This is a genomic window from Rhizobium anhuiense (genome assembly GCF_003985145.1).
GTDB classification, from domain to species: domain Bacteria; phylum Pseudomonadota; class Alphaproteobacteria; order Rhizobiales; family Rhizobiaceae; genus Rhizobium; species Rhizobium anhuiense.
In genome coordinates this window covers 1-57671 of record NZ_ML133540.1, presented here as the reverse complement: position 1 = coordinate 57671, position 57671 = coordinate 1, and the positions used below count along the sequence as shown (strand labels likewise).

The window sequence follows — 57671 nt, the reverse complement described above, 5'->3', positions numbered from 1 at the left end:
GGGATCCAAACGAACCGGGCCGGATCTGGCCCGTGTCGGCGCGCGCTACTCCAACGAATGGCATGTCCAGCATCTCGCCTATCCTCGGGCAGTGGTGCCGGAGTCGATCATGCCGAGTTACGCCTTCCTCAAAGAGCAGAGGGTGACGGTCAAGGACGTCGGAATGGACCTGAAGGCCAACGAGGACGTGGGCGTGCCTTATAACGACGAGATGCTGGCGAACGCGGAGGCCGACATGATGGCCCAAGCCGATCCGAACGCAGATACGACGGCCCTGCTTGCCCGCTATCCGAAGGCGAAGACCGGCGATTTCGACGGCGATCCTGCCGCGCTGACCGAAATGGATGCCCTGGTGTCCTACCTGCAGATGCTCGGAACGTTGGTCGATTTCTCGACCTACGACGACGCGACCGGTTACCGATGAGGTGATCCATGGAAACCTACACTGCAATGAGACAATTTGCCGACAGCTGGGGGCTCCTGGCAATGGCGGCATTCTTCATCGGTGCGATTGTGTTCACTCTTCGCCCAGGCAGCAACCAAACGGCGAAAGAGGCCGCCGATATTCCCTTGAAGGATGATTGAGATGTCGGAAAAACATATCGATGAATTTAGCGGCGTCGAAACGACCGGACATGAATGGGACGGCATCCGCGAACTCAACAATCCGATGCCGCGCTGGTGGGTGTGGACCTTCTACGCCACTATCGTCTGGGCCTTGGGCTATACGATCGCATATCCCGCGATCCCGATGATTACCGACGCTACGAAGGGCATGCTGGGCTATTCCAGCCGCGCCGAGCTGCAGCAGAACCTCGATCAGGCCAAGGCATCGCAGACGACGCTTCATGATCTGATCGCCGCCAAGACGGTGCACGAGATCGATTCCGATTCTGCCCTTCGCGAATTCGCGGTCGCCGGCGGCGCATCTGCATTCAAGGTGAACTGCGCGCCGTGCCATGGCTCGGGAGCAAGCGGCGGCCCGGGATTTCCGAACCTCAACGACAACGATTGGCTGTGGGGTGGAGACCTGGATGCCATCCAGGCGACGATCGCGCATGGAATTCGCTTCGACGAGGATACGGACACTCATGCTTCCGAGATGCCGCCCTTTGCCGATGTTCTGGATCCCCTCCAGACAAGGCAGGTCGCGGCTTACGTCTGGGGACTGACCAATACACCGTCGGACCCCGGCCTCGCAGAGGCCGGAAAACAGGTCTTCGTCGATAACTGTGCCGCATGTCACGGCGACGACGCCAAAGGAAAAGCCGAAATGGGCGCGCCAGATCTCGCCGATGCGATTTGGCTGAAGGCACGTGGCGAGGATGCGATCATCCGTCAGGTGGCCGCTCCCAAGCATGGCGTCATGCCTGCCTGGGCAGGGCGTCTCGGCGATACGACCGTCAAGGAACTTACCATTTTCGTGCATTCGCTTGGCGGCGGGACGTGAGGAAAAAAACCATGACAGCTCACGGCGACAACCAAATCTTCGATCTCTATGGCACGACGCGGCAAGGCCACGCCGCCACCTTCCAATCAGGACGACCTAGCAAAGAGCGGCAGGTCGATCATCAGTTGGACCTGCCTCAAAGACCACGAGCAGACAAGCCGGTTGCAATAGCCTTGTCGAGGACGTTCCAGCGTGGTTGCTTGTTCCCCCGTAGCCCCCCAAAGCCACGCCCTCTCTCCATGGCGTTTTCCTTTCGCGGGAAGGCCTTGTCTCTTGATCTGCATCAAGGGCAGATGCGCAGCAGATGGGACAACGGCAGATGAAGTCCGATAGGCCCCATGAACCTCCGCACCGCACCAGATCCCGATACATCAAAAGGCTCAGTGGCGAGCCAGTCAACGCCCGTCGCAACCGGCAGCTTCTCTACGCTCCTCGGAAGAAGGTCTTTCCCAAGCGTGCAGAGGGACGATTCCGTCGGTTCAAGTGGATCGTCATGCTGGTTACGCTCGGCATCTACTATCTCGCGCCATGGATTCGCTGGGATCGCGGTCCTTACGCGCCTGACCAGGCAATCCTCATCGACCTTTCCTCACGGCGCTTCTTCTTTTTCTTCATCGAAATCTGGCCTCAGGAATTTTACTATGTAGCGGGTCTCCTCGTCATGGCAGGCCTCGGCCTGTTTCTCGTCACTTCCGCGGTTGGCCGCGCATGGTGCGGCTACGCTTGTCCGCAGACGGTCTGGGTTGATCTTTTTCTCGTCGTCGAACGTGCACTCGAAGGCGATCGAAACGCGCGAATGAAGCTCGACGCTAGGCCAATGAGCTTTGCCAAGCTGAGGAAGCGTGTCGTCAAGCATTCGATCTGGCTGCTGATAAGCGTAGTCACGGGGGTAGCGTGGATCTTTTATTTTGCCGACGCGCCGTGCCTGCTTGTTTCGCTGTTCACCGGCCACGCTCCTGCAACCGCCTACACGACCGTCGCCATCCTTGCTGCAACCACCTATGTGCTCGGCGGTCTCATGCGAGAGCAGGTGTGCACCTATATGTGCCCTTGGCCACGCATCCAGGGTGCGATGCTCGACGAAAATTCTCTCGTCGTCACCTACAATGCCTGGAGGGGCGAGCAGCGGTCGCGGTACCCCAAGAGCGCTCGAGCCAAGGGCATCCCGGTCGGGGATTGCGTCGATTGCAATGCCTGCGTGGCCGTGTGTCCGATGGGAATTGACATTCGCAACGGGCAGCAGATGGAGTGCATCACATGCGCGCTTTGCATCGACGCCTGCGACGGTCGTATGGAGAAGCGCGGGAAGCCTCGCGGCCTGATCGCCTACGCCACGCTGAGCGAATACTCGAGCAACATGTCGCTTGCCACCAGGGTAGGGCGAACAGCCGTTCAGCCGTCAAGGGTTAGAAACGATGATGGGACTTTCGTTCCGGCGATCCGGCACTTCAACTGGCGCATCATCTTTCGTCCGAGAACCGTGTTTTACGCAATCGCCTGGGCGGCGGTCGGCGTGGCCATGCTCGTCCATCTCACCTTTCGGGAGCGCCTTGAACTCAACGTCGTTCACGACCGAAACCCCCAGTATGTTCTGGAAAGCGACGGCTCGCTGCGGAATGGTTACACGCTTCGTATCCTGAACATGGTGCCGAAGCCCAGGGATGTGAACATAAGCCTGGTCGGGCTGGAGGGGGCGACGATGCGTATTCCCGAGGTAGGCAAGGAAGACGCCCGCAGCTTTACAGTACATGCCGAGCCCGACGCGGCCACGACGCTGAAGATCTTCGTTACGCGCAAGCCTACCGGAGCCGCGACCAATGAATTTCTGTTCGTTATCGAAGATACCGAACATGCCGATCGGGCAACCTACCGCGCGGCGTTCAATGCACCGGGAGACATCAAATGAAGACCTCCGCTCAAGGTTTTACAGGCCTGCACATGCTGCTTTCGACCTCGACATTCTTTGGCGTGGTGATCGCGGTAAACGTCACCATGGCCTTCTATGCCTCTTCCAGCTGGAGCGGTCTGGTCGTGGAAAACACCTATGTCGCCAGTCAGGAGTTCAACCGCAAAGCGGCGGCGATGAAGGCAATGGCCGCTTCCGGCATCGAGGGCAGCCTCTCCATAACGGGGCACGAGATCCGCTACGATATTCACGACAAGAGCGGATCGCCTGCGATCGTCGACGACGTCATTCTGAATTTCAAACGTCCGGTCGGAGACCACGAGGACTTCCTCCTTACGCTCAGGAAGACAGCCGCGGGGCGGTTCGAAGCGGAGCATGATCTCGCCGACGGTGACTGGATCGTCGAGGCCACCTCGCGAAACGGCGGCGTTGTCGTCATGCATGAGGCAAAACGCATCGATACCGCGGAGTCAGGCCAATGAACTGCTGTACCATGGACGCGGAAAGCGTGCTTGCCCTCAGCACGACATCACTCAATGCCGAAGAGGTCCGCCTTGCCAGCCAGCCGCTCGGCGAAGGATTGCGCCAGCTGGACCTGAGCGTTCCCGACGCCCACTGCGGTGGCTGCATTTCGACCATCGAAAGGGCGTTGTTGGCGCTTCCCTTCGTCAAGACAGCACGAGTCAATCTCACGGCCCGAAGGGTGAGCTGCGTCTACCAGGAGGAGATCGAGACGGGCGCAACCGATCCGTCCAAGATCCTGGCAGCGATCAACTCGGCCGGATATCGCGCGCATCTCTTCACGCCCTCAGCTCCCGAGAACGACAAGACCAGAAATCAACTTCTCCTCGCGATCGGCGTGTCCGGTTTTGCGGCCGCCAACATCATGTTGCTCTCGGTATCGGTCTGGTCGGGCGCAGATGCTGCGACGCGCGACATGTTTCATTGGATCTCGGCGATGATAGCAGCGCCCGCGCTGGTTTATGCGGGGCGCTTCTTCTTCAGATCGGCCTGGAATGCGCTGCGGCACTGGCGCACCAACATTGACGTTCCGATTTCGCTCGCCGTGACGCTCTCCTATGGCGTTTCATTGTGGGAGACCGTCCATCACGGCGAGCATGCCTGGTTCGACGCTTCGGTCTCGCTGCTCTTCTTCCTGCTGATCGGCAGAACCCTCGATCATGTCATGCGGGAAAAGGCTCGGGCGGCGATCAACGGACTCGCAAGACTGGCGCCGCGCGGAGCATTACTGATCAATCCGGACGGGTCGCGACGCTACATTGCGGTAGAAGAAATCGCGGCGGGGGATGAAATCTCGATAGCCGCAGGCGAACGGGTTCCCGTCGATGGCATCGTCGTCAGCGGAGAGAGCGACGTGGACCTCTCCATCGTCACCGGCGAGAGCAGCCCGGTCGCCGTCGCCAGCAACAGCGAAGTGAGTTCCGGGGCGATGAATCTGACCGGCTCCCTCGTGCTGCGGGCGACAAGAATTGCCAAGGATTCGCTTCTCTCGGAGATCATCGGCCTCATGGAAGCCGCCGAGGGCGGAAGAGCTCGCTATCGCAGGATCGCCGATCGCGCTGCGACGCTCTATTCTCCGGTCGTGCATCTGCTGGCGCTGGTCTCCTTCCTTGCCTGGGGCCTCCAGGGCGGAGACTGGAAACAGGCCATGCTGGTCGCCGTTGCGGTGCTGATCATTACCTGCCCATGCGCATTGGGTCTTGCCGTACCCGTGGTCCAGATCGTCGCCGCGGGCGAACTTTTCCGGAAGGGCATCATGGTGAAGGACGGCTCAGCACTCGAAAGACTGGCCGAGACCGACACCGTGGCCTTTGACAAGACAGGCACCTTGACGATCGGCAGTTCGCGCCTTGTCAGAGTGGACGCCATGGACGAGAGCGCCACCGTGATCGCTCGTGGATTGGCAGCGCATTCACGGCATCCTCTTTCTCGGGCCCTGGTACGGGATACCGAAACCGACCTCATGGTCTTCGACCTCGTCACGGAAATCCGAGGCGGGGGACTGGAAGCCAGGAATGGAGCAGATGTCTATCGATTGGGCAACGCGGTGTTTGCCTGCGGAACCAGCGTCGTGCCCCGCACCGCCGACAGTCCGTTCTCGGAAGTGGTCCTGTCGAAGAATGGCGTCGATCTTGCCCGCTTCTTCTTCGATGACACGCTTCGTCCAGGTGCCTGCGAGGCCATCGACCGGCTCGATGCAGCCGGCCTTGAAACGCTGATCGTGTCCGGAGACAGGCAGACCGTCGTCGACAATACGGCGCATGTCCTGGGTATCGACAGGGCTTTGGGCTCTCTGACGCCTAAACAGAAGGTCGAGGAATGCCAGAGGCTGAATGGCGAAGGTCGTCGCGTGCTCATGGTTGGCGACGGGATCAACGACGCCCCGGCACTTGCTGCCGCGCATGTCTCGATGGCGCCGGCCACGGCCTCCGATATCGGCAGACAGGCGGCTGATCTGGTTTTCTTCAATGATCGCCTTGACGCTGTTCCGGAAGCGATCGCCGTTGCGCGACGATCCGCCAGCCTCATCCGGCAGAACTTCGCTCTCGCCATCGGTTACAACGTTCTGGCGGTGCCGATCGCCATTGCCGGATTGGCGACGCCGCTGATAGCGGCGGTGGCAATGTCGACTTCTTCGATCATCGTCGTGACGAACGCCCTGCGCCTGAACGCCTTCGGCAAGCGTCGGGATATGCAAATTCGAGGGCGGATCGGCAGGAGTGCGGAGGTCGAAGCCGCATGAACATGTTGATCTATCTCATACCGATCGCGCTACTGATGGGAGGAATGGGACTCCTGGCATTCCTTTGGTCGCTGACGAGCGGCCAGTATGACGACCTTCAAGGCGCCGCCTGGCGGATCCTCGCCGAGGACGAAACCGATCAACGAGAACCCTAAACCTCACAACTGAGACCAAACACGAAAGGAATATGGACAATTGCGACAATCTGCACTGTCGTCGGCTCCGCGACAAATGCACTTTCCTAACCAAGTTCACTGCTCGCCGAAATAACTAAAATTAAGAATATTCTTTTTCGCAATTCAATCGATGATTTGGCAGGCTTTCTTGAAAGCTATTGGCGCCGGGGCGCCCAAGTTGCCCCAAGTGGTTCATGATGCCAAGCACGTGCCAATTTCACGTGAAGGCATCGATCTCCGTGCCTGAGGTCATGATCAGGCATGGACCCGAGAATTAAGTGGAACTTCGTCATGAAACTGTCCGCCAATCTTTTCCTGCGCCAGACCCAGTCCCTGGTGATGACACCGCAACTGATGCAATCCATCCAGTTGCTGCAGATGACTCATTTCGAACTCAACCAGTTCATCGCCCTGGAAGTGGAGAAGAACCCGCTGCTCGAATTTCCGTCGAATGACGGCGAGGCGGGCGGCGAACGCGGCGATGCCGAAGATGGAGAGTATGCTCATCAGCCTGAGGATGCCGGCTCCGACGATGGCTATGACAACCGCGCCGAGGCGCTCTCCAGCGACTGGTATGACAATGGCGGCAGCGCCAGCACCAGTCGGCTGAACGACGAACTCGACGCCAATTACACCAATGTCTTTCCTGATGACGGAGCCCCGCAGCGCCTCGATGCGCCGGAACTCGTCAGCCAGTGGAAGTCGATGCCGGGCAGCGGTGAGGGCGCCGACTACGATCTCGACGATTTCGTCGCCGGTCAGGTGTCGCTGCGCGATCATCTCGCCCAGCAGATCCCCTTCGTCCTGCCTGACATGGCCGACCGGTTGATCGCGCAGAATTTCGTCGACCAGCTCGACGACTGCGGTTATCTGCAGGCCGATATCGTCGAGGCGGGCGAGAGGCTGGGCACGAGCCTCGCACAGGCCGAGCGCGTGCTTGCCACCCTGCAGAGCCTTGATCCGCCAGGTGTTTTCGCCCGTAGCCTCGCCGAATGCCTGGCGATCCAGCTCAGGCAGAAGGACCGGTACGACCCGGCCATGCAGGCTCTGGTCGAAAACCTCGAACTGCTGGCCCGGCGCGATTTTGCCACGCTGAAGCGGCTCTGCGGCGTCGACGAGGAAGATCTTCTCGACATGCTCGGCGAGATCCGTCAGCTCAATCCCAAGCCCGGCAGCGGCTTCGAAGCGGGTGTTTCCGAAGCAATCACGCCGGATGTAGTCGTCAGGCCCGCCTCGGACGGCGGCTGGCTGGTCGAGCTCAATCCGGATACGCTGCCGCGCGTGCTGGTCAACCAGTCCTATTTTTCCCGTGTGACGAAGAACGGCGAGGACCACGCCTTCCTCTCCGATTGCCTGCAGAGCGCCAACTGGCTGACGCGCAGCCTCGACCAGCGGGCAAAAACCATCATGAAGGTGGCAAGCGAAATCGTCCGCCAGCAGGACGCCTTCCTGCTGCACGGCGTCGATTACCTGCGCCCGCTGAACCTGAAAACGGTCGCCGAGGCGATCAAGATGCATGAATCCACCGTCAGCCGCGTCACGTCGAATAAATATATGCTGACGCCGCGCGGCCTCTTCGAACTCAAATATTTCTTCACCGTCTCGATCAGCGCCGTCGCCGGCGGAGACAGCCATTCGGCCGAGGCCGTGCGTCACAAGATCCGTGCGCTGATCCTGCAGGAGAGCCCGGAGGCGGTGCTTTCCGACGACGATATCGTCGACATGCTGAAGAAGGGCGGCGTCGATCTCGCCCGCCGCACCGTAGCGAAATACCGGGAGGCAATGAACATTGCCTCTTCGGTCCAGCGCCGCCGCGAGAAACGGGCGCTCGCCAAGGTCGCCGGCTTCTAACGCTGTCATGCTTCGACCTGGATCGAAGCATCCGGCCCTAAGCGGCGCGACTCTATGAAGCTAGCCGGTGGGTGAGTTTGGATCACGCCCGCGGTGCTTGCGCTGGCCAAGTCCGCCATGTCTATTTTGGGCGTAACCGCCCGATTGGCACCGCCTGCCGCCTGAGATCTTGATGGCCTAAGACACGTGTTTAACGACGTCGTTAGCGACGTGTCTTAGGCGAGGTTGCGATGCGCGTAGAAATTCTTGGGCAAGAACGCCGACGTCGGTGGAGCAACGAGGACAAGCTCGCGATTGTTACGGCGGTTGGGGAAGCTGGAGCCACGATCACCGAGGTAGCTCGTCGTCACGATGTCACACGGCAGCAGATCTACACCTGGCGCAGCGAGTTGAAGAAGAAGGGGCTGCTCTCGACGTCAGGGAATGCGGTGTTCATTCCGGTCGGGCTGAGTGCGGCTCAGGCCGATGTCTCTGAAGGAAGAGAGATCTGCTGCGGAATAATCGTGCTACGATTGAGCTGCGGCCGCACGCTTCGTTTCGAGAGTTCTATGGCTCCCGATGTCCTGACGCAGATTATCCGGGCAGTGGAAGCAGCATGATTGGGCCTGGGACCGGCGTTCGGGTGTATCTTGCGTGCGGGATCACGGACATGCGCAAGGGAGTAGAAGGCCTTGCCGCGCTTGCGCAGGATGTTTTGCGTCAGAAGCCGACTGGCGGCGCGGTCTTCGCCTTTCGCGGCAAGCGTGGCGATCGTTTGAAGCTGCTGTATTTTGATGGCCAGGGCTTCTGCCTGTATTACAAGATCTTGCAGAAGGGGCGGTTTCCTTGGCCTTCGGCATCCGACGGGACTGCCCGGCTGACGTCGGCCCAGCTGGCGATGTTGTGGGAAGGGATCGATTGGCGTCGTCCTGATTGGGGTGCGCCACCGGCCCGTGTCGGGTGATTTTATCTCACTGAAACCACTGGTTTTTATGGAAATTTCTCCTGGCTCGTGGTAGTCAGGATCATGTCTAGCGCGACGACAAATCTTCCGGACGATCCAGCCTTTCTCAAGGCAATGATTGCCGCTTTGCAGGCGGAAAATGCGAAGATGTCGGCCACATTGCAAGCGCATGATCAGTTAATCCAAACGCTGCGGCTGCGCATTGCCAAGCTGAAGAAACAGGTCTTCGGCAAGTCGTCTGAAAAGATTGAGCGTGAAATCGAGCAGTTGGAACTGGCGCTTGAGGATCTGTTGATCGCCGCCGCTGAAGGCAGTACGGCGCCAATCGATGAACCTGATGAGGCGGCGTCTGTTGTTCCCTTGGCGGATACGGCTGAAAAGATCATGCGCCGGCGCCCACGCGTCTCGGACAAGGCGGTTCGCGAGCGCCGAGAGCTCGATCCTGGCTCCTGCTGCCCGGAATGCGGAGGTGAATTGCGTCTTGTCGGTGAGGACGTCAGCGAAATCCTCGACATGATCGCCGCGCAGATGAAAGTCATCAAGGTTGCTCGACTGAAGAAGTCCTGCCGCTGCTGCGAGAAAATGGTGCAGGTGGCAGCGCCCAGCCGCCCGATACCGGGCAGCATGGCCGGCGCTGGCCTCTTGGCGTATATTCTGGTCTCGAAGTTCGACGACCATTTGCCACTGTACCGGCTGAACGAGATCTTCGCCGGCATGGGCGCCGACATTCCCGACAGCCGATGGTTGATTGGTGTGGTCGCGCCATGCAGGTGCTTCAGCCTCTCATCGAGCGGATCGAAACGGCGATTATGGCAAGTGACCTCCTTCATGCCGACGACACCCCGATCCGAGTGCTGGATCGCTCGCTGCGGGATATGGGGTTGGGCAAGGGTGTGAAGAAGGGCAGGATCTGGACGTATGTCCGCGATCAGCGTCCATGGGCAGGCAGTTCCCCGCCCGGTGCAGTCTACTATTTTGCTCCTGACTGGAAAGAAGAGCACGTCCACCGCCACCTCAAGCAATCAAGCGGCATCCTTCAGGCTGACGGCTACAAAGGATATGGCAAGCTATACGCGCCTGGAGAAAAGGGAACATCTCGCTTTAAGGAGGCCGCCTGCTGGGCTCATTGGCGACGAGACTTCCACGACATCTGGACATCAAACAAGTCGGAGACTAGGAGGCGCGCTGAAGACCGACCGCGATGTCATCAAGGGCCGTTAGTCATATGGCACCGCGGCGCGGACTGCCGCTGGCCGCATCAATGGCCCGAGCATGCGAGGTACCTGCGCGATGAGTCTGGCAACCAGCGGCCGGCGCAAGGGCATCAAGCGCGCGTTGGAGCACGAGGACGAGGTGCTGGCGCACTGCAAGGCGAAGGGTTGATTTCAGCCGCTTTGCACTGTCCTCGTCTACCAACTGGAAAGCGGCGATTCAGAACCTGCATTCGACAATGACGTTTTCGAAGTTAACGATCGCGTCTGTCCGCGCCCTGTCCCTGCGATGAAGGCTGCATGTTGAAGTCGACGATGTGCCGAGGTTATCAGGGCGGTGGAACAGGCGATCGTCGCTAGCGATCACCCGGCTACCAAGTCGAAGCATCCCCGGGCCGATGGCCAGATCAAGCGACTTCGCCGCCGCCTCCATTCGGGCGTCGCCTGTGGCGCTGTTTAGTCGTTCTCTATCACAAGATCGCGAATGGCTGCAGGATACATCTGTTCGTGGATGTTTTGTGCATGTGCCAAGGCGCTCTCGTAGTCAACGTGAAGGTGGACGCGCGACATCGCGCCATTAAGCTCGGTCACCACGACCCTTGATCCGATGGCGACCGCGCGCGTGCCTGCCGATGCGACAAGGCGCATCGCAAAATCGATGTCGGTTATGATGCAAAGGCAAGGCCTGCCGTCCACTTCAAAGAATATTGAGCTAATGTCGTGTTGATCAAGAAGCACAAGGAGAGTGTCGCATTCTGCGTCACTCGCGACAGCTAATACTGCTGCGTCGCGTGCTACTGTCACGGAACCGGAGTATCCGTGGCCTGTGATGATCGTGCCCGTCTCCGCTCCGTCACTAGTCAGTGCTTTGCAAACTATGGCGACTGCGTGCTTTTTAGCATAATCCACTGCCCTATGGTGCAGCACCTTTGCGCCTTGCCGCGACATCTGCGCAATCGTCCAATACCCAATCTTCGGGATTAATCGTGCCCCTGGTACAAGATGAGGATCTGCGGTGTAGACGCCCTTAACATCTGAATATATTTCGCAAGCTTGCTCTCCTAACATAGCTGCGATCACGACGGCTGTCAGGTCGGAGCTGTTTCTGCCGAGAAACGTTAGTCTGCCCAATTGATCAATTGCCTGACCACCCGTGGCAATGACAATGTCATGCTCCTGAAGTGCAGCCCTGATTGGCTGAGGATCGACGCTTTCTACTGAAGCCCGACCGAAGTCTGAATTTGTGCGTATCCCTAGGACATAGCCGTTCAACGACGTCACGGGAATCCCAAGGCGACTGACCGCAGCTTCCAACATGCAGGCACTTAGCATCTCGCCCGTGGCAAGTGCCGCATCGAGATTCGATGGTGATGCTTCCCTGTTGACGCCAAGCATGGTTGCTTTCAGCTTGTCGGTTATACCATACATTGCGCTGACCACGGCGATAATCTTGGTTCCGCCTGCAGCCCGCAGCTTAGCTAAATGCTGAGCAACTCGAGCGTAGTCACAAGGATCTCGAAAACTCGAACCGCCGAATTTGACAATAGTCGTCTTCATGTTTCATCCATCAAGTTATTGGCGATCACAAGCTGTGCGATGAGGAGTGCGTTGAGTGCGGCTCCGACCTGAACGTTGTCGGCTACAACCCACATCCACAGCCCGCGCGGATTCTCTGGATTAACTCGGACCCGACCGACGTGAACATATGCAGGGTCTCCCAGAAAGCGCGGCGTTGGATATCCGTCGCGAATTTCGTCAGCATAAAGTCGAACACCTGGTTCATTTGCCAGGAGCTCATGGACCTGTTCTAGTCGAACATGATCGTCGAACTCGACGTATACCGCCTCGGAATGACACGTCTTTACCGGCACTCTAACGCAGGTGGCGGTTAACTGCAGACGAGGCATACCGAAGATCTTCCGTGACTCTTGAACCAGCTTGCGTTCCTCGAGAGCCACGCCTTCGCTGGAAATCTCTCCGATCTGCGGTATGACATTGAATGCAAGAGAGACAGGGAAGCTCTCCGCAGCGGGCCGCGTGCTCCCCTTGAGCCAGGCTTCGGCACCGTCTTCTAGCTCGTTAATCCCGCGCCGGCCAACTCCTGAGGCGGCTTGATAAGTAGTCAAAAGAACCTGGTTAACGCCGAACGTCGCTATCAACGGTCGTAGTGCCCGAACCAGCTGTATCGTGGAGCAATTTGGATTTGCTACTATTCCAGACGGTGGACGAACCGTAAGTGAACAGGCGTTAACTTGTGGTACGATGAGGGGTACGTCAGGCCTCATTCGAAAAGCATTCGAGTTATCAATCACCAAGGCTCCTTGGGATGCGAACCGAGGTCCCCATACGGCGCTTACGTCGCCGCCTGCAGAGAAGAATGCAATGTCGGTTTTGGTATCATCGATATTGCGAATGTCGCGTAGTGCCTCAACTAAGTATGTTTGGTCTCGAAACTTGAGTTGACGCGCACCCGAACTGGAGGCGAACAGCCTCAGTCGATCGACCGCAATCTCGCTTTTTTCCAATAACTTGATCAGGGCCGTTCCAACCACCCCGGTTGCTCCAACGACAGAGATATCTAATGCTCTCATGAGGATCCTCATTTAGAAGCTCGTGGTTGGATCTTGTTTTCAAATCCGAAGCCCGCTTCGGCCGCCCAAGGATGTAACGGGAAGGCTGTCGTCGCGGCTAAATGCACAGTTCAATGCCTCCTCTCTTCAGATCGTTCGACTTTCGACCTGGTGTTTCCTGTGATCATTGCCTCCGAATGGAAGACTGGATGCCCAGAAAGAGCTTCGCATCGCATGGCTGGATTTGCTTGCATGCTAAGTTGCCATGCCGCCTTCTCCACGTCTTGAACCGATGCAATTGTCCCGCACTGTGAATAGCGCCGGCGGCTTCTATCGCTCCGAATGGAATCAAGATCCGTGCACCGCACGATGATCAACGGCGACATGAGTCTGGCAGTTCTTGGGACAGACGCGCGCACACGCTCCGCAGCCGATACAGCGGCCGGGATAATCAATGACCATGATCACGCGACTGAGCTCACCATTAAAGTCGTCCTCGCCATCACAGACACCGAGCATTTCGCCTGCCTCGTCCATGCCGTAGGGATGCATGACCTCGCGAGAGCAGACCTTGAAGCAGCGACCGCAGCCGATGCACATCGCAGGGTTGATCGAATCTAAATATTCCGGCATCCATCGGGATCCGTCGCGAGCCACGAATGCGCTTGTCATAGATTCCTCCGATTTAACGAGTTCTGTCGATGATAAATGTTTCCGCCGAAGGCCCGCCGATTGCCCGCCGACACGCGTTGCGTGTCGCGTCGTAGATGACAAAGAATCCGGCCGATTCTAACTCCGCATTCAGTCCCTTCACATCTTGCGTGGGCTCTTCTCAAAGCGCCCACCTGCCGTTTCGGCCGCTGTTGATAGAATCTGCCATTGAAGAGCGAGAGGCGACGAATTGATCTCATTTTGCGATTCCCGCGCGTCGGTTGGGTCAAGTCGGCCAAGTGTTCGGAGGGCGGTTAGCCTGAATGATGTTCGCGAGGTCAAAGATCATGTCGCGGGTTCCCCGGTATAATATTGTAAGCTTGTGCTGGCTGCCGACGCGGTCGAACATGGGCAAACCAACCCGCATCAGCGGAACGCCGAGACGCTTGGCAGCTTCTCGGCCGTGCGAGTGTGTGACGATAAGATCGGCCGTTGCGCCGAGACTTTCCAGATCACCGAGATCGCCGACTTTGACGGTCTTCGCCGGTACCATCTCGAGTGCTTTCGAAGTGCCGGTCGTGGTGACCGCGGCCGCAATTTCCGCACCCATGGCGGTAAAAAAATCGGAGAACTGGAAGAGTTGATCCGGCTCGGAGGCGATTGCGATCTTCTTGCCTGCCATATGGGAATGTCCGTCGAGCATGGCATCCTGCAGCTGCATTCGGTTGCGGCGGACATTGAGCGGTGTCTGTTTTCGCGACACAGCGGCAAGCACGCGAATAAAGCGATCGACGTTCTCTAGACCCGTCAGCGATCTAAACAGCACGTACGGCACGCCGGTTAATCTCTGCAGCGCTTCAGCCGATCGCCGCATATGCTCACCGATTGCAATGCACTGCATGGTCGTACCGAGATCGCGGATCTCCTCCACTTTCGTGCCGCCATACGTTGCCGGCATCCATTGTTCGGGGACGGAGCCGTCGAGTGCTCCGGATACGTCGGGCAGAATAACCGGGTCGAGCCCGAAGCTTACGGCCGTCTCGCGCAAATGTTCAATATCAGCTACTGTTAAGTTGCAGCCAGGCAAGATCGCGACCTTCCCCGGATCACGATACTGCTTGTCAGGTCGCGTTATTGCCTCGATCATGGCGGTAACAGCTTTGGACCAACCCTCCTCTATGGCGCCGTCAAAGTCCGGCGTTTTGGCGACGACCACTTCGGTCCCCATAAGTTCTATCGCCCGCCTGCGCTTGATGTTTTCGACATCACCGGCGGCATCCTCGTCGCGGGCCTCTACCGATGCGGTCGTGCATATTCCGATTAGTCGTGGCCTCGTGCGGGCTTTGAGGCTGAGAATTGCCTCTTCGAGACGATCTGCGCCGCCGACGATTGTCGCGGCTTCGTTCATAGCCGTCGTTTGCAGCGGGATCGCTTCATTGAAATGCCTCACGAGTAGTGCGAGCGCGAAGCTCGTACATCCCTGGCTGCCATGGAGCAGAGGTATTGCGCCGTCAACGCCCAGAAAGGCGAAGGCAGCACCAAGCGGCTGCGACGACTTCAGGGGGTTGACCGCCGCCGACTTGGTTTGAGATACGACGCGTGCCATAGTACGACCTCAACATTCTTTGCGAGTCATCTCGCGGTTTTGGTTCGACGCGCTTACGCTTCTCTTTTCGCTCGCTTTTCAACGACCAAGCCCGGCTCCCATGGCGCCGGCTCGCGCACCTGCGGCCAAATCGGATTGTGAATTGCCAGGTCAATTTGTCGGGCAAGTTGCACCATTCCCTCATAGCCAGCGTAAGCGTGATGACGCTCCTGGTTGATGTCGAGCCAGGGCAGTTTTGCCTTTAGCGCTATATACTGGGTGCGTCCGCCCGACAGCATGATGTCGGCCTTTCTCTCGAGTAGAAGCGAGAAAAGCTCGCGCGGCGACATCGTCTCGAACAGGAGGTTCTCCTCCTTCAGGGTCTGTTTCACTCGCTCCCTATCTTCGAGCGTCGATTTCTTGACTGATGTGCCGACGATCTCCATGCCGATCTCCATCAGGGCATGGACGACCGACCAGGATTTCACGCCGCCTGTATTTAGAAGTACGCGCTTGCCCTCAAGGCGAGGTCGGTACGCTTCTAGCCTCTTCCACACCTTTTCCTCTTCCTTCGCTACAAGGATTTCCGTGCGCTGCAAAAGCGAGGGGTCAGCACCCTTCATTACAAGCAGATCGGCGATCCGCCGGAGCGCCTCCGAGGTGCCGGAAATGCCATAGAAGGAGCCCTCGAAAAATGGAATGTCCCACCGCTCCTGCATCTTACGTGCTAACGAAACGAACGCTGTCGAACACACCGTCATCGCTGCGCGTGAGCGGTGGGCGGAGGCGACTTGCAGATATCGCGCGTCTCCGGGAATACAGGCGCGGACGCGGATGCCGAGCTTATCCAAGAGCGGCTTCACCTGCCAGAACTCACCAGAGAGGTTAAATTCGCCGAGTATGTTGATGTCGCAAAGGCCTGGCTCATTGGGCTCCACAGTACCTATGACATGCTTGAGCAGCGCCTCGCCCGCTAGCTTGTTGCCGAGGTTTTTAGATCCGACAAAACCTGGCGCATTGACCGGCACCACCGGCAAGGCAAATTCGTCTGTCGCTCGCTTGCAAATAACGTCGATGTCGTCACCGATCATCGCTGTAACGCAGGTTGAATAGACAAAGATTGCCGCGGGCGCATACCCATCCTTGATTTCCCGGATCGCTTTAAAGAGCTTCCGTTCACTGTGGCCCATTACGATGTCGATTTCCGTAAGATCAGTCGTGAAGCTCGTGCGCCAAAGTGTTGGACCTGACGAGGCAGCGCCACGGTTGTCCCAGGAATTTCCCTCGCAGGCGAGCGGTGCGTGAATCAGATGTGCGACATCGGTGATCGGCTGCAGTGCGACCTTGGCGCCGTCGAAAGCGCAACCGCCGACGGCCGTTCCCGGGGCCATTGGCCTCGCGCAATTCCTTCGGCGCCCCTTCGGACCCTTGCTGCCGCCCCTTTCACTCGCGAGCTCGTGGAAGGCGTCTTTGATTTTGGCGTTGAGCGAGGACATTCGTCTGCCTTCAAATCTGGTGGAGAGAAAGGCCGCCTGACCCCGTTCTTAGCGAGTGAGGTCATACGAATAGTCTGTCACACCCGCGTGCATTGTTTCGCGATCGAGGGTGTCGAAGATCTTGTCCAGGATCGTCGTTAAAAGACGCAGTCCGCCCTGGTAACCCATGAGGGGGAATCGATGATGATGGTGCCGATCGAAAATTGGAAACATCAGCCGAACCAATGGGGTGCCGGTGTCCCGCTCGAGATACTTCCCGTAAGAATTGCCAATCAGAAGATCCACCGGCTCGGTGAAAAGCAGCGAGCGCAGTGCCCAGAGGTCCTTGCCTGGCCAAACCTGTGCATTCTTCCCGAAGGGCGAGGATGCGAGGAGTTCCTTCATCTCGTTCTCCCAAGCTGAGGTGCCGTTTGTGGCGAGGCAGTGGATTGGTTCGCCGCCGGTCTCCATGATGAAGCGCGCCATCCCAAAAACGAAATCTGGATCACCGTAAATCGCGTATTTTTTTCCATACAGCCAAGCTTGGCTGTCCGCCATCGCGTCAATGAGTCGCCCGCGCTCCAGGCGGATCGTCTCGGGAATTTCTCTCCTGGAAATCACAGATATCGCCATCAGGAGTTCGTCGGTAGCTTCGACGCCGAGAGGGTAGCGGAAGGAGGTCGTCGCTTGTCCAACGTCTCTGCAGTAATCTAACGTCTTGCGAGTGTTGTAATATTGCAGGGACAACGTCCCCTCCGCGTTCAACGCCGCCTTCACGTCATTGATTTTGGTCCCCCCGTCATACATCCTAAAGTTGCCATCGGAGGGGGTATCGAACTGATCTGATGCGTCCTGGATGAAGATGTAATTCACTTGCATCAAATTGAGCAGGCGTTTTAATTCGCGATTGTTCCCAACGCAGAAGCCATCAAATCCAGGAATGATGTTGATAGAAGCGGTCGCTTCACTTCGCGCGGTGCCCCTCCAGAAATTCTCCAGCACACCTTTTACCATGCTGTCGTAGCCATCGACATGGCTGCCGACAAAGGCTGGTGTGTGGGCGAAGGGGACATCGAAATCGCGCGGGACCGAACCTTCGCTTTTGGCATTTTCGATGAAACCATGCAGGTCATCTCCGATGACCTCTGCCATGCATGTGGTCGACACCGCGATCATCTTCGGGTTATAAAGCTTGTATGTGTTGGCGAGACCGTCGACCATATTTTTCAGGCCGCCAAATACAGCCGCGTCTTCTGTCATCGATGACGAGACCACCGATGACGGTTCCTTGAAATGGCGTGATAGGTGCGATCTGTAGTAGGCAACGCAACCTTGGCTGCCATGGACGAATGACATCGTTCGCTCGAATCCCGCCGCTGCGAAAACCGCGCCGAGTGGCTGACAGGCTTTGGCTGGATTGACGACAAGGGCTTGGCGGGCCAAGTTTTTCTCTCGGTATTCCCAGGTCTTCGTGAATTCGCGCTGCTCTGACACGACCTGATCCGGGTGTGGGCGTTCGAATTTCAGCTTTTTCTCGGCTAACATTTGCCTATATTCCGGCTCGCAGAACAAAGGCGCATGGTCGAGAGCTTTCTCGGCTGATTGCGGCATAGGGTCACCTCTTTCGATCTGGCTGCGACATGGAGGAGGTACAGAGACCTTCGATCCGGGTAAGGCCTCCGCGGTTTCTTCGAGAAATTCTAGGTTCTCATGCTAGGGCCACTCCCGCCAAAGCGCGGTCATTCTTCCAGGGCGCATGGTAAAGACCCCAAACGGGATTGTTGATGGCCATGTCCATGTCCCGGGCGAAAATCGAGAAACCGTCATAACCGTGATACGGACCAGAATAGTCCCACGAGTGCATCTGACGGAACGGAATGCCCATTTTCTGCACCGGGTATTTTTCCTTAATGCCCGACCCGACGAGATCCGGCCGAATTCCCTCAATGAATTTCTCTAGTTCATAGCTAGTCACGTCGTCGTAGATCAGCGTACCTTCCTTTACGTAGTGGCTGGTGCGCTGATAGTCGTCGCCGTGACCAAATTCGTAGCCGGTTCCTACGATTTCCATTCCGAGGTCCTCATAGGCGGTAATGACGTGACGAGGACGCAGTCCGCCGATGTAGAGCATCACCCGTTTGCCAAAGAGGCGCGGCCAATACTTGTCGACCACAGCCGAGACGAAGGGTCGGTATTTGGCGATGACTTTTTCGGTTCTATCTTCGATCTCCGGACCGAAATGCTTGGCTATGTTGCGCAGCGAGGCTTCGATCTGGAATGGGCCAAAGAAATTATACTCCATCCATGGAATGCCATATTTTTCCTCCATGTGCCTGGAGATGTAATTCATCGACCGATAGCAGTGAATGAGGTTGAGCGTAGCTCGAGGCGCGCGCTCCACTTCGGCGAGAGTTGCATCTCCCGACCAATTGCCGACCACGCGCAGTCCGATCTCTTCGAGCAGGATGCGCGATGCCCATGCATCGCCGCCAATGTTATAGTCGCCTATGACATTTACGTCGTAGGGACCCGCCTCGAATTTAAAGTCTTTCTTGTCGAAGACCCAATCTCGAATTGCATCGTTCGCGATGTGGTGGCCAAGCGATTGCGACACACCACGGAAGCCTTCGCAGCGCACCGGCACGACGGTCGTCGTGTGTTCTTTGGCCTTTTTTCGCGCCACCGCCTCAATGTCATCGCCAATCAGACCGATCGGACATTCGGACTGCAGGCTGATGCCATTGCTTAACGGGAAAAGTTCAGCAATCTCGTCGATGACCTTTTCCAGTTTCTTGTCACCGCCAAAAACGATGTCCTTCTCCTGGAAATCGGAGGTAAATTGCATGGTCACGAAAGTGTCGATGCCTGTCAGACCGACGTAATAGTTGCGACGTTGCGACCAGGAATATTGACCACAGCCCACAGGCCCGTGTGAAATGTGAACCATATCCTTGATCGGTCCCCAGACAACGCCCTTTGAACCGGCATAGGCGCATCCTCGGATCGTCATCACGCCAGGAACAGACTTGATGTTCGACTTTACCTCGCACTCGCTAATTGCGTTTGGGTCCTCGCCGGCGCCCTTTTCGCTCATTGCCACGCTAAGATGTTTACTACGGCGCTTCGCTGCTTTGCCCGGATATTGCGACAGCACGTCTGATATAAGCTTCGCATGGAAGTCACTGTCATTGTCGTATTTGAGGCTCATTGAACCTACCCCTTACAAATTCCGGATGAAAACCTCCCTCGCGGGATGGCGGGCGCTTTGCCTGTCGCTGCGCGCTCGTGTCAGTGTGATCACGGGGCAGCTATCAACCTGGCATCCCTGGCTTGAAGTTCGGCAAGCATCTGCTCATCGGTTTTCATGATCCCGAAATCGAGAAGCATGTCCTCAAGTTCTTCCATAGTGATGGGGGTCGGGACGGTGCCTTTGCCAGAATTGTCATGTATTCTTTGGGCAAGTGTGCGGTACTCGGCCGCTTGCTGAGAGTCCGGCGCATATTGGATCACCGTCATCTTTCTAAGTTCGGCATGTTGGACAATGTTGTCGCGTGGTACGAAGTGGATGAGCTTGGAATTGAGTTTGGCAGCCAGCGCTTCGGCGAGGTCGAGTTCGCGGTCGGTCTGACGCTCGTTACAAATGAGGCCACCCAGGCGCACGCTGCCGCCTGCAGCATATTTCAGGATGCCCCTGGCGATATTGTTGGCGGCATAAAGCGCCATCATTTCGCCGGACATGACGATGTAGATTTCCTGAGCTTTGTTTTCACGGATCGGCATCGCGAAGCCGCCGCACACAACGTCACCGAGCACGTCATAAGACACGTAGTCGACATCGTTGTAGGCGCCGTTCTCTTCGAGAAAGTTGATCGACGTGATAACGCCGCGTCCCGCGCAGCCGACGCCTGGCTCCGGGCCGCCAGACTCCACGCATTTGATACCTTTATAGCCTACCTTGAGCACGTCTTCGAGTTCAAGATCTTCAACCGAACCCCTCGTTGCTGCGAGATCAAGAACCGTATCCTGGGCCTTCGAGTTCAAGATCAGGCGCGTAGAGTCCGCCTTAGGGTCACAGCCAACGATGAGGATCTTCTGTCCATGGTCCACGAGGGCGGCTAGCGTGTTTTGGGACGTAGTGGACTTGCCAATTCCGCCCTTTCCATAGAATGCAATTTGACGCAGAGCTGCCATGTGTGGCGTTCCTTCGTGTGTTCGAGGCGATGCGGTTATCCCGCAACGCGGATGCGGAGGCGGTCCCGCTGCCTCGCAATAGCTCTCAAGATTCGTGCCAAGCGGTCCGATTGAGCTGACGAACAATAATTCGCCGCGATTCCAGCTATGTGGGCGCAAAATACGGGATTGAGAACAAGAACGCTTGTCACGTAACCGACAAAGGTGATGACAATGTCGAAATAGATTGTCACCCTCTGAGGGCCAATGAATGGTGGCCGTTTGTGCAATATCTGACCAACCGGCAGGATGTCTCATTTATCCATGCGTAGCTTCTAGGACTTTGTAGAGCAGCCATCACCAGACCGGCCGTAACAAATTCTGATCACTTGCCGCAAAGCGCTGTCTCCGGCGATGAAAAGCGCCATGCCGCGTCTGGTGCCTGCATAGGGTTAACGTCCTACTCTGCTGTCCATTATGATAGTGGCAGTGATGTCAACGAAGCTCTCGCCCCCGCACACACGGTCAGCAATCATGACCCTTAGACGACGAAGAAGGCGCCACTTGTGACAACACGTCGTACGGCATGGTCCAAGTTACCTAATAGCTGCTTCTTCAAGGGCACCCGCCCGGCGTAGATCGTTCAGAAAGCTCCGCTTTTCAGTAGCGTCCCATCCTTCGCCAACTTCAGAACAAATGATCTGCTCGTAATTTTCGAGGCCTTCGCCGAGTACCATTTCTCGCGTCAGGGATCTAAGTTGGCAAATTCCAAATGGCCTATTTAGTGGGGTACGTCATGAGTTACGGCATTGTCGCTCCTTTGTCGGTTACGTGACAGGCATTTTTGTTCTCAATCCCGTATTTTGCGCCCACATAGCTGGAATCGCGGCGAATTATTGTTCGTCAGCTCAATCGGCCCGCTTGGCACGAATCTTGAGAGCTATTGCGAGGCAGCGGAACGGCCTCCGCATCCGCGTTGCGGGATAACCGCATTGGTTTGAACACGTTAAGGAGTACCAGGCATGCCCGACTTAAAGGTAGGAGAGACCGCCACGAACCCACTCCAGATCGTTGATTGAGGGTGCTAGGGTGATGCCGCTAGCGACGAACCAAAAAGGAGCAAGATATTGACCCTTACAGAAGCTGTCCAGCCGTGTCGGGTTCAGAGAACCTGTGTTCGCAATGCAATACGAAACCAGAGGTTGACCGGTCCCAAATTACCGCATCCCAAACTCAAACAGCGACGAAGGACACAAAAATATGGCCCTTGAAGTTTCATTCCTATTTGGTGGTATCTCAACAGAGTATGACGGATCCATTACTTCCTTAATAAATGTCATCTCCTCCTATTTAGCTCTCAGCGATGAAAAGCGACCATTCGCTGTGAAACATCTGTATCACATTAGCCGAAACGATGGTCTTGTCCGCACAATCCCATTCTGCAGTGTGCTTACAATCGAGAAGCTTCAGGCCTATCTTTCCGACACTAGCACTCTCCCTGGAGATACACTGCTTACCACCTTTGATTCGATCAAATCTCGCGATGAATACGTCGTGAATTTGTTGCACGGACAGTTCGGAGAGGACGGAGGCGTCCAGACGCTCGCGGCGCTTGCAGGTCTAAGAGGCACTTTCGGCGACCCACACGTCGCGTCGTTGACGATGAATAAATACGCAATGTCGGCCTTCGTATCCTCGGTATTGCCCGCTGAACTCGTAAGAGTGCCAGAGACAACACTCGTAACACCGGCAAACGTTGCCGATTCATTAGAAATCGTGAAGTCATTGAGGCACTCGATCGTAGTGAAGCCGAATTCACTTGGTTCATCACTATTTGCCAAGTTATTCCATGAGCCTTCCAATTCGAAGACGGAGATTGAGGCCCTTCTTCACACGATATTTGCCCACGATAAGGCAGCGCTTATTCAAGAGTTCATTCCCGGTGACGAGTATACATGTGGCTGTATAATAGGATCGCGTATGATCACAACACTTCCGATCGTAAAACTCGAAGCGGATATGCAATTTTGTGGGCGCGACCAAAAATACTCTAGCAGAATCGCCAAGAAAAAAGTAATAAGCGACAATAGTGATATTTTCTTCAGGCTACAGTCAATAGCACAAAAGATCGCTTCTTCACTCGATTTTTACAATATGGTGCGATTCGATTTCAGAGTTTGCAAGGAATCGAATATTTGGTTCTTGGAATGCAATTACATTCCCGGGCTAGCTGAAGGTAGCTCATTCGAAAAAATGCTTCACCGTCATGGCATGACAGTCATAGACCTAATAGCGCGCGTCATGGCAGACTCAAATCCTTATCGAAAGCCTGGCCATTATATCGAATACGAGCGTGTTAATGAGTCTTGAACAGGGGAGGCTCGGCGTCGCCAGACGATCGAGGACCTTCTCACCCTCGAGGTGGAGAGGCCTTGGCAGGCCTCCAATACCTACGCTGACGCAGCAACAGCACTTTGAAAGCGGTCGCGATATGAACCACATGGAATTCCTCGCGCAGACCCCGTCCGTAGATGCGCCGACGCTTTGGTCATTCGTGAAGATGCACGGGTTGGAAAACTATTTCGTGATTGTCGATCGGCGTGAGGTCGCAAAGCCGTTTGACGTCGAGGACATCGTCAGGATTTGCAGTACAAACGTCGGAGCTGGCGGCGAACAACTGCTCACGATCGAACGACCCTCCGACGAGGGACGAAAGGCAGGCGCTTACGCGCAGATGAGAATCTTCAACATCGACGGCAAGGAAGTCGGTGCGTGTGGGAATGCTACGCGCTGCGTGGCTTACTTGTTGCTTGAAGAGACGGAGACTGAGGAAGTCCTGATCGAGACCAAGTCCGGGGTGCTGCAATGCTGCGGAGCAGGTCTTCGGCAGATCAGCGTTAAATTGGGGCCGATTAGCCTGGACTGGCAGCAAATCCCGTTGAGCCGCGAAATCGATACCCGTCATGTCCTTTTGACAAGCGGACCTCTTTCCAATGGGGTCGCGCTGAACATTGGCAATCCGCATGCTGTGTTCTTCGTCGATCAACTCGTCGTCGACGACATCCCGACCTATGCCCCGGTCGTGCAGAACGATCCGCTTTTCCCGGAAGGCGTCAACGTTGGCGTGGCCCAGATCGTCGACTCGCAAACCATACGCCTCGCCGTGTGGGAGCGTCCCGGCATTCTCACCAAAGCATGCGGGACCGGGGCTTGCGTTGCCGTCTATGCTGCGAAGATGCGAGGTCTCGTGAATTCTCCCAAGGTCACGGTACACCTTCCCGCGGGCGAACTTCAGATCGAGCTTGTCGAAAACAACATGGTGATCATGACCGGTCCTGTCGCTTTCTGCTGCCACGGTTTCATTGAAGGAGGAAATCCCAGCACTCCTGTGCTGGCATTGGCATGAGCTGATGGGCATTCTCCAACCATAAAAGGGGAATGCGATGACTATCATAATAATCAGCGCGATTCTTTGTATCGCGGTCCGCCCCGATGACATCCCAAAAACGTGAAGCGATGCGGAAGATCGTTGTAGCAGTGCAATAGGGACCGCCATCAGAACCAAGGAATGATAAGGCAATGAAGGTAACTGCATCGTATCCCCACGGTGACGGCCGTCTTGTGATGTGAAGCCGAACATTGGAAGTCCTGGTGGTAGCACTGGGAGTAGTCCTATGACGAAGCAGCATATTGAGGTGATCACGTCGGTCGAGCGTCGACGCGTTGTCTCGGATGTGGCGCGCTCGGCCGGGATTCATGTCAGTCAGCTATTCCGGTGGCGCAAAGAGCTCTGCCAAATGTCAGCGCCGTCCCTGCCGCCATTTGTCCCGATTGAGGTCGTGACGGCATTGCCACCACCCGATCCCGTGGAACCGGCACCACGGGCGCGCAAGAAGACAAGTATCGTGACGATCGAGCTTGGCCGCGGCCGGCGCATCCGAGTGGACAGCGATGTTGATACTGAGGCGCTCGGGCGGATCTTGGATGTTGTGGAGCGGCGATGATCCCGGTTCCGAACGGTGTGAAGGTGTGGCTGGCGACGGGCTATACGGACATGCGGCGGGGATTTCCTGGCCGGTCGCTGATGGATACGGCCGATCGGCTTCCCGACGACCTTGCCAGCGCGCATGCGATGATCCTCGCCGAGCGCGCGGCACGCCGTGAAGCCGAGGCCGTTGCTGCCCGTGCCCAGGCGGTGAACTCACATTCGGATGCGCTGATTGCCCGGCTGAGGCTGGAGATCGAGAAGCTCAGGCGCGACATCCACGGCAGCCACTCGGACCGGAAAAGTGAGCGCTATGCCCGTGAAGGCATCGACCTCAGCCTCTCGACGCTTGCCGACCAGGTTGGCGCTTGCACCGCGGTCTTGAAGTCGCTGCATGGCTTGATCGAAACGCATGTGCTGGCCGCCGAGCGTCTGCATGGCGATGACACGACCGCGCCGATCCTGGCGAAGGGCAAGACCGATACCGGGCGCATATGGACCGATGTCCGGGATGATCGGCCGTTCGGCGGAACATCACCGCCAGCAGCTCTCTATTATGTCTCGCGCGATCGGCGGCAAGAACACCCGGAACGGCATCCGAAGACCTTCACCGGCATTCTGCAGGCTGATGCCTATGGTGGCTACAATCCGCTGTTCAAGGCGGAGCGCCATTGCGGTCCGCTGACCCAGGCATTGTGCTGGTCGCATTCGCGTCGCAAGTTCTTCGTGCTTGCCGACATCGCTACCAACGCCAAACGGGGAAGAACGCGACGCCGATCTCGCCGATGGCGCTCGAGGCCCTGAAACGGATCGATGCCCTGTTCGATATCGAGCGTGACATCAATGGTCTCGCTGCAAGCGAAAGACTGGCGCGATGTCAGCGGGACAGCCGTCGTCTTGTCGAAGAGCTTGAGGCTTGGATGCGGGCCGAGCGGACAAAGCTGTCGCGCAGTTCACCGGTCGCCGAGCCAATCGACTACATGCTAAAGCGCTGGGAGGGCTTCACGTCCTTCCTGGACGACGGTCGGATCTGCCTGACCAACAATTCCGCCGAACGCGCTCTGCGCGGCTTCGCTCTTGGCAGGAAGTCGTGGCTGTTTGCGGGTTCCGATCGTGGTGCCGATCGCGCGGCCTTCATGGCGACGATGATCATGACCGCCAAGCTCAACGATATCGATCCGCACGCATGGCTTGCCGATGTCCTGGCACGAATTGCTGGCATGCCGACAACAAAGCTTGCAGAGTTGCTGCCGTGGAATTGGACAGGTCCGCGTCCTATGATGGCGTTGGCATCATGACCGTCGATCGCATCGCCAGGCTACATATCCAACTCGAGGATATCGACCCTTTGATCTGGCGCAGGGTCGAGGTTCCATTCACGATGAGCTTGAAGGGGCTCCACGATGTCATTCAGGCCGTGATGCTGTTCGAGGATTATCATCTGTTCGAGTTCGAGGCTGGTGGGCGGTGTTACGATGTGCCGGATCCAGAAGACCTCTATGAACGCAAAACCTTCGCGTTCGCAACGTCCGCATCGCGGCACTCATCGAGCGTGGGATCGTGACCTTTAGCAACACCTATGACTTTGGTGATAACTGGCGGCACACTATCACGGTCGAGGCAGTGGAGGATGGAAACCCCAGCATCGAATATCCGCGCTTCATCGATGGTGAGCGCGGAGCGTCGCCGGAAGTAGGTCTGACCGGTCTGGTTACTATTCTCACCACTCCCAGCTCAATATGTAGGCGGCGTGGTCGCGCTGAGAATTCCGCTCTGTCGGTCATCGACGTCGCGGAAGCGGTGAGGCAGACGGCTATCGAAATAATAGCCGCCGCCTTGCTGGGCAAAATGAGAAACTGACCCCCTAACGAAATCAAGAATGCAGGACGGAGATTTGCTTCAGGCTGATGATGTGGTGGCAATGTTGCGGCTGCATGAGCTTGGTTGGGGCGCCAAGCGATTATCGAAGGAATTCGGCTGCGCCCGGAATACGGTTCGGCGATATCTGCGAGAGGGCGGCGTAGCGCCTTTCAAAAAAACCGGTTCGCCGGACGGCTTTCGATGGACTTGATGATTGGCTGCGCGAGCGTTTCTTCCGGCACGATGGCAACGCAGACGTGATCCGCAAGGAGCTGGCGGCCGAGCACGGCATCATCATCGGCCTGCGCTCAGTGGAATTGAAGGTTCGACATTGGCGGCGAGAATTGAAAGCTCAAAAACGTGCGACAGTCCGCTTTGAGACGGCTCCCGGCCATCAAATGCAGATCGACTTTGGGGACACGAAGGTATGGATCGGCGGCGAGCGCGTTCGCATCCATGTCTTCGTCGCAACGCTAGCTTACTCGCGGCGTTTGCATAAGCGGATGGAAGGCGCTTTCCTAATCGACAATGCGAAGGCGCTCGTCGAGCATCATGATGCGGCGACACGAGAAGTGAGGTCCAACGAGCGTCTACATACCTTTGCTCGATATTGGGGCTTCACACCACGGGCTTGCGCGCCCTCTAGAGCACGTACGAAGGCAAGGACGAGCGCGGTGTCGGCTACGTCAAGAAGAACGCGATCGCTGGTCGCCACTTCGAGAGCTGGGCCGCATTCGAGGCGCATCTGGATCGGTGGACGCGAGAGGTTGCCGATCAACGCGAACATGGCACCTCCGGCATCAAACCGGCAGACCGTTTTGTCGATGAGGCCAAGGCGCTACGCCCACTGGCAGGTCGGGCATGCTTCCATACGTCTTCCATGAAGGCAGACGCGCTATCGCATGACTATCGTCATGCCCGAGAGGGCGATATCAGCCAAAAATTCTAGCATGAAATCGCCGCCGATACCGACAAAAGCCATCAGACTGCGCCGCCAATCACAAATTCAACGATATTTCGAGCCTTCCAGATGTTCGCCGGATTTTGCGGGACGGTTTCAACCACATTGAAGATCAAAGGGACCGCAATTTTTCAACTACTTCGTTTGCAACCTGACGCATCACACCCACAAAAAGATCGGCGTGAGTGGATCTCAGTGCCTTGGCCGGTCTCCACAGATTCAGTTGGTACGGCACAGGCACACTAAAGCGACGCAGGGCAACGCCTTTCGCGGCATAGTGGGAAGCTGTCAAAGGATTGACGATGGAGACGCCAACTCCGGAAGCGACCATCGAGCAGACGCCTGTGGCCGTCGTTGCTTCCACGCAATATCTTCGAGAGATGCCCTCGGCCTCGAAGATCAGATCGATCTTACGGCGGTACGGATCCTCTTGAGCGAAGTAGACGAAATCAGTGCCTTGGAAATCCTTCGGCTCCAACGCGCTCTTGGACGTAAGGGCATGGTTGCGAGGAAGCACGCATACGACTTCACCAACATCGATGGTTTCCGTGGTCGCATTATCGGCTTCGAAGCTCCCTTCCGTCAAACCTATGTCGAACATCTGGGTGGTCAGATCGTGCCGCAGTTGAACTTCCTCGAGAGAATGTATCGATAGATGGACTTGCGATCGACTTTTCAGGAAACGTTCTGCGACCAATGGTAGGAACGCCTCGGCATAGGCGGGAAGGCTCGCGATCCTCAAGTGAGCCGCGTTATGTTGCTTAATAGCTAATGCAACGCGGCTGATTTCCTGCATCCCCACGAAAGACCGGCTTACGGCGGAGTGAAGAAGTAGAGCTTGATTGGTCGGAGAAAGGCGCTTGCCGAAGCGATTGAAAAGTTCGAAGCCGAGATAGGCTTCAAGCTCCCGAAGCTCTCTGCTAACCGTCGGCTGCGAGGTGCCGAGCGTCTCCGCGGCAGCAGTAGTGCTCTTGTAGATCATCACAGCATTGAAAATTTCAATCTGACGCTGACTCAGTCGCATGAAGCCCACCTCCTATATATCACGAATGAATTAGAGGTGATCAAATTAGTATTTTGTCACGTTTTTGTCATCTGCAAAGATCAGATCAAGGAATTGCTAATAATGCGAGACGCAGATGACACTTCTGAACGAAAATGAACGCGCAGCACGATCGTCAGCGCTCCACCACGACAGCGTTTCTTATGAGAATGGTCAACTGTTTATCGAAGAGATGTCGGTTGGCAAAATAGCCGATGCAATTCCAACACCGTTCTACTGCTACAGCGCCTTTACGATCACCAACGCCTACCGACTATTGGCCGACAAGCTCGGCGCGTCACGAACTCTGATCTGTTTTGCCGTCAAAGCGAATAGCAACGTTTCAGTGCTGCGACTGCTCTCGGGTCTAGGTTGCGGTATGGACATTGTATCAGGGGGCGAGTTGGAGAGGGCGTTCGCCGCCGGCGCGCCGCCGTCCAAGATTGTTTTTTCCGGCGTCGGCAAAACCCGAGCGGAGATTTCTCGCGCCTTGGAGGTCGGCATCCATCAGATCAATGTCGAATCGCCCGCCGAGCTCGATGTAATCCGCGACATCGCTCGATCGCTCGGTCGTAGGGCGCCTATCGCCTTCCGGGTAAATCCCGACGTCGATGCAAAAACCCACGCGAAAATTAGCACAGGGAAAAAAGGAGACAAGTTCGGAATTCCGCTGGAGGAAATCCCGGAATTGTACGCGAGGGCCGAAGCTTCGGCCGAACTCGATGTGGTTGGTCTTGCTGTGCACATTGGATCACAACTCCTAGACCTGTCGCCTTACCGGGTAGCGTACGAACGGCTCGCGGACCTGGTCAAGGCACTACGGTCTTGCGGTCACCTAGTACGGCGCCTCGACTTGGGAGGTGGCTTGGGAATCTCCTACGATTTCGGAGCCGGGCCTGATGTCGGTGCGTACGCGAAGATTATCGAGGAAGCGTTCAATGACATTGATTGCGAACTCACCGTCGAACCCGGTCGGTGGCTTGTCGGACCGGCGGGCTTGCTGGTCACCGAAGTGCTATATGTGAAGAATACTGGCAATATGGCGACCGTCATCGTTGATGCCGCCATGAACGATCTCATGCGACCCTCGCTCTATAGCGCCATCCATCCGGTACTTCCGCTACAAGATATCAACGGTGGCGACTCTTCAACGTATCAGTTGGTCGGTCCTGTCTGCGAAACTTCCGATGTGTTCGGAAACTATGAAGGCCTACCCAAGCTTCGGGCGGGGGCTCGACTCGCATTCGGGTGCGCAGGCGCCTACGGGGCATCGATGGCTTCTACCTATAATTCCAGAGATCTGATCGCCGAAGTCCTTGTCGATGGCGCCCGGTTCCGGGTCATTCGGCGTCGCCAGACGATCGAGGACCTTCTCACCCTCGAGGTGGAGAGGCCTTGGCAGGCCTCCAATACCTACGCTGACGCAGCAACAGCACTTTGAAAGCGGTCGCGATATGAACCACATGGAATTCCTCGCGCAGACCCCGTCCGTAGATGCGCCGACGCTTTGGTCATTCGTGAAGATGCACGGGTTGGAAAACTATTTCGTGATTGTCGATCGGCGTGAGGTCGCAAAGCCGTTTGACGTCGAGGACATCGTCAGGATTTGCAGTACAAACGTCGGAGCTGGCGGCGAACAACTGCTCACGATCGAACGACCCTCCGACGAGGGACGAAAGGCAGGCGCTTACGCGCAGATGAGAATCTTCAACATCGACGGCAAGGAAGTCGGTGCGTGTGGGAATGCTACGCGCTGCGTGGCTTACTTGTTGCTTGAAGAGACGGAGACTGAGGAAGTCCTGATCGAGACCAAGTCCGGGGTGCTGCAATGCTGCGGAGCAGGTCTTCGGCAGATCAGCGTTAAATTGGGGCCGATTAGCCTGGACTGGCAGCAAATCCCGTTGAGCCGCGAAATCGATACCCGTCATGTCCTTTTGACAAGCGGACCTCTTTCCAATGGGGTCGCGCTGAACATTGGCAATCCGCATGCTGTGTTCTTCGTCGATCAACTCGTCGTCGACGACATCCCGACCTATGCCCCGGTCGTGCAGAACGATCCGCTTTTCCCGGAAGGCGTCAACGTTGGCGTGGCCCAGATCGTCGACTCGCAAACCATACGCCTCGCCGTGTGGGAGCGTCCCGGCATTCTCACCAAAGCATGCGGGACCGGGGCTTGCGTTGCCGTCTATGCTGCGAAGATGCGAGGTCTCGTGAATTCTCCCAAGGTCACGGTACACCTTCCCGCGGGCGAACTTCAGATCGAGCTTGTCGAAAACAACATGGTGATCATGACCGGTCCTGTCGCTTTCTGCTGCCACGGTTTCATTGAAGGAGGAAATCCCAGCACTCCTGTGCTGGCATTGGCATGAGCTGATGGGCCGTTTCTTTAGACAACCAAAAGGGGAATGCGATGACAACTAGAACTATCAGCCTGGCACTTAGCTTCGCGGCGATGGCCGTAACACAAGTCTCTGCAGTCCGCGCCGAAAACATTCCGGAAAACTTGAAGGGTTCCGGAGAGGTCGTTGTGGCAGTCGACGGCGGAAGCTACGAGGCGGCGCTTCGAAAGGCGTTCTTCGACCCGTTCACCAAGGATACGGGAATCAAGATCGTGGTCGTTCCCTCCAATCCCGGAAAGCTGCTTGCATCAGTAAAAGTCGGTCAGCCGGATGCGGATCTGACGTCCGTTTCCGGCGGCGAGTTTCCCGGCTGGATCTCGAAGGACGCCGTTGAGCCGATGGACTACAGCTTCTTCGCGAAAGAAACTCTCTCAGCAATGCCCGAGCAACTCGTGGACAAGAACGGCGTCGGAGCCCTGCTCTATTCCGCCGTTATCGCCTTCAATACCAACAAATTCACTGCCGATGGGAGGCATCCGGACAACTGGGTCGATTTCTACGATGTGAAGGACTTCCCGGGGAAGCGAGCGCTCCCGAAGTGTGAACGTATACTCGCGGGCGGTCTTCTGGCAGGCGCTCTGCTCGGAGACGGAGTTTCGCCGGCGAATCTGTATCCACTCGACGTCGATCGCGGCTTCGCGAAAATCAAGCAGTTTAGGCCCAACGTGGGACGTTGGTGGTCCGGTGGAGCGGAAGCTCCGCAGAGCCTCATCTCCGGAGACGCCGATATGGCAGTTTCCTTCAACGGCCGCATTGCCATGGCCAAGCAGGAAGGTGCGCCCATCGCCTTCACATGGAACCAGTCGCTTCTTCAGTATGATTACTGGGTCATAATGAAAGGCTCGCCGAACAAAGAAAATGCAAGCAAGTTTTTGGCCTATATCTCGCGGCCTGTCCCTCAGTCGCAGTTCGCACTGGCCATGCGCTACGGGCCTGTCAACAAGGAAGCTTTCGGTCTTCTTCCGAAGGAAATCGCTGCGGATCTCCCCGGAGCGCCGGAAATCGCCGACAAGCAAATCTTCGAAAACTACAAATGGTGGGCTGAGATGCGTCCCGATGGCCGGACGAACTACGACGACGCAATGAGTCGTTGTGTAGAGATGCTATCGCAATAGGACCAAGCATCGGAAACCACGAGTGCTACGACAATGAAGATAACTGCCTCATCGAACAGCGTTGCGTATGGAGAGCCTGGCATCTTCCGAGGCCACTTCTCCTTCGCCGACCCTCGTCTTTCAGGATACATGTGGCCTCTGTGCGAGATCCGTGGCGATCGTGATGGGCCGAGGCTTTGTATCTCGGCAGGCGTTCATGTGAATGAGGTCGCCGCTATCGAGGCTGCTGTTCGCCTTCAGAAACTGTTCGATCCCCGAAAAATTCAGGGATCGGTTTCGATTATCCCGCTTGTGAACCAGCCCGCACTGTACAAATACAGCGAATACGTCTGTCCCCTCGATGGAAAAAACATCAATTTCTCGTTCCCAGGCGACCCCAACGGCTCGTTTTCTGAGATCCTCTGTGACGCAATAATGAACGAGTGGTGCGTGGGTGCGGATTGCTACGTAGATATGCACGGAGGTGATCTTCGAGAAAACGTTTCCAAGTTCACCATCTTCCAGCACACGGACGACCCAGTCCTGGACGAACGTGCAAGACGGATGGCGATGTGCTTCGACGCCGAACTCGTCGTCGGCCTCCCCGTTGCTCATATACCGAAGCCAGGCCGCCCGCCGACAGGATTTGCCTCGAAGAACAGGCTCGCAATCATGTCGGAGGCCGGCGCGAATGGATTAGTTGACGAAGCCTCAGTGCAATTTCATGTCGACGGCGTCCTTAATGTCGCACGGGCTCTAGGAATACTCGACACGCCGTCAACCGAATTCCAACGAGCACGGGTTCCTTGTGACGACTATATCTGGGTGGCCTGTCCGACAGACGGGGAGTTTTACTCGGAGGTAGAGCCTGGCGACCGAATTCATAAAGATCAGCGGCTCGGAACTATCTGCGATCTGTTTGGGGAAACCGTCGCGGAGATTGCCGCGCCCGAAACAGGATTCTTGCTGTGGCGCATAACGCACCCCTCCATTCCGAATGGGTCGCCGGTGCTAGCGATCGCTGTGGAAGAACGAGCAGCGAGCCAGCGTAAGGGAGACATTCGAACACAGCAAAGCCAGACAACGATCAGGCCATGGCACGGGACCAACGTTCGATTTAAACCAGAGCTACTTCAAAAAAAGGGGAATACAGATGAAAACCACAACGATTACTCAATCACTCACCGCGGTTTTGTTGCTTGCTGCCCTGTCGGCACCCGCCAAGGCTGACGAAGTACCCGCAAATCTTAAAGGTACAGGCGAACTCGTCATCACTTCCGGCGGCGGCACCTGGGAAGCGGCGCAGAAGAAAGCCTTCTTCGATCCTTTCACACGTGACACCGGCATCAAGGTGGTGTTGGTACCGGAAGATCACGCCAAATTGCTAGCTTCGGTGAAGCTTGGCCAGCCTGAAGCCGACCTCACATCTGTTCCCGGCGGTGCTCTCGCCGGCTTCGTCGAAAAGGACGCCGTCGAGAAAATCGACTACAGCCTATTCGCAAAGGACACCCTTGCGGAAATGCCGGAGCAGATGAAGAACGAGAACGGTGTAGGTGCGCTACTCTATTCGGTTGGTGTCGCCTACAACACCACGAAGTTTCCGAAAGGCCAAGAACCGAAAAACTGGGTCGATTTCTATGACGTAAAGAAATTCCCAGGCGCGCGAAGCCTTCCCAAATGCGAAAAGCTCGTCGACGGCGGTTTGCTTGAAGGTGCGCTTATGGGCGACGGCGTCCCCGCTGACAAGGTCTATCCCATCGACATGGACCGAGCATTCGCGAAAGTGGCGGTACTGAAGCCCCATGTCGGTCGCTGGTGGGTCGCCGGTGCAGATGCCCCTCAGAGTTTGATCAGTGGCGAGGTTGATATGGCCGATGCCTACAATGGCCGTATCTTCGGCGCTAAGAAGGAAGGTGCGCCGTTGGAATTTTCCTGGGATCAATCCTTGCTTCAGTATGACTTCTGGGTCGTCATGAAGGGTTCCCCGAATAAGGAAAACGCCGAGAAATTCCTGGCATACGTTTCTCGCCCGGAACCACAGGCTGCGTTCTCAGAAGCTATCTCCTACGGCCCGGTCAACGAAAAAGCTTTCAGCCTCGTATCGAAAGAACTGCTCGATATCCTTCCAGGATCTCCCTCCATCGCAAAGAAGCAGGTCTACCAGGACTACAGATGGTGGAACACCAAGAATGCCGATGGACGCACGAACTGGGACGTAGCACTCGAGCGTTGCGTAGCTCTCCTGTCGCAGTGAGGTGGCGCGGGACGCGCCACCTCCTAACGAAGAATTCGATACACGCCGCTCGTCCTTGACGAGCAGCGAAGGAGAAAGGCATCATGGACGTGGCAGCTTTCAATCCCGTCGCTTCGGCGTCTGAGGGGCTGGCCGAAAGACAAAAACCGATGAACCGATCCAACCGCAAATTAAAGATGGGCAGCGTTGTCGCAGCCACTCCACTTCTCGTCTTGTTGATCGGGTTCCTTGTCATTCCGCTGTCCTACATCTTCTGGGGAAGTTTCGAAGGTACGAAGCTGAATTTCGCACATTACGGACGCGTGTTTGCCAGTGCCGTGAACTTCAACATTCTCCTTCATACACTTCGCGTAGGTCTTATTGTCACCGTGGTCTCGCTTCTGCTGGGCTACCCGGTAGCCTATCTCCTGACCAAGGTTCGCTCGCTCTCTCTGTCCATTCTGAGCGTCTTCATTCTGATCCCTCTCTTCACAGCCTTTTTGATCCGGACTTATGCCTGGATGATCATTCTGGGGCGTGAAGGGATCATAAATAACGCGCTGATCTGGCTTGGCCTGATCAGCGCGCCTCTGCAACTCCTAAACACCACCTTCGCGGTTGTAGTCGGTATGACACACGTCTTCGTGCCGATGGCCATCTTCACGATGTATTCAGCAATGGCACGTATCGACCACGATTACGCGCATGCGGCCCAGATCCTTGGGGCGAAACCCGTTCAAGCCTTCCTTCGTGTGTATCTGCCGATGACGCTGCCAGGCGTATTTTCGGCGGGAATCCTGATTTTCATCACCGCCATCGGCTTCTACATCACGCCAGCTCTCCTCGGTGGACCGAGCGACACGATGATTTCGCAACTCATTGTAGATCAAATGACGACGCTTCTGAACTTTGAACTCGGATACGCTTCGTCTATGGTCCTGCTTTTCGTCACGATCGCAATCCTCTTCGTCGCGAGCTTGTTCATTCCCCTCGAAATGATCTGGTCGTCGGCGACGAGCTCGCCGGATAGCGAGCCTCGTGCTGCGGCTCGCCTGCTTAAGCGCGCAAAGCGAATGCTTGCTCCACTCGTCGCCGCTATTGAGGGAGGCACCCATGCGGTCACAAGAGCCCTGCTCACCAAAAATGGCGGTTGGCTTTGGGCTTACACGGTCGCGATCCTAATGTTCCTCACAGCGCCCTTGATCGTCGTGGTGATTCTCTCATTTAGCTCTTCGCCGTTCGTGGTGTTTCCTCCCCCGGGTTTCTCGCTGCAATGGTGGCAAAAGTTGGCGAATGCTGCGGACTGGCACCAGTCCTTCTTCTTCTCGATCCAACTCGGGATCGCCGCGGCATTCGTCGCTACGATCATTGGGACCATGGGCGCCTTCTGGCTCGTGCGCACGAAGTTCTTGTTTAAGAAGATGCTCTTCCTGGTCTCACTGTCTCCTCTTATGGTCCCGGTTGTAATCATCGCAACGTCTCTCTATGTATTCGAGGCTCGTCTCAAAATCCTTGGAACCTTCACGGGCTTGGTGATCGGACATGTGTTGCTGTCCGTGCCCTACGTCATAGTAGTGATGGCCGCCGCATTAAGGAACTTCGACGCCTCACTTGAACCAGCTGCCGCAGTCCATGGCGCTCGTCCGCATCAGGTGCTTCGCCTTGTGACACTTCCGATTTTGAAGCCGGCTCTTCTCACGGCAAGCCTGCTCGCGTTCCTCACATCGTTCGACGAACTTCTTGTCGGCCTCTTCCTTCTGGGACGTCAGACACCGACGCTTCCAATCAAGTTCTGGGCCGATATCAAGTATCAGATCGATCCGCTTCTTAGCGCAGCATCCACTCTCATCGTCGTGCTCGTTACGGCATCGATAATCACAGTCCAACTGATCCGCGTGCGTTACGAAAAGCGCACTGCGGCCAGTACGGCCGAATGATCGGAGACAAATATGTCCACTAGCCTTGAAATGAAAAACATTCAGAAGTTCTATGGCCCTCTGCATGTGGTGAAAGACTTCGATCTCCACATCCAACCCGGGGAGTTCGTTACGTTCCTGGGACCATCGGGCTCTGGCAAAACGACCGCCCTCAAGATGATCGCCGGCTTCGAAACACCGACATCAGGTGACATCTTCCTGGGCACTCGGTCGATCGTCGATCTTCCCGCTTATGAGCGCGGAATTGGCATGGTCTTCCAGAACTATGCGCTCTTTCCGCATATGACGGTCGCAGAAAACGTCGCCTTCCCCCTCACAGTCCGGAAGACGCCTCGCAAAGACGTCGAGGAAAAGCTCGCAAAGGCCTTGCAACTCGTCAAGATGGATCAGTACAGCAGCCGCTATCCCAACCAACTATCAGGTGGTCAGCAGCAACGCATCGCCTTGGCCAGAGCGATCGTGTTCAATCCGAGCATCCTGCTTATGGACGAGCCGCTCGGGGCATTGGATCGGAATCTGCGAGAGCACATGAAGATCGAAATCATGCGGATTCAGAAAGAACTCAACATGACGGTTGTCTTCGTAACTCACGACCAGGACGAGGCGCTAACAATGTCCGACCGCATAGCCGTGATCAACGAAGGTCGGCTCGTGCAGGTAGATGACAGCAAAGGTCTTTATAGTAAGCCCAAAAACCGCTTCGTCGCGTCATTCGTTGGAGAATCGAACATGATTCCCTGTCGCGTCGATGAGGCGGAAAACGGAGCGGGCAAGGTGACGATGGCAGGGATTTCTACCTGCTCAGCACAACTGACGGGTCAGTCCCAGGGTGACGATGGTTGGCTCTTTGTTCGCCCAGAGCATATCGACATCACCCCTGTGTCAACGTCTTCCGAGGCACTGAACTCCGTCGCCGGCGTCATCGAGAACGTGCTCTTCCTTGGTGAGATGACCAGATACCACATTCGGTGCGGTGACGAAACCATCATCGCTAAGCGGCAAAACCGCGGTCAACCCCACTATACCGGTGGCACCTCGGTAACGGTGTCTTGGAAACCCGAGCATTGCGTCATGCTGAACTAACTGAGGCGGGCGGCGTCGCAATCGAGGATAAACGTCGGCTTTTGATCCGGACGTGTCCGGGCAATTAGCTACGACACTTCATCGGAAGGGGTTGAGGTATGGCCGAGCTAGTTGAACGGACATCCTTCTACTCAGCGCCTCTTCTTCAACGGGGACTACAGTTACAATGACCTTTAAGCTTGCAGTTGGCGGCATCGAGCATGAAACGAATACATTTCGGCTCCAAGACGCGAAGTCTTCCGACTTTGATGTGGTGCGGGGAGACGCGCTCATTCTTAAGCACGAAGGGGTGCGATCCTATCTAGGCGGAATGCTGGATGCTGCGGCTAGTTTAGGTGCAACAGTGGTGCCAACTTTACATGCGGATGACGAGCCTTCGGGTATCATTGACGCGGACGCCTATGCACAAATGGTCGATGATCTGCTTTTACACATCAAGAGAGCTCTTCCTCTCGATGCGGTAGCTCTGGCTCTACATGGCGCAGGGGTCGCCCATGGCGTGAGCAATATTGAAGTAGACATTTGCGAAAAGGTTCGGCAACTCGTCGGTCCAGAAGTGAAAATCGTGATAACGCTGGATCTGCATGGGAACTTAAACCCGAGATTATCTGAATTAGTCGACGCGGCATTTGGCACTCGCTACCATCCTCATACGGATATGTTCGAAAGGGGTCAGGACGCGGTAAATATCATCCCTAGACTGCTGGATGGCAGCGTTATTCCAGAACTGTATATTGAGAAGATCCCCTTCCTACTAGCGCCCGTCACAACAATGTATGGTGTTGCCGCCGCAGTGAACGATCTTTGTCGACAATTTGAAAAGGACGACGACATTGTCTCGTGCACGTTCTTTCATGGCTTCCCGTACGTCGACAACTCGGACTTGGGGGCATCGGTACTTGTGGTGGCCAATGGCAATGCGGAAAAGGCCGGTGGTGCCGCGAAGCAGATTGCCCGTTTGGTCTGGGATTCTAGAGAGACCATTGGAGCACAATCGTTTTCCCCAGAAGCAGCCGTCGAAATCGCTTTATCATCGGGCGACTGGCCTGTGGCTGTACTCGACGGGGCAGATAATCCGGGGGGAGGATGCCCTGGCGATGGGACTTATCTCTTGCGCGCAATGCTTGAGGCGGATCTGCGAGAGGCTTGCTACGCTGCCGTTTGCGATCCAGCGGTTGTCAGACAGTCGCACGAGGCAGGTGTCGGTAAGACGATCCAGATAACCCTCGGCGGTAAGACCGATGAAATGCATGGTGCGCCCATCGAGGCAAACGCATATGTAAAAGCCCTAACTGATGGCCGCTTCATCCGTATGTCCGCTGAAGAAAAAGGACGGTCGATGAATGTAGGGCCGACCGTGCGGCTACAAGTAGGTGGCACCGAGGTCATCGTCGTTTCCGAGCGCCACCAGGTGTACGATCCTGAGATATTTTTGATGCATGGGATCGATGTATCGCGCTTCAAGATCGTGGGAATTAAATCGACCAACAAGTGGAGGGACGGCTTCGCCAGCATAATCAAGCGTGATTATCTCGCGGATAGCCCTGGCCTGATGAGCCAAGACCTGACCCGCTACGACTATAAGCAGATCCGACGACCATTGTGGCCCTTAGATAAGGAGACACGATACTAACCGATTATCTAGCGTAGCTGCCACCTTGGAGCGCGCGCTCCAAGGTATACCATCGATTATAGTCGCTTACTGCTTTGGAAGATCGTGCAAGGCGCTGCGCTAATGACCGAGATACAATGGCGTTCAAGCAGCTTTCGGGGGCAGCCAATCTTGTTGGGAATGCTCCGCTCGAAATGGCTACGCATCGGAACCTGGCCGTACTTGGTGGGCCACAATTAGACGACGCGGACAAGAGGTTTACCGCCGAGATTCAAAAGACCCTGTCGCCTACGGACATAAGGACGTCCTACGCGGAGTATGGGCTGCCGGAGAAGAATGAGGTGCTTTCAAGCGACATCTATTCGCCGCTGAACGGAAGGTTGACCCCATCGTCGTCGACGGACGTAGGAACACTGAGTTGGATCGTACCAACCGTCCAATGCCATGTGCCGTGTTATGCCGTCGGAACGCCGCCCCACTCGTGGCAACTCGTTGCGCAAGGCAAGGCACCGGCCGCACACAAGGGCATAGCACTTGCAGCCAAGGCAATGGCCGCCGTCGCCAGAGACCTCTTCATCAACGGAGGCCTTTTGTCTACTGCTAAGACCGAGTTTCAGCGTTTCAGAGCCGCGAATGAATTCAGAAATCCCATCGGTCGGAAATGACCCAACTGCTCGCAATGGGTGCGTTGAAGTAAGCGCTCCTTTTGGGTTCCCGCCGCCCTGTGTCTCCATGAGAGCCGCAAAGCCAACTCCTTTCCCATGAGGAGCCAATCCCATCGATCGCATCGGTCATGCAAACTTCAAGGTGGGACCACATCACTCTGCGGCGAGTTGCTTCGGTCTAAGACGAAGTGCGGCGGCGCGGCGATGGCCCTCGAGTTTTTCGGTCGCGCTCTGGCGAACAGCTGCGGGAGCAACGGCGGCAACACCGCGTTCGTCCAGCCATTGGTGGGTAGCGATCTTCACGTAGGAGCCGACCCAGAGCCCGCCCGTGTAGCGCCCTGCACCCATCGTCGGCAGGGTATGGTTCGTGCCACAGCACTTGTCGGAATAGACGACACTGGCAAGTTCCCCAATGAAAATCGAGCCGTAGTTGCGTAGCTTCTGCGCGGTTGCCTGCGGATCACGGGTGTGGACCTGCAAGTGCTCCGTTGCGATGTGATCGGAGTAGGCAATCATCGCCTCTTCGTCCTCGACAACGGTGATCTCGCCGTAGTCCTTCCACGCGACCGCTGCCACCGGTGCCGTCGGCAGGGTTTCCAACTGATTGTGGACTTCGCTTAGAATGTCTTCAGCGAGTTTGCGGTCGGTTGTGACCACACCAACACGGGTGCGGACATCATGCTCGGCCTGGGCGAGCAGGTCCGTTGCGATCGTTACTGCATTGGCCGTTTCGTCAGCAACGACGAATATTTCGCTGGGACCGGCAAGCTGGTCGATACCGACCTGGCCGAACACCTGGCGCTTTGCTTCGTTAACGAAGGCATTGCCGGGCCCGACGATCTTGTCGACGGCCGGGATCGTCTCGGTGCCATATGCCATGGCGGCGATTGCTTGCGCGCCGCCGACGCGGAAGATGCGATCGGCGCCCGCGAGATGGCAGCCAGCGATCATGGCCGGGTGAGCATTTGGCGGAAGGCAAGCGATGACTTGGTCGCAGCCAGCGACCTTTGCCGGTACGATGGTCATCACCGGAGCCGAAAGAAGCGGGTAACGACCGCCCGGTACATAGCAGCCAACCGTTTCAATCGGGATTACACGATGACCGAGGTGAAGACCGGGAAGGCTCTCGATTTCGAGAGGCAAAATAGTGCCAAGTTGCGCCTCGGCGAAGCGACGGACATTGGCAATCGCGAACTCGGTGTCTTCGCGGGTCTGCGGATCAAGATCAGCAACAGCCTTCAGCTTTTCTTCCTCGGTGACCTCGAAGTTTGCGACGTCAGCCTTGTCGAAGGCGAGGGAGTATTCGCGAACCGCCGCGTCACCTCGCTTGCGGACATTTGCGATGATCTCCTTTACGGTTGTTTCGACTTGCGCTGTATCGGAGACGGCGTCCCTGGTCGGTTGCTTCAGCTGGACGAATTTGCCTTTCAACGCTTCAAGACGCGGCGTCATCAAAATCTCCTGAAATTGGGATAATCCACGCCAGCATCGTGGAAGCTCAGCGGCCCGGCAATCGCCAGTCAACCGCCTGTTCAGTATATTCACCAGCATTTAGCCTGTATGTTGCATCTGGTCTTCCCTTCGACATGGATGGTGTCGTTGTGGGTCTGGTTGAATGATACGGGGAGAGCTGTCACATGCCCAAGATCGGGAGCAAGCTGCATGAGTTGCGCCGTCGCCGCAATTTGAGTGCTCGAGAACTGGCCGCCCGTTCAGGGATATCTCATTCAACAATTTCCCTTATTGAACGAGATCGGATGAGCCCCTCGATTGATACGCTCAGCGCGGTGCTCGAAGCCTTGGGCACGACAATGCCTGGCTTCTTCTCCGATTTGCAGTCGACCCTTCCATACTCTCCGTTCTACGCGTCTGTTGACCTGGCCGAGATTGGAAAGGTCGATACAATTTCATATAGGGTTATCGGACTGGATCATCCAAACCGACAGTTGTTGATGTTGCACGAGCGCTATGCGCCCGGCGCTGATACAGGCGAGGAGTTTTCACACGCCGCGCAGGAGGCTGGCATGGTGCTATCGGGGAAGGTGGAGGTCACGGTTGGAGATCAGAAACGAGTGCTGCAACCGGGTGACGGATACTATTTCGACAGCCGGCTGCCTCACCGCTTTCGCAACGTCGATGACCGACAGAGCGAAATCCTCAGCGCGATCACGCCGCCCACCTACTAGTCTCGGACCTCCAAACAGATGGTGAGAATAATAACCAGAGTGGTCAGGGCTGCTTCCCAAATGCTTGAAACGTGATTTCCTATTGGGCAGTCCAGAACTCAGGGAAATGACCGTTCAAGGCTGAAGCTACGTACGCTTAAGGCGTCCGCTCTGCCAAACAGGCGCGTACCCTTACACTGCTTGAGTGGGAGCCTTAGTCAAGGAGGAAGAAAGCATGAATACATCAGTACTTGCCATCGCCATCAGTACCGCGCTGGGCTGGTCAGTAGTGGCAACATCCGCCTGGGCACAAACTGTGCCTGAAAACCTAAACGGAACTGGAGAGGTCGTTGTTACATCTGGAGGTGGCGCTTGGGAGGCTGCTCAACGCAAAGCCTTCTTTGAGCCGTTCACTCGTGACACGGGGATCAAAGTTGTCGTCGTGCCGCAAGACGACGGCAAGATGTTGGCTTCAATTAAACTGGGTCAACCGGCCGCAGACATAACTGAGATAAATGGAGGTTCGTTACCTACCTGGGTCAATAAATCCGCAGCTGAAGAAATTGACTACAGCCTCTTCGGGAAGGATACACTGAATGGTATGCCCGATTATCTAAAGTCCAAGTATGGGGTCGGCGCTGTTATATTCTCGTTGAACGTAGCCTATAACACTAGGATGTTCTCTGAAGAGAATGCTCCAAGGAATTGGGTAGATTTCTACAACGTTGATGCATATCCAGGTAAACGAGGCCTTCCGAAATGTGAAAGTCTGTTAAACGGGGGGCTGTTAGAAACAGCACTCTTGGGTGACGGTGTTTCGCCTCAAGCGCTTTATCCTCTCGACGTGGAGCGCGCGTTTGCGAAGATCACAAAAATGAAACCGAATGTTGGCCGTTGGTGGGTCGCTGGCGCGGACGCGCCTCAAAGCCTTGTGAGCGGTGAGGTCGATATGGCTGCTTCCTACAATGGTAGGATCATAAGTGCAAAAAAGCAGGGAGCGCCACTCGCCCTATCTTGGGAACAAGCCTTGCTGCAATATGATTACTGGGTGGTGCTGAAAGATGCACCCAACAAGGAAAATGCTTTTAAATTCCTGGCCTATATTTCCCAAGCGAAGCCCCAGGCGGCATTCTCCACAGAAATTCCGTACGGTCCAATAAATAGCGACGCATTCGCGCTACTGTCAAAGGATCTGGTTGAAGCCCTTCCGGGCGCGCCCGAGCGGAAAGGCAAAGAAATCCCGCAGAACTATGAATGGTGGGGTCAGACACAAGCTGACGGACGCACTAACTATGAGCTAGCGCTTGAGCGTTGCGTGTCAATTCTTTCCCAATGAGAGTACCTGGCACCCCTTTGGCGGATTGAGGCAAGGTTGTTTTGGAAATTCGTCGACACCTTCTCGTAGGAGGTGTCGACGCCAGGTGCCAAGTCAAACGAACCTCTACGTCATTGTATTTTTCGGCTGCAACTTCTCGTTAGTCAGGGAAAGTCCCTAACGAGATAGCGGCTTTGCTCGCGGCAGCATGTTGTTCGGGACTCATGAAATATTTGGCCCCAGAGCGGTGATAGAGATTGATCTATTGATTTCTTGAAGAAGCCATTCCTGAAACTCCACTGCGAGCCCTAGCGTTCGCTTCTGCTCGGGGCGAACGATATAGTACGCATTCTCCGTTTGCATTGATAGAGGGACAAACGGGGCCAGCGTGCCGGAGGCAAGCTCATCTTCAACCAAATATGTAGGGAGGAGAGCGACTCCAAGGCCCGCGACCGCAGCCGAAATGATCATGGAGAATTGATCAAATCGCGGACCCTGATACGCGCGCGGAATCCGTATGCCGTGATGGGCGGACCAGTCAGACCACAGCTTTGGTCTTGTCGTCAAGTGCAACAATTGCGCACTGCAGAAAGGGTCGTTCGTTGCCGCACGAGTCCTCTCTTGAAAAGCCGGGCTTGCAACAGGCAAAACGGATTCGTTGCACAAGAACGTGGCGGTTGCACCTGCCCATGTGGGCTGCCCGAAATGAATCGCCATATCAAAATTCTCCTCGGCGAAACTGAACGGGCTCGAGCGGGACTCAACGCATATAGCAACGTCGGAATGATCGGCAATGAACCTTCCGAGCTTGGGAACAAGCCACTTGGCCCCGAAAGTCGGCAGTGTGGCAATTCGCAGGGACGAACTCATGGTTCCGGCTGCTACGGCTCCAATCATCAGCCGCTCAGACTGCACTAGAAGCTGTCTGACTTCAGGCAACAGTTTCTGTCCTGCGTCAGAAAGCACGACACGACGTTTGATGCGCTCGAATAGCCGAAGTCCAGTTTGCTGTTCAAGTTCAGCTATCTGCCTGCTAATGGCACCCTGGGTGAGATTGAGTTCTTCAGCTGCTCTGGAGAAGTTCTCGTGACGCGCAGCGCATTCGAATGCCTGCAGATTTATGATGTCCGGGATCATGGCTCTTCGCATATACATTCCAATCGCTCATTAATTTAACCGAATATCTCACAACACGGCTACGAAAATCCGGGTTACGGTGATGAAAGTGAATGATAAGCGCTAACTACAGGAATTTCCACCATGCCGGAGAAGGTTTCCGCAAGCGACATCCGGGCTTCCTTTTCGAGTGCGATGTCCGCAATGTATCGAGAAGAAGTTCCGGCATATGGCACACTCATGGAGTTGGTCGCTCGCGTGAACCAACAGGCGCTGGCCAGCGATCCGGAGCTGAAATCCCGTCTCGAAGCGACTGACAACTTGCAGCGCATTTCCGAGGAGCGGCACGGGGCCATCCGGCTCGGCACCGCAGCTGAGCTTGCAATGATGGGTCGCATCTTCGCGGTGATGGGAATGTATCCGGTCGGCTATTATGATCTGTCGACCGCGGCTGTTCCTGTTCACTCGACGGCTTTCCGGCCGGTTGGGGAAGAGGCGCTGAAGCGCAATCCCTTCCGCGTATTTACCTCGCTCCTGCGCCTCGACCTGATCGCGGACGAAGACCTGCGGCGAGAGGCGCAGGCCGTTCTTGCCGAGCGCCAGATCTTCACGCATGGTGCTGTTTCCCTGACGGAAAAGGCGGAGAGGGAAAGCGGGTTCGGAAAGGAAGATGCTGCCCGTTTCGTATCGGAAGTACTGGAGACCTTCCGCTGGCACGAAAAGGCCAATGTAGAGCTTTCCATGTACCATCGCCTTCACGACGCCCACCGATTGTTAGCGGATGTCGTTTCGTTCAAGGGGCCGCACATCAACCACCTGACGCCCCGCACCCTGGACATCGACAAGGTGCAAGCGCTTATGCCGGAATATGGCATTGCGCCCAAGGCTGTGATCGAAGGTCCGCCCACACGCAAATGCCCGATCCTTCTGCGCCAGACGTCGTTCAAGGCTCTGGAAGAGCCAGTTTCTTTCCAGGATGGCAAGGGGGGCTGGCAGGCTGCCACCCATACGGCCCGCTTCGGCGAGATCGAGCAGCGCGGCGTCGCATTGACTCCGAATGGCCGCGCCCTTTACGACAAGCTGCTGAACGACACTCGCAAGATCGTACGTCCGGCCGCCGATGGCTCCAATGCCGCAGCTTATGCGGCCGCACTTGCCGATACGTTCAAGGCTTTTCCAGATGATTGGGCGTCAATCCGCTCCAAGGGTCTCGGTTACTTCACTTATGCAGTGACCGAAAAGGTTGGGCGTACGGCGTCGGTCGATCTCGATACGTTGATCGCCGAAGGCTTTATCCGCTTCGATCCCATCGTCTATGAAGACTTTCTGCCCGTCAGTGCGGCCGGAATCTTCCAGTCAAATCTGGGCGACGGTGCTCAGCAGGAATTCGAAGCGAGCCCGAACCAGGTGCGATTCGCAGCTGGCCTCGGAGCACAAGTTTTGAACGAATTCGATCACTACGAAGGCATCGAAAAGGCGTCGATCGAAGCCTGCCTTAATGCGATTCAGAAGCGTTCTGCCGCCGAGTGACCGGCCGAACCAACCGTTTTCCGGAGTTTCCATAGATGAACAATGTTCCTGTAAATCTCTCCCTCAAGGCGGAAGCTGCTTCCATTCTGAACCGCCTCGACGTGGATAAAGCCGCCTACACTGGCGGGAACCTTAGCTCCTTCTCTCCCGTCACAGGCGAGCAGACCGGCAGTCTGAAAACAGTGTCTGCAACTGAAGCAGTTCAGATTGTCGATCGCGCAGATGTTGCATTCCGCGCATGGCGTCTGGTGCCTGCGCCGAAGCGTGGGGAACTGGTACGACTGTTTGGTGAGGAACTGCGCGCTGCCAAGGCCGATCTGGGCCGTCTCGTGTCCATCGAGGCAGGCAAGATCCCCTCCGAAGGCCTGGGCGAAGTACAGGAAATGATCGATATCTGCGATTTCGCGGTAGGCCTGTCTCGTCAGTTGTATGGTCTGACCATCGCCACGGAGCGCCCCGGTCACCGGATGATGGAAACCTGGCATCCGCTCGGTGTCATAGGGATCATCTCCGCCTTCAACTTCCCAATTGCCGTCTGGGCCTGGAACGCGGCTCTGGCGCTGGTTTGCGGCAACAGCGTCGTCTGGAAACCTTCCGAAAAAACACCCCTGACCGCGCTTGCCGCGCAGGGCATCCTCGAGCGCGCCCTGAAGCGCTTCGGTGATGCACCAGCTAATCTTGCGCAAGTGCTCATCGGCGATCGCACCGCAGGCGAAGTCTTGATCGATCACCCGAAAGTGCCGCTGGTCTCGGCAACTGGTTCTACCCGGATGGGCCGCGAGGTCGGTCCGCGTCTTGCCAAGCGTTTCGCCCGGGCCATTCTCGAACTGGGCGGCAACAATGGCGGTATCGTTTGTCCCTCCGCGGATCTCGACATGGCACTGCGTGCCATTGCCTTCGGCGCAATGGGCACGGCCGGCCAGCGCTGCACCACGCTGCGCCGCCTCTTCGTTCATGAAAGCGTCTATGACCAGCTCGTACCGCGCTTGAAGACGGCCTATTCCAGCGTTTCCGTCGGCAACCCGCTTGACGGAAGCGCCTTGGTCGGTCCGTTGATCGACAAACTGGCTTTTGAAGCGATGCAAAGAGCAATCGCCAAAGCCAAGACCCATGGTGGTGCGGTACATGGTGGCGAGCGGTTCGACGCCGGTAGCGCGGACGCCTATTATGTGAAGCCGGCCCTGGTGGAAATGCCCGCGCATGAAGGTCCGGTGCTGGAAGAGACTTTTGCACCAATTCTTTATGTCCTAAAGTACAGCGACTTCCATACTGTTCTGGCCGACCACAATGCAGTAGGTGCCGGTCTCTCCTCGTCGATCTTCACGCTGGACATGCGCGAAGCCGAGCGTTTCCTGGCGGCGGATGGTTCAGATTGCGGCATCGCAAATGTGAATATCGGCACCTCCGGCGCTGAAATTGGCGGGGCATTCGGCGGAGAAAAAGAAACCGGCGGGGGCCGTGAGTCCGGTTCCGACGCGTGGAAGGCCTATATGCGCCGCGCCACCAACACGATCAACTATTCGAAAGCCTTGCCGCTAGCGCAGGGTGTCTCCTTCATTATTGAATAGAGCTCTACGCCATGATGATCTCAGTAGACATTGGTGAGGCGGGCTTCCGACCCGCCGCGCGGATCGCCTCTGTCGGCGTTTCGAAAATCCTGCAAATTGGCGCCAAAGCCGCAGCGATGAAGCGAGAGGGCTTCCCCGTCATCATTCTCGGCGCGGGCGAGCCGAATTTCGACACACCGGACCATATCAAGCAGGCTGCGAAGGCGGCCATCGACGCAGGTGAGACCAAATATACCGCGCTTGATGGTTCGCCGGCTCTCAAGCAGGCGGCCTGCGCGAAGTTTAAGCGGGAAAACGGCATCGACTACGCCATCGACGAAGTGACCGCCGGCGCCGGCGCCAAGCAGATCCTATTCAACGCCTTCATGGCGACCATAGATCCGGGAGACGAGGTTATCATACCCACGCCCTGCTGGACCTCCTATTCCGACATTGTGGAAGTCTGCGGCGGTACATCTGTTCTGGTGCCGTGCGATGCGGCGGCCGGGTTTCGTCTTCAGGCCGAACAACTTGAGAACGCGATTACGCCAAGGACCCGCTGGGTGCTGTTGAACTCGCCGTCCAATCCGTCCGGCGCGGCCTACAGTGCGGCGGATTACCAGCCCCTGATCGATGTACTACTACGTCATCCGCATATCTGGCTGATGGTGGACGATATGTATGAGCATATCGTCTATGACGGATTTGAGTTCGTTACACCGGTGGCACTCGAACCGCGGCTCAAAGAGCGAGCGCTCACGGTAAATGGTGTGTCCAAAGCTTACGCGATGACCGGCTGGCGTATCGGCTATGCCGGTGGCCCTAAGGCGCTGATCAAGGCCATGGCGGTCATCCAAAGCCAAGCGACGTCCTGCCCGTGCTCGATCAGTCAGGCAGCTGCTATTGCCGCGCTCAACGGTCCACAAGAGTTCCTGAAGGACCGCCAGGCAAGTTTCAAGCGACGTCGCGATCTGGTGGTCGGTCGACTCAATGCCATTCCGGGTCTGGAATGCCGCACACCCGAGGGAGCATTCTATACCTTTTCGAGCTGCGCCGGTATACTGAACAAGGTCACCCCGAATGGAAAGACCATCGCCACTGATGCTGACTTTACTGATTACCTCCTGGAAGACGCACAGGTAGCTGTGGTGCCCGGTTCTGCTTTCGGTCTTTCCCCCTTCTTCCGCATTTCCTATGCGACATCGGAGGAGGAACTGGTCGAAGCGCTGAACCGCATCGAACGGGCTTGTGCGGCTCTGAAAGGATCAATTCTCCCGCCATGATTCCATGCCTCGATCGCCCAGCTTCCATCGCTGACGCTCCTGTCAGCTTCTCCGAGCGTCTGATCGAGGCGGGCTTTCGCGGCGATATTGAAACGCGGGCGGCCTCCCGCACGGTCTATGCTACGGATAACTCCATCTATCAGGTGGAGCCGCAGGCGATTGTCTTTCCCCGCGATGCGGAAGACATGCAAATCATCGCCCGCACCCTTTCGGAGCCAGCTTTCCTCACCATCGTCATCGCCCCGCGTGGTGGTGGCACAGGCACCAACGGCCAAGCTCTGACCGATGGCGTAGTCGTCGATTGTTCACGGCACATGAACCGTATTCTCGAAATCGACCCGATGCGACGTACGGCTTGCGTTGAGGCGGGCGTCGTCAAGGACCAACTCAACAGGGAGCTGAAGCCGCATGGATTATTCTTCGCGCCGGAACTTTCCACCTCGAACCGGGCGACGATCGGCGGTATGATTTCCACCGATGCCTGCGGGCAGGGCTCCTGCCTCTATGGCAAGACGTCGAACCATGTTCTGGGTCTGCGGGTCGTGCTGACGGACGGCTCGGATTTCTGGTCACGCCCGCTCGAAAACGCGGAGCTTACGGAGATATGTGCGCGCGATGACCGCATCGGTGAAGTGCATCGGATCGTGGAGCGCATCACGTGGGAAACGCAGGAGCGGGTCGCCGAGGTCTTCCCAAATCTCAACCGGTACATGACCGGCTACGATCTGGCGCATGTGCGACGACAGGACGGGTTTTTTGATCTCAACGCCGTGCTGTGCGGGTCGGAGGGAACCCTCGCCCTGATTGCTGAGGCCGAACTCAATCTCATGCCGCTTCCTGCCGAGGTGGCCCTCATCAACGTCCGTTATAGCGATTTCAATGCTGCGCTGGAAGATGCCCGCAACCTGGTTTCCCTCGGCGTCGCCTCGATCGAAACGGTTGACGAGAAAGTTCTCGATCTTGCCAAGGGCGATATTGTGTGGAACGCGATCGGCCGTTTCTTTCCCTCCGACGGGGAGCGGGCGGCAAACGGCATCAACATCGTCGAAATCTTGGCTGGCGGCCCCGACGAACTTGAGCAAAAGATCGCGGAGGTCGCTACCACGCTCGAGGCGCGGCCCGGTGCAAACCGGTTGGGATTCACGGTGGCGCGCGGCCATGCCGATGCCGAGGCGATCTGGACCATGCGCAAACGCGCGGTGGGCTTGCTCGGCAATGTCGAAGGATCGATTCGGCCGGTGCCGTTCGTCGAGGACACCGCCGTGCCGCCTGAGCATTTGGCCGCCTATATCCGCGAGTTTCGCGATCTTCTCGATAGGGCAGGCGTGTCCTACGGCATGTTCGGCCATGTCGATGCTGGAGTGCTGCATGTCCGCCCGGCTCTTGATCTGGTTCGACCGGATCACACAGCCCTGGTTCGCCAAATTAGTGATGAGGTGGTGGCGCTCACCCGCAAATATGGCGGCGTGTTATGGGGCGAGCATGGCAAGGGCGTGCGTTCGGAATATGTGCCGGAATTCTTCGGAGACCTTTACCCTTGCCTGCAGGACATCAAGCGCGGCTTCGATCCGCAAAACCGGCTCAATCCAGGCAAGATCACCAGCATCAACGGAAGACCTTTGCTGAAGATCGATGAGGTGCCGCTCCGCGGCGGTTTCGACAGGATTATTGGGCACGAAATCCGCGCCGCGTTCGACAACGCCGCCTATTGCAATGGCAATGGTGCCTGTTTCGATTTTGATGAAACCAGTCCTATGTGCCCTTCCTACAAGGCGACACGGGATCGGCGTCAATCGCCCAAAGGACGAGCATCACTCATGCGCGAATGGCTGCGAATGCTGGCCGAGAAAAATATTGATCCACGGAGAGAAGCAGAGGGTTTGCGCAAGGCCGGCAGGCTGTGGCAACTGCCACGCCGTATCGTCAATTCATTTTCCCCGGTAAACGCGGGCGATTTCTCGCATGAGGTCAAGGCGGCGATGGACAGTTGCCTCGCCTGCAAAGCCTGCGCCGGGCAATGTCCTATTAAGGTGAGTGTCCCCTCTTTCCGGGCCAAGTTTTTGGAGATCTACCATGGCCGCTATCTGCGGCCCCTCAAGGACCCGCTCGTTGCATCCATCGAAACAATGCTGCCGATGATGGCGCGTGTGCGGCCGCTATATAACCTCGTCGCAGGCACTGTGCCTGGCAAGGCACTGACGCGTCTGGCTGGGCTGACGGCACTTCCACATTTGCCCGCAGTATCGCTACCCAAGGAAGCCAGGCGGCTGGGAGTGGCCATTGCGCATGCCGAGGACCTGACACGGTTCTCCAATGCAAAACTGTCCCGGACAGTCGTATTCGTGCCGGATGTCTTCACCTCCTATTTCGATCCGGATGTCGCACTGGCGGCGATCAGCCTTGCCCGCAAGCTGGGCTATGAGCCTTTGCTTGCCGCCCCGCACATCAACGGGAAAGCGCTGCATGTGCATGGCTATCTCGGCCGCTTTGAAAGGGCGGCAAGAGGAACGTCCGTCTACCTGAAAGGGCTTACTGACCTTGGCGTAACATTAGTTGGCATTGATCCTTCAATGACGCTTGCCTTCCGCAGCGAATATAGCGCGGTGCCCGGCAAGCCCCTAGGGGCCGATGTAGCCCTGCCGCAAGAGTGGCTTGCAAATGTTCTAGCAGAGCAACCTCTAGCCAAATCCATCGAAGGTATACGTTACACGCTCATGCCCCATTGCACGGAAAGAACCAACGCGCCTGCCGCCATCGGGCAGTGGAAGGCGGTATTCGCGCAATTGGGTATTGAACTCGCAGTTGCCGAGACGGGGTGTTGCGGGATGGCGGGCACGTTTGGGCACGAGACGCGCAACAGAAGATTATCGAAAGCGCTCTATGAAATGAGTTGGAAGTCTCCAATCGCAGGCCGACAAAAAGGGGACGTTGTCATGGTCACTGGATATTCCTGCCGGTCGCAGGTCAAGACCCTTGACGCTGTTGGTCTTGAGCATCCCCTTCAAGTCATAGAACGCCTTGTCAATTTCAAAGTATAGATACTGGCGTCGCAATCAGCGGCGAGGCGCATCTAGCTGGATGTATTTAGAGCGTTTCAGGTTTTGACGGAAGCGTATCCGGCATTGGCGAAGTAGTTGCTGCATTCGCTGGGCTCGATGGTTTTGACGGGGTGTCCGATGTGGCGCCAGGTGTCATCGATGGTTCGCTTCTGAGCCAGGCGCATCCAGTGCTTGATTTTGGCGAAAGCCCGTTCGATTGGATTGAGGTCGGGGGAGTACGGCGGCAAGTACCAGAGCCGAGCACCAGCGTTGCGGATCATCTGACGGATGGCGACCGACTTGTGGGAGCCGAGATTATCCATCACGACGATGTCGCCGGGTTTGAGCACCAGTACGAGTTGCTGCTCGACATAGGCGCGAAAGCACTCACCGTTGATCGGTCCATCGAAGACACAGGGTGCGGTGAGCCGATCGCAGCGCAACGCGCCGAGGAAAGTCAGGGTGCGCCAATGTCCGTGCGGGGCGAAGCTGCGCAGGCGTTTGCCCTTCGGCCCCCACCCTCGAAGCGGCGCCATGTTGGTCTTGATCCAGGTTTTATCGATGAAGACCAGCCGTCTTGGATCGAGGCCAGCCTGCCAGGATCGCCAGCGCTGTCGCCGTCGCGCGACGTCAGCGCGCGCCTGCTCAAGGGCGAACAGTGGTTTTTTTGAACCGCAATCCCTCACGCCGCAGGAACTGCCATACCGTATCGTGGGATACCTTCACCCCTCGCGCGGCCAGCTCTTCCTTCAACCTGTGCAGTGACACATGCGGCGTCTGGTTGATCCGCTCCACGATAAACGTCCGGTGCGGTTCCAGAACCCGCTTGCGGTGGCCGCCCATCTTCCCAGGCGCGACAGATCCGCTCGAACGATAACGCTGCGACCACTTTACCGCTGAAGACACGGCAATACCGAACCGCGCCGCAACCGACCGGCAGCTCTCACCGGCTTCGATTGCAGCAACAACACGCTCACGAAGATCATTGGAAAGAGGTCGCGTCATTCGATGCTGGCCTCCACTCCAGCCAGCATCTTGAATCACAAAACACACAAAAACGGAATCCCTGCCGATTCAACTAAATCCAGATACGCTCTAGCGGCTTAGCCGGGTGGACATGATGATCGAGGAAAGCGTTCGCTCAACGCCATCGATCATTCCGATCCCGTCGACGAGTTGATCAAGTTCCGAAATCGACGGAGCTTCGAGAACCGCAATTAGATCGAATGTGCCGCTCACCGAATGCAGTGATTTCACACCATGGATTGCCTGCAGCGAAACGCAAACCTGTGATAAGACTTTTGGCGCGAGCGTGATCATGACATGCGCTTTCGCAAGACCTGATTGATACTCATCGGACAGTCTCACGTTATATCCGGCAATGACCCCTTCACGCTCCAGGCGATCAAGTCTGGACTGAACGGTCGTTCTCGACAAACCGAGCTTTTTGGCAAGGCTCGCCACGGGCGCGCGCGCATCCTCGCCAAGCAAATCGAGCAGTTCGCGGTCTTTTTCCGTTACATTCATCAGAACCTCTGCATTCAGACTATCCAATACGGCGAAGTGCTTAAAACAAGCCAACAAAAATAGCAATGTGACCCTATGATATGGCGTGTGATCTAGTCAAACTGACAACATTCAAATCCTGAAGCGAAGGGGACTGAAATGAAGGATATAATGGTCATTGGCGCAGGTAAGATCGGTGGCGCCATCGCATTGATGCTGGCCGAAACAGGCAATTACAATGTCGTCGTAACCGATCGTGATCAGGCGCAGATCAACAAGCTCGACAAGCATCCTGCGATTTCCGGAAAAGTCGTTGATATCACCGACATCGGGGCACTCGTAGTGATGCTTCGCGGGAAGTTCGCCGTTCTGTCCGCGGCGCCCTTCAACCTGACCGGCAAAGTCGCCGAGGCTGCACTGGAAGCCTCGGTGCATTACCTTGACCTGACGGAAGATGTCGCAACGACCAAGAAGGTCGAGGAGCTCTCCGAAGGTGCAGATGTTGCTTTCATTCCCCAGTGTGGCCTCGCGCCCGGCTTTATCTCGATTGTTGCCAACGACCTTGCCAAGCGCTTTGACACGCTGGATAGCGTGCGCATGCGCGTTGGAGCCTTGCCGCAATATCCGTCGAACGCTCTGAACTACAATCTGACCTGGAGCACGGATGGTCTGATCAACGAATACATCGAGCCATGTGAGGCGATTGTTGAGGGCAAGTTCATTACAGTGCCGGCCATGGAAGAGCGCGAAGAATTCTCGCTGGATGGTGTTACCTACGAGGCATTTAACACATCTGGTGGTCTCGGCACCCTGGCCAAGACGCTGGAGGGCCGCGTTCGGACGATGAACTACCGCACGATCCGCTACCCAGGCCATCAGGCAATAATCAAGGCGCTGCTGAACGACTTCAATCTCAAGAACCGCCGGGACGTGCTCAAGGACCTGTTCGAAAATGCTCTGCCGGCCACGATGCAGGACGTGGTCGTGATCTTCGTCACCGTGTGTGGCTGGAAAGAGGGCCGCTACATGCAGGAAACCTACGCCAACAAGGTTTATTCGGGTGTCGTCGCGGGCAAAACGATGAGCGCGATCCAAATCACGACGGCCGCCGGCATCACGACGGTTCTCGACCTCCTCGCCGATGGAAAACTGCCTCAGAAGGGCTTCGTTCGGCAGGAGGAAGTCGCGCTCGCAGATTTCCTGAACAATCGCTTTGGCCAGGTTTACGATCCTGAGGCCATGCGTCTGAAGAAGGCGGTCTAGTCCCTTGTCATGACTTCAGGCGCCTGGCGTTGATGGTGTCGGGCGTGTCGCTCTGAACGCGGGCTGCGGCTCACCCCTCGCAGGGTGGGGTTGGCAACCCGCCAGTCGTTTACAACAACAGAAGGCCCCAACGAGCATTGCCCGATGAATTCCGCCAGTTTCCTTGAAAGTGTCGACCAGAACTTCCGTCATGCCATGTCATTCCTCAATCTGGGGGAGGGACTGGCTGAACGGATCATCCAATGCAACTCGACCTACACGGTTCGCTTCGGCGTGCGCCTTCGTGGTCAAATGTACAGTTTCATCGGCTGGCGATCGGTCCACAGTGAGCACTGCGAACCGGTCAAAGGCGGCATCCGCTATGCCTCGAATGCCCGACGCCGATGAGGTCGAGGCTCTTGCCGCATTAGTGACGCTCAAGTGCTCGCTCGTCGACGTGCCATTCGGTGGCTCCAAGGGCGCACTGAAGATCGATCCGAGCGAGTGGTCGCCGCAGGAACTTGAGCGCATCACCCGCCGCTTTACCCAGGAACTGAACAAACGCTGCCTGATCGGTCCCGGTGTCAACGTTCCAGCCCCCGATATTGGCGGCACGGGCGAACGGGAAATGGCTTAGATGATGGATGAATTCCGCCGTGCCAATCCGACCGACGTCGTCAATGCTCGCGCTTGCGTCACCGGCAAGCCGCTGTCGAAGGGCGGGATCGCCGGCCGAACGGAGGCCACTGCTCGTGGCGTGCAATTCGCCATCCAGAGCTATCTTCGCGACACTCGCACGCAAGGTCTTGATGGCCGGCGCCATCTCAAAGGCGCGTCCGTTATCGTGCAAGGCTTCGGCAATGTCGGCTATCACGCCGCCAAGTTCCTATCCGAAGAGGACGGCGCACGCGTCAACGTTGTTGCTGATCGCGACGGCTACGTCGCCAACCCCGAAGGCCTTTCCATCGAAGCGCTCAAGCAGCACCAAATCGGCACCGGCAACATTCTCGGCTTTGAAGGCGCCAGGCCCTTTGCTGGCGACATGACTGAGATAGAACAGCGCTGCGACGTTCTCATCCCGGCGGCGACGGAAAATGCTATCCACGCCGAGAACGTCGAACGCATCAAGCCCCACCTCGTCGTCGAAGCGGCCAATGGTCCTGTCACCTTCGAGGCCGACAAGCTCCTCCGCTCCCGCGGCGTCACCATTCTCCCCGATCTCTATGTCAATGCCGGCGGTGTTGTCGTCAGTTACTTCGAGTGGGTCAAGAACCTGACGCATATCCCCTTCGGCCTGATGGAACGTCGTCGGCGCGAGCGACGCAACCAGACGATTGCGGCGGCGCTCGAGCGGATGACCGGCAGGGAGTTCCCCGCCGACATCCGCGACGAGTTCCTCGAACGCGGCGACGAAATAGATCTTGTCCGCTCCGGCCTCGAAGACGTCATGCGCAGCACTTGGGCACGCATCGGCGATCTTCTCGAGACACAGCCCGAACTCGGCGATTACCGGACCGCAGCCTATGTCGCTTCCATCCGGCAGGTCGCCGACACCTATGAGGCAATCGGGATTTAGTTCGGGGGCGCGGCATGCTAACAGGAGAGACGGATCAGCCGACGGCAGCGGACTTTACGGCCGAACTTCATGCGCGGCCGTCCATATATTTCGCCGGGCCGGCACTCGTCGAGCATTTCGCTCTGATGCCGGCTCAGTCGCCTGCTAGACAAACGGGCGGCTCCATATCTTTGGGCAAGCATGACACCGACCTTATAAAGACGCGTGTCGAGTATCACACAGAGTTCGTAACCGTCACACGCGTGACAATGCTCGATCACGAACCGGAACAATGGCCGGCGCCAACGCTGGTGACGTCCGACATTCTCGCAATGCTCGGTCTGCCTTCGGCATCGATTATCGGTCAGGTCAGTATCCTGGTAATGGGGCCTGCGCCGGATGAATTGGGCGACTTCCTGCCGAAATTCGGGTTTGATGTCAGCGCCGCGTCAATGATCGGAGGAGGGGCTGGCCAAGTTTGCTCCGACTTCCGGGTTCGTTCTAACGGGTGGAGCCATACGCTGCTGTTCAACAAGGATTTGAACGCCTATCGGCTTGGGCGAATGGTCCGTAGAATCTACGAGGTAGAGACCTACCGCTCGATGGCGCTGCTTGGGTTGCCACTCGCACGAAGGCTCGCGCCGCGGCTTGCCGAGTTCGATGCGCGGCTTGGAGAATTGGCAGACCGCAATCAGTCGACGCCGGCAGATCAGCACAAGAACCTGCTCAACGAGATCTCGGAGCTTTCAGCCGCCATCATCACCGCTTCGGCGGAAACTCGCAGCCGCTTCGGCGCGACTGCGGCCTATGCTAAGATCGTCGAGGAACGCATCAGCGAGCTGCGCGAGACACATGTGCCGGGCTTCCAGCGCTTTGGTGTGTTCATCACCAGGCGTTTCAAGCCAGCGGTTCGCACCTGCGAGGCCGCAGCCCATAGGCTCGAGCAGTTGTCCGGTGCCACCTTGCATCTCCTGAACCTGCTCCAAACCCGCATCCAGGTCGAGGTCGAGTTCCACAATGCAATTCAGATCAGGTCGGTGGCTGAACGGGCAGCGACGCAGGTGAAGATCCAGCGCGCGGTCGAGGGGTTCTCAATCATCGCCATCAGCTACTACCTCGTCGGTCTCATCAAAACGGCTTTCGAGGCATGTCAACATGCCGGGTGGGAATTAAGCCCGCTGCTGATGCTTGGGTCGCTCCCGCTCGTGTTCGTGACTGTGACAGCCACAGTGCTTCGCGTGAAGCGTGCACTCGCGACCCATGAATAGAACTTATTTGCATCATTCAATTGAGGGACGCGGTGCCACCAGATACCCAAATTCCAGAAAGCAAATGAAATCTTGCAAAACTACGGCCCATCGGCATCAAAGCGATCGCAGCCGCATGCAAGAGTTTTACGGCGGCCACCTGACCAAGCCGGATCCAACTGGAGCCTGACGATGCTAGTCACACGTGGTTGGCCTCAGCGTAACCACGATACGAAACGATAAGGCATCCAAACCCGGGTGCCCAGGGGCAAGACATGGATCTCCGTCATCTCCGCTACGTGGCAGTCGCCGATAGTAAAAGCAACACACCTGAAGCCAACCATAGGTTCCATAAACTAGATTATGCGACGACCGTCTGTAGCCGCAAAGTTAAAGTGTCCTGTTTCTGCAAAGTTGGAATGTCACACTCCCCGCGTTTGATTGGCGCCGGGGAGATTGCCGATGGGACTGATAGCGATGAGCGAGCGTGATCTGCAGCGGATC

General features: G+C 56.7%; 44 protein-coding genes and 5 pseudogenes (1 of these 49 running past the window's edge). 36 read left to right on the top strand and 13 right to left on the bottom strand.

Annotated elements, in window-relative coordinates; translation table 11 throughout:
• The 11 genes and pseudogenes from ccoO to tnpC (EEQ99_RS31000) form a co-directional block, all read left to right on the top strand.
• A protein-coding gene (gene ccoO, locus EEQ99_RS31050; RefSeq protein ID WP_127431696.1) for a cytochrome-c oxidase, cbb3-type subunit II crosses the window boundary here: on the top strand, positions 1-424 show its 3' portion. Its footprint begins 311 nt before the window's first position; the window shows 424 of its 735 coding nt (coding positions 312-735); its start codon lies beyond the left edge, outside the window; its stop codon occupies positions 422-424.
• A gap of 8 nt (positions 425-432) precedes the next feature.
• Entirely contained in the window at positions 433-585 is a 153-nt protein-coding gene (locus EEQ99_RS31045) for a cbb3-type cytochrome c oxidase subunit 3 (protein ID WP_127431695.1), read from the top strand.
• A 1-nt stretch (position 586) separates the two neighbouring features.
• Positions 587-1450: a cytochrome-c oxidase, cbb3-type subunit III gene (gene ccoP / locus EEQ99_RS31040; RefSeq protein WP_127431694.1), complete on the top strand. Its 864-nt coding sequence runs from the start codon at positions 587-589 to the stop codon at positions 1448-1450.
• Between the two features lie 338 nt (positions 1451-1788).
• Positions 1789-3356, top strand: a pseudogene (ccoG, locus tag EEQ99_RS31035) (cytochrome c oxidase accessory protein CcoG).
• Positions 3353-3838, top strand: a complete 486-nt coding sequence (locus EEQ99_RS31030; RefSeq protein WP_127431693.1) for a FixH family protein — start codon at positions 3353-3355, stop codon at positions 3836-3838. The pseudogene ccoG and the gene EEQ99_RS31030 overlap by 4 nt, the downstream one beginning before the upstream one ends.
• Positions 3835-6120: a cation-translocating P-type ATPase gene (locus EEQ99_RS31025; RefSeq protein WP_127431692.1), complete on the top strand. Its 2286-nt coding sequence runs from the start codon at positions 3835-3837 to the stop codon at positions 6118-6120. Before EEQ99_RS31030 ends, EEQ99_RS31025 begins: the two co-directional genes overlap by 4 nt.
• Positions 6117-6275, top strand: coding sequence for a cbb3-type cytochrome oxidase assembly protein CcoS (ccoS, locus tag EEQ99_RS31020; RefSeq protein ID WP_127431691.1), 159 nt, complete (start codon positions 6117-6119; stop codon positions 6273-6275). The genes EEQ99_RS31025 and ccoS overlap by 4 nt, the downstream gene beginning before the upstream one ends.
• Positions 6276-6587: 312 nt before the next feature.
• A complete protein-coding gene (rpoN, locus tag EEQ99_RS31015; protein ID WP_127431725.1) occupies positions 6588-8147 on the top strand; it encodes an RNA polymerase factor sigma-54 in 1560 nt (519 codons plus the stop codon).
• 230 nt (positions 8148-8377) lie between these two features.
• On the top strand, positions 8378-8746 hold the full coding sequence (gene tnpA, locus EEQ99_RS31010) for an IS66-like element accessory protein TnpA (RefSeq protein ID WP_127431690.1): 369 nt from the start codon (positions 8378-8380) through the stop codon (positions 8744-8746).
• Positions 8743-9090, top strand: a complete 348-nt coding sequence (gene tnpB / locus EEQ99_RS31005) for an IS66 family insertion sequence element accessory protein TnpB (protein ID WP_003554417.1) — start codon at positions 8743-8745, stop codon at positions 9088-9090. Before tnpA ends, tnpB begins: the two co-directional genes overlap by 4 nt.
• 63 nt (positions 9091-9153) lie before the next feature.
• Positions 9154-10205: pseudogene (gene tnpC, locus EEQ99_RS31000) on the top strand (IS66 family transposase); the annotation flags it as partial.
• Between the two features lie 552 nt (positions 10206-10757).
• Here tnpC (EEQ99_RS31000) and EEQ99_RS30995 read toward each other — a convergent pair.
• The 8 genes from EEQ99_RS30995 to nifH all read right to left on the bottom strand — a co-directional run bounded on the left by EEQ99_RS30995 (position 10758) and on the right by nifH (position 20773).
• Positions 10758-11858 (bottom strand): aspartate kinase, encoded by a 1101-nt coding sequence (locus tag EEQ99_RS30995; protein WP_127431689.1) that lies wholly within the window; start codon positions 11856-11858, stop codon positions 10758-10760.
• Positions 11855-12892 carry an aspartate-semialdehyde dehydrogenase gene (locus EEQ99_RS30990; protein ID WP_127431688.1) on the bottom strand — a complete coding sequence of 346 codons (1038 nt, stop codon included), beginning with the start codon at positions 12890-12892 and terminating at the stop codon, positions 11855-11857. Before EEQ99_RS30990 ends, EEQ99_RS30995 begins: the two co-directional genes overlap by 4 nt.
• Before the next feature lie 327 nt (positions 12893-13219).
• Positions 13220-13543, bottom strand: a complete 324-nt coding sequence (fdxB, locus tag EEQ99_RS30985) for a ferredoxin III, nif-specific (RefSeq protein WP_127431687.1) — start codon at positions 13541-13543, stop codon at positions 13220-13222.
• A gap of 265 nt (positions 13544-13808) precedes the next feature.
• Positions 13809-15128, bottom strand: a complete 1320-nt coding sequence (gene nifN, locus EEQ99_RS30975) for a nitrogenase iron-molybdenum cofactor biosynthesis protein NifN (protein WP_127431686.1) — start codon at positions 15126-15128, stop codon at positions 13809-13811.
• A 53-nt stretch (positions 15129-15181) separates the two neighbouring features.
• The gene (gene nifE / locus EEQ99_RS30970) at positions 15182-16603 is read right to left on the bottom strand and encodes a nitrogenase iron-molybdenum cofactor biosynthesis protein NifE (protein WP_127431685.1); all 1422 of its coding nucleotides are present in this window, start codon (positions 16601-16603) and stop codon (positions 15182-15184) included.
• A gap of 48 nt (positions 16604-16651) precedes the next feature.
• On the bottom strand, positions 16652-18193 hold the full coding sequence (nifK, locus tag EEQ99_RS30965; protein ID WP_127431684.1) for a nitrogenase molybdenum-iron protein subunit beta: 1542 nt from the start codon (positions 18191-18193) through the stop codon (positions 16652-16654).
• 97 nt (positions 18194-18290) lie between these two features.
• Positions 18291-19790, bottom strand: coding sequence for a nitrogenase molybdenum-iron protein alpha chain (nifD, locus tag EEQ99_RS30960; RefSeq protein WP_127431683.1), 1500 nt, complete (start codon positions 19788-19790; stop codon positions 18291-18293).
• An 89-nt stretch (positions 19791-19879) separates the two neighbouring features.
• On the bottom strand, positions 19880-20773 hold the full coding sequence (nifH, locus tag EEQ99_RS30955; protein ID WP_127431682.1) for a nitrogenase iron protein: 894 nt from the start codon (positions 20771-20773) through the stop codon (positions 19880-19882).
• A gap of 1239 nt (positions 20774-22012) precedes the next feature.
• Between nifH and EEQ99_RS30950 the strand changes: the two genes are divergently transcribed.
• The 7 genes and pseudogenes from EEQ99_RS30950 to EEQ99_RS30920 form a co-directional block, all read left to right on the top strand.
• Positions 22013-23122, top strand: coding sequence for a D-alanine--D-alanine ligase family protein (locus EEQ99_RS30950; protein WP_127431681.1), 1110 nt, complete (start codon positions 22013-22015; stop codon positions 23120-23122).
• Between the two features lie 121 nt (positions 23123-23243).
• Positions 23244-24158: a diaminopimelate epimerase gene (gene dapF / locus EEQ99_RS30945; RefSeq protein ID WP_127431677.1), complete on the top strand. Its 915-nt coding sequence runs from the start codon at positions 23244-23246 to the stop codon at positions 24156-24158.
• 268 nt (positions 24159-24426) lie between these two features.
• Positions 24427-24756: a transposase gene (locus EEQ99_RS30940; RefSeq protein ID WP_127431680.1), complete on the top strand. Its 330-nt coding sequence runs from the start codon at positions 24427-24429 to the stop codon at positions 24754-24756.
• Positions 24757-25019: 263 nt separating this feature from the next.
• Positions 25020-26035: pseudogene (gene tnpC / locus EEQ99_RS30935) on the top strand (IS66 family transposase); the annotation flags it as partial.
• Positions 26032-26301 (top strand): plasmid pRiA4b ORF-3 family protein, encoded by a 270-nt coding sequence (locus EEQ99_RS35425; RefSeq protein WP_280178104.1) that lies wholly within the window; start codon positions 26032-26034, stop codon positions 26299-26301. The pseudogene tnpC (EEQ99_RS30935) and the gene EEQ99_RS35425, both read left to right, overlap by 4 nt.
• On the top strand, positions 26298-26597 hold the full coding sequence (locus EEQ99_RS35630; RefSeq protein WP_280178103.1) for an IS1096 element passenger TnpR family protein: 300 nt from the start codon (positions 26298-26300) through the stop codon (positions 26595-26597). The genes EEQ99_RS35425 and EEQ99_RS35630 overlap by 4 nt, the downstream gene beginning before the upstream one ends.
• A gap of 19 nt (positions 26598-26616) precedes the next feature.
• A pseudogene (locus tag EEQ99_RS30920) lies at positions 26617-27465 on the top strand (IS21/IS408/IS1162 family transposase); the annotation flags it as partial.
• Positions 27466-27670: 205 nt separating this feature from the next.
• Here EEQ99_RS30920 and EEQ99_RS30915 read toward each other — a convergent pair.
• Complete coding sequence (locus EEQ99_RS30915) at positions 27671-28582, bottom strand: LysR family transcriptional regulator (RefSeq protein ID WP_127431679.1); 912 nt, start codon at positions 28580-28582, stop codon at positions 27671-27673.
• Positions 28583-28697: 115 nt separating this feature from the next.
• Here EEQ99_RS30915 and lysA point away from each other — a divergent pair, with 115 nt between their 5' ends.
• The 9 genes from lysA to EEQ99_RS30870 all read left to right on the top strand — a co-directional run bounded on the left by lysA (position 28698) and on the right by EEQ99_RS30870 (position 39623).
• Entirely contained in the window at positions 28698-30041 is a 1344-nt protein-coding gene (lysA, locus tag EEQ99_RS30910; RefSeq protein WP_127431678.1) for a diaminopimelate decarboxylase, read from the top strand.
• A gap of 13 nt (positions 30042-30054) precedes the next feature.
• Positions 30055-30969: a diaminopimelate epimerase gene (dapF, locus tag EEQ99_RS30905; RefSeq protein WP_127431677.1), complete on the top strand. Its 915-nt coding sequence runs from the start codon at positions 30055-30057 to the stop codon at positions 30967-30969.
• 41 nt (positions 30970-31010) lie between these two features.
• Positions 31011-32114, top strand: a complete 1104-nt coding sequence (locus EEQ99_RS30900) for an ABC transporter substrate-binding protein (RefSeq protein WP_127431676.1) — start codon at positions 31011-31013, stop codon at positions 32112-32114.
• 33 nt (positions 32115-32147) lie between these two features.
• Complete coding sequence (locus EEQ99_RS30895; RefSeq protein ID WP_127431675.1) at positions 32148-33323, top strand: M14 family metallopeptidase; 1176 nt, start codon at positions 32148-32150, stop codon at positions 33321-33323.
• Positions 33247-34347 (top strand): ABC transporter substrate-binding protein, encoded by a 1101-nt coding sequence (locus tag EEQ99_RS30890; RefSeq protein WP_127431674.1) that lies wholly within the window; start codon positions 33247-33249, stop codon positions 34345-34347. Before EEQ99_RS30895 ends, EEQ99_RS30890 begins: the two co-directional genes overlap by 77 nt.
• 83 nt (positions 34348-34430) lie before the next feature.
• Positions 34431-36263: an ABC transporter permease subunit gene (locus EEQ99_RS30885; protein ID WP_244604873.1), complete on the top strand. Its 1833-nt coding sequence runs from the start codon at positions 34431-34433 to the stop codon at positions 36261-36263.
• A 12-nt stretch (positions 36264-36275) separates the two neighbouring features.
• A complete protein-coding gene (locus EEQ99_RS30880; protein WP_127431673.1) occupies positions 36276-37346 on the top strand; it encodes an ABC transporter ATP-binding protein in 1071 nt (356 codons plus the stop codon).
• A 166-nt stretch (positions 37347-37512) separates the two neighbouring features.
• Complete coding sequence (locus EEQ99_RS30875; RefSeq protein ID WP_127431672.1) at positions 37513-38979, top strand: M81 family metallopeptidase; 1467 nt, start codon at positions 37513-37515, stop codon at positions 38977-38979.
• 116 nt (positions 38980-39095) lie between these two features.
• Positions 39096-39623, top strand: a complete 528-nt coding sequence (locus EEQ99_RS30870; protein ID WP_127431671.1) for a zinc-binding metallopeptidase family protein — start codon at positions 39096-39098, stop codon at positions 39621-39623.
• A gap of 153 nt (positions 39624-39776) precedes the next feature.
• On the opposite strand, the gene hisD is transcribed toward EEQ99_RS30870, so the two are convergent.
• A complete protein-coding gene (gene hisD, locus EEQ99_RS30865) occupies positions 39777-41075 on the bottom strand; it encodes a histidinol dehydrogenase (RefSeq protein WP_127431670.1) in 1299 nt (432 codons plus the stop codon).
• A 185-nt stretch (positions 41076-41260) separates the two neighbouring features.
• Here hisD and EEQ99_RS30860 point away from each other — a divergent pair, with 185 nt between their 5' ends.
• A complete protein-coding gene (locus tag EEQ99_RS30860; protein WP_127431669.1) occupies positions 41261-41809 on the top strand; it encodes a cupin domain-containing protein in 549 nt (182 codons plus the stop codon).
• 214 nt (positions 41810-42023) lie between these two features.
• The gene (locus EEQ99_RS30855) at positions 42024-43124 is read left to right on the top strand and encodes an ABC transporter substrate-binding protein (protein ID WP_127431668.1); all 1101 of its coding nucleotides are present in this window, start codon (positions 42024-42026) and stop codon (positions 43122-43124) included.
• A 201-nt stretch (positions 43125-43325) separates the two neighbouring features.
• Here EEQ99_RS30855 and EEQ99_RS30850 read toward each other — a convergent pair whose 3' ends face one another.
• Positions 43326-44258 (bottom strand): LysR family transcriptional regulator, encoded by a 933-nt coding sequence (locus EEQ99_RS30850; protein ID WP_127431667.1) that lies wholly within the window; start codon positions 44256-44258, stop codon positions 43326-43328.
• Between the two features lie 105 nt (positions 44259-44363).
• Here EEQ99_RS30850 and hglS point away from each other — a divergent pair, with 105 nt between their 5' ends.
• From hglS to ydiJ, 4 genes are read left to right on the top strand one after another with little or no spacing between them, the layout of a single operon-like run.
• Positions 44364-45749 carry a 2-oxoadipate dioxygenase/decarboxylase HglS gene (gene hglS / locus EEQ99_RS30845; RefSeq protein WP_127431666.1) on the top strand — a complete coding sequence of 462 codons (1386 nt, stop codon included), beginning with the start codon at positions 44364-44366 and terminating at the stop codon, positions 45747-45749.
• Between the two features lie 35 nt (positions 45750-45784).
• Entirely contained in the window at positions 45785-47317 is a 1533-nt protein-coding gene (gene amaB / locus EEQ99_RS30840; RefSeq protein ID WP_127431665.1) for an L-piperidine-6-carboxylate dehydrogenase, read from the top strand.
• 11 nt (positions 47318-47328) lie between these two features.
• Positions 47329-48579, top strand: a complete 1251-nt coding sequence (locus EEQ99_RS30835) for a pyridoxal phosphate-dependent aminotransferase (RefSeq protein ID WP_127431664.1) — start codon at positions 47329-47331, stop codon at positions 48577-48579.
• A complete protein-coding gene (gene ydiJ, locus EEQ99_RS30830; RefSeq protein ID WP_127431663.1) occupies positions 48576-51617 on the top strand; it encodes a D-2-hydroxyglutarate dehydrogenase YdiJ in 3042 nt (1013 codons plus the stop codon). Before EEQ99_RS30835 ends, ydiJ begins: the two co-directional genes overlap by 4 nt.
• A gap of 56 nt (positions 51618-51673) precedes the next feature.
• Here the strand turns inward: ydiJ and EEQ99_RS30825 are convergent.
• A protein-coding gene (locus tag EEQ99_RS30825; RefSeq protein WP_127431662.1) for an IS630 family transposase occupies positions 51674-52622 on the bottom strand; the annotation gives its coding sequence in 2 pieces (ribosomal slippage) (positions 51674-52276 and positions 52278-52622; 948 coding nt in all).
• Positions 52623-52712: 90 nt separating this feature from the next.
• Positions 52713-53144 carry an Lrp/AsnC family transcriptional regulator gene (locus tag EEQ99_RS30820; protein WP_127431661.1) on the bottom strand — a complete coding sequence of 144 codons (432 nt, stop codon included), beginning with the start codon at positions 53142-53144 and terminating at the stop codon, positions 52713-52715.
• 138 nt (positions 53145-53282) lie between these two features.
• On the opposite strand from EEQ99_RS30820, the gene EEQ99_RS30815 reads away from it, so the two are divergent.
• From EEQ99_RS30815 to EEQ99_RS30805, 3 genes and pseudogenes are all read left to right on the top strand, one after another.
• Entirely contained in the window at positions 53283-54386 is a 1104-nt protein-coding gene (locus tag EEQ99_RS30815) for a saccharopine dehydrogenase family protein (RefSeq protein WP_127431660.1), read from the top strand.
• Between the two features lie 195 nt (positions 54387-54581).
• A pseudogene (locus EEQ99_RS30810) lies at positions 54582-55941 on the top strand (Glu/Leu/Phe/Val family dehydrogenase).
• 14 nt (positions 55942-55955) lie between these two features.
• A complete protein-coding gene (locus EEQ99_RS30805; protein ID WP_127431659.1) occupies positions 55956-57188 on the top strand; it encodes a DUF3422 domain-containing protein in 1233 nt (410 codons plus the stop codon).
• Positions 57189-57671 lie beyond the last annotated feature (483 nt).

Coding starts and splice junctions, on each gene's coding strand:
- EEQ99_RS31045 (WP_127431695.1), top strand. CDS start 433: ATGGAAACCTACACTGCAATGAGACAATTTGCCGACAGCTGGGGGCTC.
- ccoP (WP_127431694.1), top strand. CDS start 587: ATGTCGGAAAAACATATCGATGAATTTAGCGGCGTCGAAACGACCGGA.
- EEQ99_RS31030 (WP_127431693.1), top strand. CDS start 3,353: ATGAAGACCTCCGCTCAAGGTTTTACAGGCCTGCACATGCTGCTTTCG.
- EEQ99_RS31025 (WP_127431692.1), top strand. CDS start 3,835: ATGAACTGCTGTACCATGGACGCGGAAAGCGTGCTTGCCCTCAGCACG.
- ccoS (WP_127431691.1), top strand. CDS start 6,117: ATGAACATGTTGATCTATCTCATACCGATCGCGCTACTGATGGGAGGA.
- rpoN (WP_127431725.1), top strand. CDS start 6,588: ATGAAACTGTCCGCCAATCTTTTCCTGCGCCAGACCCAGTCCCTGGTG.
- tnpA (WP_127431690.1), top strand. CDS start 8,378: ATGCGCGTAGAAATTCTTGGGCAAGAACGCCGACGTCGGTGGAGCAAC.
- tnpB (WP_003554417.1), top strand. CDS start 8,743: ATGATTGGGCCTGGGACCGGCGTTCGGGTGTATCTTGCGTGCGGGATC.
- EEQ99_RS30995 (WP_127431689.1), bottom strand. CDS start 11,858: ATGAAGACGACTATTGTCAAATTCGGCGGTTCGAGTTTTCGAGATCCT.
- EEQ99_RS30990 (WP_127431688.1), bottom strand. CDS start 12,892: ATGAGAGCATTAGATATCTCTGTCGTTGGAGCAACCGGGGTGGTTGGA.
- fdxB (WP_127431687.1), bottom strand. CDS start 13,543: ATGACAAGCGCATTCGTGGCTCGCGACGGATCCCGATGGATGCCGGAA.
- nifN (WP_127431686.1), bottom strand. CDS start 15,128: ATGGCACGCGTCGTATCTCAAACCAAGTCGGCGGCGGTCAACCCCCTG.
- nifE (WP_127431685.1), bottom strand. CDS start 16,603: ATGTCCTCGCTCAACGCCAAAATCAAAGACGCCTTCCACGAGCTCGCG.
- nifK (WP_127431684.1), bottom strand. CDS start 18,193: ATGCCGCAATCAGCCGAGAAAGCTCTCGACCATGCGCCTTTGTTCTGC.
- nifD (WP_127431683.1), bottom strand. CDS start 19,790: ATGAGCCTCAAATACGACAATGACAGTGACTTCCATGCGAAGCTTATA.
- nifH (WP_127431682.1), bottom strand. CDS start 20,773: ATGGCAGCTCTGCGTCAAATTGCATTCTATGGAAAGGGCGGAATTGGC.
- EEQ99_RS30950 (WP_127431681.1), top strand. CDS start 22,013: ATGGCCCTTGAAGTTTCATTCCTATTTGGTGGTATCTCAACAGAGTAT.
- dapF (WP_127431677.1), top strand. CDS start 23,244: ATGAACCACATGGAATTCCTCGCGCAGACCCCGTCCGTAGATGCGCCG.
- EEQ99_RS30940 (WP_127431680.1), top strand. CDS start 24,427: ATGACGAAGCAGCATATTGAGGTGATCACGTCGGTCGAGCGTCGACGC.
- EEQ99_RS35425 (WP_280178104.1), top strand. CDS start 26,032: ATGACCGTCGATCGCATCGCCAGGCTACATATCCAACTCGAGGATATC.
- EEQ99_RS30915 (WP_127431679.1), bottom strand. CDS start 28,582: ATGCGACTGAGTCAGCGTCAGATTGAAATTTTCAATGCTGTGATGATC.
- lysA (WP_127431678.1), top strand. CDS start 28,698: ATGACACTTCTGAACGAAAATGAACGCGCAGCACGATCGTCAGCGCTC.
- dapF (WP_127431677.1), top strand. CDS start 30,055: ATGAACCACATGGAATTCCTCGCGCAGACCCCGTCCGTAGATGCGCCG.
- EEQ99_RS30900 (WP_127431676.1), top strand. CDS start 31,011: ATGACAACTAGAACTATCAGCCTGGCACTTAGCTTCGCGGCGATGGCC.
- EEQ99_RS30895 (WP_127431675.1), top strand. CDS start 32,148: ATGAAGATAACTGCCTCATCGAACAGCGTTGCGTATGGAGAGCCTGGC.
- EEQ99_RS30890 (WP_127431674.1), top strand. CDS start 33,247: ATGAAAACCACAACGATTACTCAATCACTCACCGCGGTTTTGTTGCTT.
- EEQ99_RS30885 (WP_244604873.1), top strand. CDS start 34,431: ATGGACGTGGCAGCTTTCAATCCCGTCGCTTCGGCGTCTGAGGGGCTG.
- EEQ99_RS30880 (WP_127431673.1), top strand. CDS start 36,276: ATGTCCACTAGCCTTGAAATGAAAAACATTCAGAAGTTCTATGGCCCT.
- EEQ99_RS30875 (WP_127431672.1), top strand. CDS start 37,513: ATGACCTTTAAGCTTGCAGTTGGCGGCATCGAGCATGAAACGAATACA.
- EEQ99_RS30870 (WP_127431671.1), top strand. CDS start 39,096: ATGGCGTTCAAGCAGCTTTCGGGGGCAGCCAATCTTGTTGGGAATGCT.
- hisD (WP_127431670.1), bottom strand. CDS start 41,075: ATGACGCCGCGTCTTGAAGCGTTGAAAGGCAAATTCGTCCAGCTGAAG.
- EEQ99_RS30860 (WP_127431669.1), top strand. CDS start 41,261: ATGCCCAAGATCGGGAGCAAGCTGCATGAGTTGCGCCGTCGCCGCAAT.
- EEQ99_RS30855 (WP_127431668.1), top strand. CDS start 42,024: ATGAATACATCAGTACTTGCCATCGCCATCAGTACCGCGCTGGGCTGG.
- EEQ99_RS30850 (WP_127431667.1), bottom strand. CDS start 44,258: ATGTATATGCGAAGAGCCATGATCCCGGACATCATAAATCTGCAGGCA.
- hglS (WP_127431666.1), top strand. CDS start 44,364: ATGCCGGAGAAGGTTTCCGCAAGCGACATCCGGGCTTCCTTTTCGAGT.
- amaB (WP_127431665.1), top strand. CDS start 45,785: ATGAACAATGTTCCTGTAAATCTCTCCCTCAAGGCGGAAGCTGCTTCC.
- EEQ99_RS30835 (WP_127431664.1), top strand. CDS start 47,329: ATGATGATCTCAGTAGACATTGGTGAGGCGGGCTTCCGACCCGCCGCG.
- ydiJ (WP_127431663.1), top strand. CDS start 48,576: ATGATTCCATGCCTCGATCGCCCAGCTTCCATCGCTGACGCTCCTGTC.
- EEQ99_RS30820 (WP_127431661.1), bottom strand. CDS start 53,144: ATGAATGTAACGGAAAAAGACCGCGAACTGCTCGATTTGCTTGGCGAG.
- EEQ99_RS30815 (WP_127431660.1), top strand. CDS start 53,283: ATGAAGGATATAATGGTCATTGGCGCAGGTAAGATCGGTGGCGCCATC.
- EEQ99_RS30805 (WP_127431659.1), top strand. CDS start 55,956: ATGCTAACAGGAGAGACGGATCAGCCGACGGCAGCGGACTTTACGGCC.